The following is a 55,995-nucleotide window of genomic DNA, read 5'->3' on the forward strand; positions in this document are numbered from 1 at the left end:
CGGTACAGCGTTCCAGCCGGCACGGAAGAACCCTCCGGGAGCGGGGATTGGGGCCTGCCGGCTTCGGTGTCGGACGGGCCCGGCCGGGTACGGTCCACCGGCCCCCAGCATCGTAGCGACGCGCTGGCGCTCGGCTCAGCGGGGGTGTCCCGGTGTGATCAAAGTGGCACGCGGATGGGTGAGCGTCGGGGACACTCGAGAAGAATGTCCGGTTATCGTCCGTCGATGGGCGCGTCGTGGCTGGTCGCGCCCTTCCCCACGCCCCTCAGTACCTCGGGCAGGCGCCCCCTCGCCAGGCGTCGCAGTTCCTCCGCCACGACCTCGCGCTCCTTCTCCGGATCGTTCGTCAATCGTGACCGGACGGCTTCCAGGAGGTGGTCGAGGGTTTCCTCGGGCGGCGTGTCGCCGAGATAGAGAACGAACACGTGTCCGAATCTGGCCTCGTAGGCGGCATGCGCCGCGTCCAGGGCCATGTGCGCGGCCCCGTAGGCGTCCTCCGGGAGCGTCGGCAGCGACTCGCCCGCCAGGGCCTCGGCCAGGTCGGCGGCCGTCAGGTCGTAGGCCGCCTCGTCGGACGCCGCGAGCAGGGCCTCCAGTGTGGGATACGGGCGGTGGTCGGCGATGCGGCGGGCCCAACGGGGACTGCGCAGACAGGCGAGGAGCGCGCTGTGGACCGCGTCGGCGGGCGCGCCGTTGAACGCCTCCAGGTCTTGAGGGCGAGCGGGGGCCCGGGTCTGCTCGGGGAGCGCCGGTATGGCGAGGCGGCCGGGAAGGTGGGAGAGACGGTGCGCAGGCAGCGTGAATCCTCGCGTCACGATGTGGTGTGGCAGGGGATGCAGTGAAAGGTGTGACTTCACGTTATCGAGAGTGGTCATGACGTGTCCGACGGATGCCTGAATTTCACTCGAAGGAGAGAGTTTCGAAAGGAGGGCTGGACCCCTTCCGCGCGCTTCGGCCGCGCTACGGTCGTAGGTTGGCGGGGTGAGCAGGCACAGGCACCGGCGCCGGGCGCCGGAGAAGACCCCGCAGCAGAAGGTGGTGCGGCGGGCCCTGCTGGCCGGTGGGCTCGTCGTCGTCCTCGGCGCCGGCGTGGGGGTGTGGTCCTCGGGGGACGGCGGTTCCGGAGCGCCGGCCGGGTCGGCGGCGGGCACGGCCCCCGGCGGGGTCGCCCCGACGGACGGCGACCCGTCCGCGTCGGCCGGCGGTCCCTCGCCCAGCCCCACGCCCAGCCGGTCGTACGCGCTCTCGCAGGCCCCGCGGACCATACCCGCCGTGCGCGCCCACACCCCGGCGCGCGGCCCGGGCTGGCGGCCGGCCTCCGGCGAGCGGGTGGTCGTGAGTGACGCCGACCTCGCCGACGAGGGGCGGCTCGTAGCCGGTGAGCTGGGGCTGACGTACGCGGGCGAGCGGGACGACGTGCGCGCCGGGGACCTGCGGCTGGCGCTCAACGACGACGAGGGAGCGAACCCGGAGTCGTACACCATGACCGTGCGCGGGGGACGGGTGACGGTCAGCGGTCCCTCGGACGCCGGGGTGTTCTACGGGACCCGCACCCTCAAACAGGAGGTCCACGGCGGCGGAACGGCACCGGAAGGCGTCGTCCGCGACGAGCCGGCCAAGCCGCAGCGCGGGTTCATGCTGGACATCGCGCGCAAGCACTTCACGGCCGACTGGATACAGGACCGGATCCGCGAGCTCGGGGACCTGAAGTTCAACGAGATCGGCCTGCACTTCTCCGACGACCAGGCCTTCCGGATCGAGTCCGACACCCACCCGGAGATCGTCTCGCCGCAGCACCTCACCAAGGCCCAGGTGCGGAGCATCGTCGCGCTGGCGGCGAGCCGGCACATCACCGTCGTCCCCGAGATCGACTCGCCCGGGCACCTCGGGGCCGTCCTCGCCGCCCACCCCGAACTCCAGCTGCGCAACGTGCGCGGCGCGGCGACACGCGGGGCGATCGACATCTCCAAGGACGCCTCCGCCGCCCTTCTCGACGACCTGCTCGACGAGTACGCGGGGCTCTTCCCCGGCGGCCGGTGGCACCTCGGCGGCGACGAGTACCAGGCCCTGACCGTGTCCGACCCGGCCGCCTCCTACCCGCAGCTCGCCACCGCCGCCCGCGAGGCGTACGGCTCCGGCGCGGGCGTCGCCGACCTCGCCACCGGCTGGATCAACGACCGTGCCGACACGATCCGCGCCCACGGCCGCACGATGCGCGCCTGGAACGACGGCTTCTTCCGGGGGACGTCGGTGCAGCCCGCCGACGACCTGGTGGTCGCCTACTGGACCGGCAAGGAGATCGGGGCCCGGCAGCCCGTCGAGTACCTGAGCGCGGGCCGCAAGGTCCTGAACTACAACGACGAGTACCTGTACTACGTCCTCGGCGAGCCGCAGACCTTCGTCTACCCCACCGGCCGGCGGATCTACGAGCAGTGGACGCCGAGGGTGCTGCGCGGCACGACACCGGTGCCCGCCCTCTACGACGGCCAGATCCTCGGCGGGACCTTCGCCGTCTGGTGCGACCTCGCGAACTCCCAGACGCAGGCGCAGGTCGCGGCCGGCGTCCGGATGCCGCTGCGGGCGACCGCGCAGAAGCTGTGGGACCCGGGCACGCCCGAGCTGTCCTGGGCGCAGTTCACGGCGCTCGCCGACCGGCTGGGGTGACCCCTTCGCGGGCGTGGCCGAAAAGCGCCGCTTCCGGCACCCTGTGACACTCCTCGGCTGTCGCGCGCAGTAAGGGGAAGTGCGGGCTCCGTAAGGATGGCGCCCCGGACAGGGAGGCGTGAATGAGCCTGGTGGACCTCATCGCCCGGGCCGACGAACGCGGACTGACCGCGAGCGGCCTGGCTTGTTTGGATCGGTGCGTGCCCCTCCTCGGAGGCGACGACGAGATCCTGCGCCCGCTGTGGGCGAACCTCGCGGACGTCTCCGACACGGCTGCCTGGGGCGAACTGCTGGAGCAGGTGCGCGGCAAGCTGGACTCCGCCGACGGCGGCGAGGACGAGGCCGTCGTGCTGGCCCGCCGGATGCTGCGGGCGGCACCCGTCGAGCGGGCCGCCCCCGAGGCCAGGGTGTGGGCCGACGCCTGCTCGGTCGCCTCGCTCCAGATCCACCGCCTCCTCGACCCCGCCGCCGACCCGGCGCCGCTCGACTCGCGCCGCGCCGGCCGTACCGAGGGCATGCCGCCGCTCGTCGCCGCCGAGCTGCGCCGCCAGGTCACCGTCCTGGAACTCCTCGCCGGACACGGCGCGGGCGGACTGCGGCGCGCCCTGGACGTGTCGACGGAGGGGCGTCGGGTGCTGCGGGCCGTGGTGTCGCGGCGGGCCCGGGGCCGCGCGTGACCCGTGCCCGACGGCGATCCCGTCGGCTGCGACGGAGCGCGCCCCGTTCGGCCGCGGGCACTCCGCGCGGCGAGCCCGGTGCTGCGCCCCGCCCCGGCGCCCGCGGTGCGACGGAGCGCGCCCCGTGCGGCCGCAGGCACTCCGCGCGGCGAGCCCGGTGCTGCGCCCCGCCCCGGCGCCCGCGGGGGACCGCCGCGGCGTAGAGCTCCGAACGAAAGGGGAGCCCGGCTCGCCTTTCGTTCGGAGCTCTCGGGGGTCCTTGCGCGATGAGCGCCTGATCAGGCCGCGCGACCCGGGCGGGCATGGTGCGAGGACCCCTCAGGCGAGCAGCCACTTCACCACCGCGTCCCCGTGCCGCGCGGTCGTCGTGTAGAAGGCCGTCAGGTCGTGGTGCGCGGAGGCGAACGCGGCGCGGGTGCGGGGTTCCTCGGCCGGGCCGCCGTGCCGGTCGAGCAGCGCGGCGCGCGCCGGGCGCCACAGCTCCTCGAAGTCGGCCGCCGCCAGGAACGCCGCGACCCGGGTCGTCTGGGCCGCCGTGAGCACCAGGAACGGCGGCTGCTTCGGCCCGGCGGACACCGGCCGGCCGCCGAGCACCACCGGGGCCCCCGGATCCGCGTCGAGGTGCAGCGGGGGTGCGTCGGCGTACAGGAGCTGGTGGTCGCGGTAGTGGCCGTCCAGGACCTCCTGCCGGTGCCGGTCGATCCGGTGCCGGACGGCGGCCCGGTCGTCGTCGAAGAGTCTTCTCAGCCAGGTCGTGCTGTTGCGCAGTGCCGGAGGCGGTACGGCGCGGAGGTGGAAGGACGCGCTCATCACTGAAGGAGCGCAACGGATGCCGGAAGCATCACTCCTGTGTCGGCCCTGTGCCCCGTTGGGGTGGTCGTGCACCCATCCTGCGGACACCCCCGATCGGGCGTGACGGATCTTGGACGCGGGCCGCTTTCCCGTATGTGACCAGGGCGACGACAACGACACAGCAGAGTCAGCAGGGCCGGCCCCAGGCCGCCGCGAAGCCGGTGCGATGGGCGGCGGACGCCGTGGCCGTGCTGCGCGAGGGCGCGCGGCTGCACCTCGACCACTCGGCGCAGAGCCTGTGGCGGGTCGACCGGCTCATCGACGACCTGCGGCGCGAGGACACGCCGTACGCGGCCGTGGAGAACGTGCTGCGCGGGCTCGGGGCGTACGCGGGTGAGGTGATCGTGCGGCAGACCGGCGGCGAGTGGTGGGCGACGGGCGGCGACCACTGGGTGCGCACCCCGGACGGCCGCCTGTGGGACCCCGTGGACGAGGCCCGCCGCTGTTTCGCGGGCCACGGCTCCCTGCGGCTGCTGTGCGTGGACGCGACCGGTGCACGACGCCGGTGAGACAGGGGCGCCGGCGAGCGACGCGGGCGCCGGCCGTGTGACGAGCGACGCGGTGAGAGGCCGGCGCCCGCCGTGTGACGAGCGACACCCCGCCCACCCGTGATGCCCGGCGGCCCCGATCCGCTGGGACAGCGGGGGCCGCACCGGGCTCCCCGGGAGCGGGACGAGGGGCGGGGACTGTGGGCGGGACGGACGCGTACACACCGGACGCGCGAGGCATGCGCGGATGCGCCTCGGCCTTCGTCGCACGGGCCACCGCCCGGCACCGGCTGCCCCTCGACTACTCCGTGGCCAGCCTGCGTGTCGTCGACGTCCTCGTCGACGGCGTCCGCAAGGGCGGCGCCGACCGCGAGCGCGCCCACGACACGCTGGTCGGGCTCGGCGCGTACGCCGGTGAGGTGCTCGTCCGCCGGGCGGGCGCGGTGTGGGTCGACCTCGACGCCGACCAACGGGGGTGGTTCGGCCAGCCGGTCGGGGTGCGCATGCCGGACGGCCGCGTCTGGAACCCCCTCGGCAAGGTCGTCAACCGCTTCGAGGCGGGCGGGCCCGAGGAGTCGCTGCACACCCTGTACCTGACCCTGCACGGGCGGATCCGACGGGTGGCGGCCTGACCGCGACGGGGGTTCCCCGCGACCCGCGGGGCCGGTCCTTCCGGACCCCGCTGGGCCGGTGCATCCCGGACCCGTGATGCGGGCTTCCGGAACCCGACGGGCCGGGTCGGCTGCCGCCGTGCTGTGACACTTCCGAGGAGCCCGGCGCTGAATGACCGTGGGGGCGTGGTGGCGGCCGGGCCGACTTCCCGGCGGTGGGCCACGCACCCGTCACGACTCCGTACGAACGAGGACAGTCTTGGGCCAGGGAGGGGAACCCCGGCGTGTGCACGCCCGCGACGGGGAACTGGGCGCGGCCGTGGCACGGGCCCAGGAGGGTGACGAGGACGCGTTCGCCGTGGCGTACCGGATCGTGCAACCGGGGCTGCTCGGCTATCTGCGCGGCCTGGTCGGGGACGACGCCGAGGACGTCGCCTCCGACGCCTGGCTGGAGATCGCCCGCGACCTGGGGCGGTTCAAGGGCGACGGCGCCGGCTTCCGCGGCTGGACCGCGACCATCGCCCGGCACCGCGCCCTGGACCACCTGCGCCGGTTGCGGGTGCGGCCCCGCTCGGCGGTGCTGGAGCAGGACGTGCTGGAACTGCCCGGTCCGCACAGCACCCACGACCAGGTCCAGGAGTCCCTCGCCACCGAACGGGCCCTGGAGCTGATCCGGGGGCTGCCGCGCGACCAGGCCGAGGCGGTGCTGCTGCGGGTGGTCGTCGGCCTGGACGGGCCCGCCGCGGCGCGGGTCCTCGGCAAACGGCCGGGCGCCGTGCGCACGGCCGCCCACCGCGGCCTCAAACGCCTCGCCCGCCAGCTGGGCGGCACGGGCGCGGACGGCGGGGGTGTGACGGATGACGGCCCCCGGACGCTGGGGGAGTCGATATGAACGGCACCGGCCGTGATCCGTATGGATCAACGACGGTCGCGGACCCGGACCCGGGGCCGCGTCGTGGTCGGCCGGACGGGACAGAGACGGAACGGACATGGGTGAACGGATGAGCGGCGGCGGTGACCCCGGCCGTCGGCGTGGACACCCCGACGGCTCCCGTCCCGGAACGCACGGCCTCGGCGACGACACCGACGCCGCACTGGAGGCGTTGCTCGCGCACGCCCTGCGCAGCGCTGCCCCCGGCGCCGCCGACGAGGGCGAGCGCCGGGCCGTCGCCGCCTTCCGGGCCGCGCGGGACGCCGGTACGCACCGGGCGGCCCGCACCCGGCGCCGGGACGACTGGCGCCCGCGGGCGCGGCGCCACACGGCGCGTTCCCTCAAGGCCACGCTGTCGGTTCTCGCCGCGAGCCTGACCCTGGGCGGCGTCGCCGTCGCGGCGATCGGCTCGGCCGGGTCCTCCGCGGACGACGCCGGGGGCGGGGGAGCGCGCGCCGAGCGGTCGGCGAGCGCCCCGCAGGAGCGGGCACCCTCCGCCACGCCGTCCCCCCGCGCCTCCGCGGACGCGGACCGCCCGGTGACCGCCCAGGACACCGAGGCGCAGTGCCGCGCCTACGAGCAGGTCGAGGGCCGCGGCAGGGCGCTGGACGCCACGGCCTGGCAGCGGCTGGTGGCCTCCGCGGGCGGCGAGGAGAAGGTGGCCGGCTACTGCGCGGCGCGGACGGCGCCGGCGACCCCGGGCGAGGGGGACAACCGCGCGAACGACGCGAACGGCCAAAGCGACGCGAACGGCCAGAGCGGCGGGAACGGCCAGGGCGACGCGAACGGCCCGGGCGACGAGAACGGTCGGAGCGGCACCGGTCAGAGCGCGAACACCGGCGGTGGCGGGGACGGCGCGAGCGGTCAGCCGCAGGCCGAGAAGACCACGAAGCCCAGGGACAGGGCGAGGAACCCGTAACCGCCGCGGCGGTCGCCGCCGCCGTGTCCGGTCGCTCCGTCCGCCGCGGCTCCGCCACGACGTCCGGCGGCCGAGGCGACGGCCGGGGCCGCCACCCCCCACAGGAGAGGCCCCGGCCGTCGCACGGCACGGGCCGCGCGGCGGCCCGTACCTCCTACAGCGCCATGGGTGCGGTTTCTGTCACACCCCGGGCCCCGTCACCCGCGTCACGAGTCGGTTGCGTCTTGTACGGACATGGACGACCGGCGGTTTCAGGTCGTAACGTGCCTTTCGCGCCGGACGGCGGAGCGGCAGGGGCACCGCGACCACTGCGGTCGAGGACACCGCAACCATCAACCGAGGAACCACGACGTGGGGGACGACGCGGAGCTGACAGCCGCGGTGCTTGCGGCACAGGACGGAGACGAGACCGCTTTCCGGGCTGTGTACCGCGCGGTGCACCCGCGGCTGCTCGGGTACGTCCGGACGCTCGTCGGCGACCTCGACGCCGAGGACGTCACCTCCGAGGCCTGGCTCCAGATCGCCCGGGACCTGGAGCGGTTCAGCGGGGACGCCGACCGCTTCCGCGGCTGGGCCGCCCGCATCGCCCGCAACCGCGCGCTGGACCACATCCGCATGCGTGGGCGACGGCCCGCGACGGTCGGCGACGAGACCGAGCTGACCGGCCGGGCCGCCGAGTCGGACACCGCCGGCGAGGCCATCGAGGCGCTCGCCACCGGCCGCACCCTCGACCTCATCGCCCGGCTGCCGCAGGACCAGGCCGAGGCGGTCGTGCTGCGGGTCGTGGTGGGCCTGGACGCCAAGACGGCCGCCGAGACGCTCGGCAAACGTCCCGGCGCCGTGCGCACGGCGGCCCACCGAGGACTGAAGAGGCTCGCCGAGCTGCTCGGCGACGATCCGGACACGGCCGGCGTGCTCGACGCGCTGCCGCCCCAGCGAGGCCCGCGCTCGCGCGCGGTGACGTCCGCCGCTGTGACGCATGCGTGGGCGCGGACGCAGAGGGACATGTGATGGCCGACGATCGCTGTGTCTTCCCGGAGGACGCGGAACCCTCCTCGGGCGGCGGCCCCCGCCGGTGGCTGCATCGCGAGACGGCGGAACGGCTGCTGAACGGCGAGTCCCCGGACAACGCTGTCGCCCCCGCCCACCGCGACCAGGCCGAACGCCTGGCCCGCACCCTGGCCACCCTGGCCGCGCTCTCCGACCGGCCCCTCCCGCCCGACGAGGAACTCCCCGGCGAGGCGGCGGCCCTGGCGGCGTTCCGCAAGATCCGCGCGGAGCGGGCGGGGGAGCCGACGCAGGAGCCGGTGAAGCAGTCGGCGCGGGAGCTGGCGCGGCAATCGGCGCGGGAGTCGGTGAAGCAGTCGGCGCAGGAGTCGGCGCGGCAGTCGGCGCGGGAGTCGGTGAAGCAGTCGGCGCGGGAGTCGGCGCGGCAGTCGGCGCAGGAGCCGGTGAAGCAGTCGGCGCGGGAGTCGGTGCGGCAAGGGGTGCGGGAGCCGGTCGGTGCCGTCCGGGATCCGGTCGCCGCCCAGGAGTCCTCCGCCCCGCACGAGTCTCCTGCCCCACCGGCCGGTGACGCCGGGCTCGTCCGCATCGGTGGTGGCGGCACCCCGCGCCGCCTTGCCCGCCGGAACCGGTCCGCCCGGCTGGCGCTGGCCGCCGCGTTGGCCGTCGGCACGGTCGGCGGGGTGGCGGCCGCCGGGGTCGGTGTGCTGCCGACGCCGTTCGACGACGCCCGGCCCGAACCGGCCGCCTCCGTCTCCGCCGTCGCCACGCCCGGCCCGGACCGCCCGCGCATGCCGTCCTCGCCGCAGGTCACCCCGGGCCCCGGCCGGGGGTCGGCGACCCCGGACGCCGGCGCCGCGGGCGGTGCGCCCGATTCTGAACCGGGCCGGTCCTCGCAAGGGGCCGCCGCCGGCCCGGACCGCGGCGGCTCCTGGCCGCCCGGCGTGGCCTCGGCCTGCCGCGACGTGCGCGACGGAGGGACGCTGGACGGCCCGCGCCGCCGCACCCTGGAGGGCGCCGCGGGCGGCCGATCGCGCGTCCCGGCCTACTGCGCGGGTGTCCTCGAGACGCCCGCCGGCCGGGGCTCCCCCGACGACGGCCGGAAGGACGACGACCGCCGCGACCGCCCGCGTGCCGGCGACGGCCGCCACCACGGCGCGAAGCCCGGCGCCGGCACGACGGACGACGACGGCGACGGCAGCGGCGGCGACCGCGGCACCGGCAGGGCCGGCGACGGTGGCACCGGCAGGGCCGGCGACGGTGGCACCGGCAGGGCCGGCGACGGTGGCACCGGCAGGGCCGGCGACGGTGGCGGGGCCGGCGACGGCGGCAAGGAGAAGGACGGCCGGGGGAGCGGGAAGGGCGACAGGGGCGGCGAGGGCGGCAAGGGGTCCCACGGCTGAGCGGACCGTCCGCGAAGGACGTCCGGCACCCGCCTGCGACCTGCGCTTTTACAAGTCGTCGAAAAAATCTCGGCGCCGGGTGTGACGTTTTCGGCGGCCCCGCCGCAGTACCTAGTGAGCCGACTGGTCATCGGCCCTCGCACTGAGCCGGGGTTCCCCCCGTACCTACGGCTCGTGCACCTGGCGCGGGCGGGACACGTTCCCCCGGTCCCGTCCGCGCCCCATACCCCCTCTCCACGGCAGCGCCCTCCCGCGGGTGACGACGCGCGCACGGCCGGGCAGTCTTGTGACGGGCACCGCAATCACTCTGTGAGGAAGGTCCCAGCGTGCTCCCCTCCACCGGGTGCACGCCCACCGCTACAGTCCGTCGAAGGGTCGGACTGTACTGGCGGGTAACTGGCGAGTAACCCGAGAACTGCTCAGCGGGAGGCATCACACCATGGCGCGCGAGTCGGAGTCCGGACTGCCCATCGAACCGGTCTACGGGCCGCAGGACCAGCAGGGCTGGGACCCGGCCGAGAAGCTGGGCGAGCCCGGCCGGTACCCCTTCACCCGCGGTGTCTACCCGACCATGTACACCGGCCGCCCCTGGACCATGCGCCAGTACGCCGGTTTCGGCACGGCGGTGGAGTCCAACGCCCGCTACAAGCAGCTGATCGCCAACGGCACGATGGGCCTCTCGGTCGCCTTCGACCTGCCCACCCAGATGGGCCACGACTCCGACGCCCCCATCGCGCACGGCGAGGTCGGCAAGGTCGGCGTGGCGATCGACTCGATCGACGACATGCGGGTGCTGTTCGGCGGGATCCCGCTGGACAAGGTGTCGACGTCGATGACGATCAACGCACCGGCGGCCCTGCTGCTGCTTCTGTACCAACTGGTCGCCGAGGAGCAGGGCGTCCCGGCCGACAAGCTGACGGGCACCATCCAGAACGACGTGCTGAAGGAGTACATCGCCCGCGGCACGTACATCTTCCCGCCGAAGCCCTCCCTGCGGCTGATCGCCGACATCTTCAAGTACTGCAAGGCCGAGATCCCGAAGTGGAACACGATCTCGATCTCCGGCTACCACATGGCGGAGGCCGGCGCCTCGCCCGCGCAGGAGATCGCGTTCACCCTCGCCGACGGCATCGAGTACGTCCGCACGGCGGTCGCGGCCGGCATGGACGTCGACGACTTCGCGCCCCGGCTGTCGTTCTTCTTCGTCGCCCGCACGACCATCCTGGAGGAGGTCGCCAAGTTCCGTGCCGCGCGCCGGATCTGGGCGCGGGTGATGCGGGACGAGTTCGGTGCGAAGAACCCCAAGTCGCTGATGCTGCGCTTCCACACGCAGACGGCGGGCGTGCAGCTGACCGCCCAGCAGCCCGAGGTGAACCTCGTGCGGGTCGCCGTCCAGGGGCTGGCGGCGGTGCTGGGCGGCACCCAGTCCCTGCACACCAACTCCTTCGACGAGGCCATCGCCCTGCCCACGGACAAGTCCGCCCGGCTGGCCCTGCGCACGCAGCAGGTGCTCGCCTACGAGACGGACGTGACCGCGACCGTCGACCCGTTCGCCGGGTCGTACGTCATCGAGAAGATGACCGACGACGTCGAGGCGGCCGCCGTCGAGCTGATGCGGAAGGTCGAGGACCTCGGCGGGGCGGTCACCGCGATCGAGCACGGCTTCCAGAAGAACGAGATCGAGCGCAGCGCCTACCGCATCGCCCAGGAGACCGACTCCGGCGAGCGGGTCGTCGTCGGCGTCAACCGCTACCAGCTCGACGAGGAGGAGCCCTACGAGCCGCTCCGCGTCGACCCGGCCATCGAGGCGCAGCAGGCCGAGCGGCTGGCGAAGCTGCGCGCGGAGCGCGACCAGGAGGCGGTCGACGCGGCGCTGGACGCCCTGCGCAAGGCGGCCGAGGGCGAGGACAACGTCCTGTACCCGATGAAGGACGCCCTGCGCGCCCGTGCGACGGTCGGCGAGGTGTGCAACGCCCTGCGGGACATCTGGGGGACGTACGTGCCCACGGATGCCTTCTGACGTGCGACGATCCTGACCATGTTCGGTGTCACGGATCTGCCCGCCTATCTGGCGGGACTCGTCCTGATCGTCCTGCTGCCCGGCCCCAACTCGCTCTACGTGCTGTCCGTGGCCGCCCGGCGCGGCGTGCGGACCGGGTACACCGCCGCGGCCGGGGTGTGGTGCGGGGACACCGTGCTGATGACGCTCTCGGCGGCCGGTGTCGCCTCGCTGCTCCAGGCCAACGCCGTGCTGTTCGGGATCGTGAAGTACGCCGGCGCCGGATACCTGACCTGGCTGGCGGTCGGGATGATGCGGGCCGCGTGGGGGATGTGGCGGGCGCGGCGCGAGCAGGCGGCGGTCGGTGACGACGCGCCCGCCGCCACCGACGAGCGGCCGTTCCGCCGGGCCCTCGTCATCAGCCTCTTCAACCCCAAGGCGATCCTGTTCTTCGTCGCCTTCTTCGTGCAGTTCGTCGACCCGGGCTACGCCTACCCGGCCGTCTCCTTCGCGGTCCTCGGCGCGTTCGCCCAGGCCGCCAGCTTCCTCTACCTCAGCGCGCTGATCTTCGGCGGCACCCGGCTGGCCGCCGCCTTCCGCCGCCGCAGGCGCCTGTCGGCGGGGGCCACCTCCGCGGCGGGCGCGCTGTTCCTCGGCTTCGCGGTGAAACTGTCCCTGACGAGCTCGTAGTGCAAGGACCCCTCAGGGGTCCTGGCACCCTCCCCCCGCTCAGGGCCGACCGGCGCGGGCGGGCGGCGCACAGACCTTCCAGGACTGCGCACCGCATGTCGGGGGAGGTCCAGAACCGGTGACCGCCGGCGTCGAGGCGAGGCACGCCCGCGCCCGGCGGGCGGCTCCGTCGATTCACCGCATTCCCCCACTCATGGCGCGTTCGAGTTGCGTTCACATCGCCCCCCTACGTTCGCCGAATGCCAGACACATCCAGCCGGGTGCAGGGGTCCCGCATGCCCCTTCAGCGTGGTGGCGCCGCGCTTGTCTCCTACGTACTGCCCGTCTTCAACGAACAGGACGGCATCCGTCACTTCCATGAGGAACTCGTGGCGGCACTGCGCGAACGCCCCGAGTACACCTATGAGTTGGTCTACGTCAACGACGGCTCCGCCGACGGCACGCTGGCGATCCTGGAGGACCTGGCGAAGAACGACCCGCGCGTCCGGGTCGTCGACTTCGCGCGCAACTTCGGTCACCAGATGGCCATCACGGCCGGTGTCGACGAAGCCCGCGGCGACGCCGTCATCGTCATGGACACCGACCTCCAGGATCCGCCGAAGGTCAGCCTCCGGCTGATCGACGCCTGGCGCGACGGCGCGGAGATCGTGCACGCCCGTCGGCGCAGCCGGCAGGACACGCTCTTCAAACGGGCCACCGCACACGCCTACTACCGTCTGCTGCGGTCCTCCACCGACGTGGACATACCGCTGGACACCGGCGACTTCCGGCTCATGGACCGACGCGCCGCCGACGAGCTGCGGCGCTTCCGCGAGCGCAGCCGGTTCGTGCGCGGCATGGTCGCCTCGATGGGCTTCCGCCAGAGCGAGGTGCACTTCGACCGCGACGAGCGGTTCGCCGGCGAGACCAAGTACCCGCTGCGCAAGATGGCGCGCCTCGCCATCGACGGGCTGACCGGCTTCTCCACCGCACCCCTGCGGATGATCACCAAGCTGGGCTTCGCGGTGCTGGCGTTCTCGCTCCTCGGCATCTGCTACGCGCTCGCCATGAAGGTGCTGCGGCCGGACATCACCGTCTCCGGCTGGACGATGCTGATGGTCGTCGTCCTGTTCCTCGGCGGGGTGCAGATGCTCTCGCTCGGCGTCCTGGGCAGTTACATCGGGCGCACGTACAACGAGGTGCAGGGGCGGCCCCTGTACACCGTGCGGCAGGTCATCGCGCACGCGCCGGAGGCCGGCGGTGACGGTCTCGACCTCGGCCATGGCCACTGACAACACGGTGCACGCCGCATCGCGGACGAACGCCCCGGCGGGCACGGGCCCTTCGGCGCGCACCGACTCATCGGCGGACACCGTCGTCCCTTCGGCGGGTGCCGACGTCCCGGCGCGCACCGACTCCTCGGCGGGCGCCGTCGTCCGTTCGGCGGGCGCCCACCTCCCGGCGGGCTCGGGTGCCCAGGCCCCGCAGGGCACCCGCAGCCGGGACCTCCGCCAGCTGATCTCCTACGCGCTGGTCGGCGGCAGCGGCGTCCTCCTCGACCTGGGCGCCTTCCTGCTGCTCTACAACGTCGCCGGGCTGCACGAGCAGGTGGCCAACGTGCTCTCCACCAGCCTCGGCATCACCAACAACTTCGTCCTGAACGCCCTGTTCACCTTCAGCAAGCGCGACCGTCTGCTGCTGCGCTACCTGCGCTTCTACGCCGTCGGCCTGACCGGTATCGCCCTGACGTTCGTCCTGCTGGCGGTGTTCTCGCGGGGGCTCGGCATCGACCCGAACCTCGTGAAGGCCGGCTCGCTGCCCGCGGTGCTGGTCTTCCAGTTCCTGCTCAACAGAAAGTGGAGTTTCGCATGAATCTCGGCGTCATCGGCGCGGGCGCGACCGGCCTCACCGCCGCGTACGACGCGGTCCGGCAGGGCCACGCGGTCACGGTCCTGGAGGCCGCCGACGAACTGGGCGGGCTCGCCGCGTCGATCCCCGTCGGGGGAGTGCCACTGGAGCGCTACTACCACCACATCTTCCGCAGCGACCGGCAGATGATCGAGCTCATCGAGGAGCTGGGCCTCGGCGGCGACCTGCGCTTCCACAAGACCACCACCGGTGTGTTCCGGGGCGGGCGGATGCACCCGTTCAGCACCCCGCTGGAGATGCTGAACTCCCCGCTGTACGGCCTGCTCGCCGGGGTGCGCTTCGGCCTGTCGTCCGCCTGGCTGAAGATCGTGCGCGACGGGGAGAGGTTCTCCGACCGCACCGCCCTGAGCTGGCTCCGCAAGTGGGCCGGGCGGCGCGCCACGGAGGCCGTCTGGGAGCCGCTGCTGCGCGGCAAGTTCGGTGACCGCGCCGACCAGGTGTCCATGGCCTGGCTGTGGGCGCGGGTCCACTGCCGCACCTTCGAACTCGGCTATCTCGACGGCGGGTTCGAGCGGGTGTACGCCACGCTGCGCGACCGGATCGCCGAGCACGGCGGCAAGGTCGAGTTCGGCAGGCGGATGGAGACGATCCGTCAGGACGGCGAGGAGGGGCCGGTCACCGTGCGCACCGCCGACGGCGCCTCGTACACCTTCGACCACCTGATCGTCACCACTCCGCAGCCCGCCTTCGCCAAGGCCGCCGACGTGCCGGCCGACGACGCCGTCTGGCACAACCAGTACCTGGGCGCCACCTGCTTCGTCCTGGAGCTGGACCGCAGCGCCGTCCCGTACTACTGGCTCAACGTCAACGAGCCCGACTTCCCGTTCCTCGCCGTCGTCGAGCACACGCGGATGATCGACCCGGCGCAGTACGGGGGCCGTCACATCCTCTACGTGGGCAACTACGTCGAACGGGACGACTGGCGCTTCACCACCGAGCCGGCCGAGCTGCTGGAGCGGTACCTGCCGTGGTTGCGGCGGCTGAACCCGGAGTTCGACCGTTCCTGGATCCAGGACTGGCACTTCTCGCGGGCGCCCTTCGCCCAGCCCGTGGTCACGCCCCGGTACAAGGCGCTGATCCCCGGCCACCGGACCCATCTCAGCCGGGTGACGCTCGCGACGATGGCGCAGATCTACCCGCAGGACCGGGGGCAGAGCTACTCGGTGGAGCTGGGCCACAAGGCGGCCCGCCTCGCGGGCGCGGTCTGACCCGGACGCTCGGCCGAGCGACGAAGGCCCCGGCGGAACACTCCGCCGGGGCCTTCACCGTCGCGCCCGGCCCGTTCGGGGTGGGTCCGCGCCCGGTACGGTCCGGGTGGGCGCGTGCCGGTCCGTCCGGGTGGGTGCGCGCCCGGCCCGTTCCGGGGTCCCGCGCCGGACCGGACCGACCCGGTCAGTCCGGATGGCGCAGGGTGCACACCACGAGCTGCCGTCCCCGCGGATCGGGGCAGTCGTAGGTGGTGCGGATGTCGGCGGCGATCCGCGGGTCGATCACGCCCAGCGACAGCCAGCTGGGCTGGTAGACGGCGTAGGCGGGCGGGTGCCGCTGCGTGATGCAGCGCACGTTCTCCCGGGTCGACGTCAGCGAGGGGACCTCGGTGAGCTGCCGGGGCACGTTGAAGAAGGTGGGAAAGGGGTAGCGGCAGGGCGTCGGACGGCCGACGTAGTACGCCTGTTGCCCGAAGGAGAGGTACTGCACCTGCGCCCCGGCCGGGAGCACGGCGTCCACCTGCTCGGCGGCGGCCTGCGCCGACCGCGCCTGCACCTTGAGCTCGGCGTTGGTCGTGACGATCCTCCCGAGGACCACCCGGACCCCGGACGTGGGCCACACGGTCGCGGCCAGGCACACCACGAGCGCGAGGACGGGCAGCGCGACCGGAACACGGCGGGCGCCCGCCCGCGGCGCCCGCGCCCGCAGCAGGTCCACCCCGCCGGCGAGGAGCGCCGCGGCCGAGGCGAGCCACGCGAGCACCGCCGTGTCGACGTCCGCGCGGACGAAGGCGAGCAGGGGCGTCAGCGCCCCGTACAGGAGGGCCAGCGCGGTGAGGCACAGCGGGGGCCGGCCGTACCGTCCGTACCAGCGGCCGACCGCCAGACCGGTCAGCGCCGCGGCCGTCATCGGCAGGCTCTCGCCGTGGTAGGCGAACCAGTTGCCCTGGTAGACCACGACGGACAGACCGCCCGCCACGAGGAGCAGGGTGACGAGCACGGCCTCGACGCGCTGCCGACGCGAGGAGAGGGTCGCGGCGAACAGCAGCAGCGCTCCGGGCAGCAGCGCGAGCACCGGCGTGAGCGCGATCCGGTCGCCCAGGTACTCGGCGGTCCGCAGCAGCAGGTCCGTGACGACGATCGGCTCGCTGCCCAGCGCGTGCGCGTTGATGGACGGCATGTCGCGCAGCCACTGCACCTCGCGCGAGCCCGACCAGGCGCTGAGCGCGAACAGCGCACCGGTGGCGGCGGCGGTCGCGGCGGCGAGCAACAGGGCCCGTACCCGGTCCACCGCGAAGACCACCAGGAGTGCCATCGCGGCGGTGCCCGCCGTGGAGTACTTCATCAGCACGGCGAGAGCGAGCGGCAGCGCGGCGAGTGCGGCGGCCCGCGGGCGGTCGCGGACGCCGAGCACGGCGGCGACGGCGACCAGCGCGAAGACGAGCGCGAACCACTCCGGTTGCAGGTAGTCGATGACGGGCGCGAAGGCCAGCGTCAGGGCGGTCAGACCCGCGACGAGCAGCGCGTCCCGCTCGGGCATCCGCTGCCGCAGGGCCCGGTGCAGCAACAGGCCGGCCACCGCGCACAGGGCGACACCGACGAGCCGCATGAGGGCCTCGCGCACCGCGTTCGACCCGCCGGTGACGGAGTCGAGACCGGCGAGCAGCCAGCGGTAGAAGAAGGGCCGGTGCGCGAAGATCTCGGACGGCGACAGCCCGCTCGCCCCCGTCGTCCGCAGCGCGGCGAGCACATAGCGGATGTCGAGGAAGACGCCGGCGGTGAGCGTGGTGTACACCAGCAGCGCCGCGGTGGTGAGGGCGGTGGTCCACCCCGCCGGAGACGTGAGGCGCAGCCGACGGGACGCCGGGCCGGGCGGGCGCTGCGCGGCGGGCGGAGCGGAGGCGGATATGTCGGTCACGCCGGCGAACCTAGCACCGTCATTCCGCGAGAATACGGAGAGGAGGAACGAGGCGGAAACGAGTAACCGGGTCTTCATCCGGAATTCCCCTCGGAAACACTTCGCAGAACCCGGTCCGGATGTCACGCCGAGTTCATCTGTATTTCGGAGACGGGACACGCGGACGCGGATTCTGCTTTCTTAGGATCGCCCGACTTCCCCCTGAGAATCCAGGTGCGCACACGTGGCCAACACACCGACCCTGTCCGTCGTCGTCCCCTGCTACAACGTCGAGTCGTACCTTCCCGAGACCGTGACCAGTCTGGTCAACAACGCGCGGCACGACTTCGAGTTCGTCTTCGTCGAGGACCGGTCCACCAGGGACAGGACCTACGAGGCGCTCCGCGCGCTGACGGGGAGACTCGCGAACAGCCGGGTGGTCCGGCACGAGCAGAACGGCGGACTGGCCACCGCGCGCAACACCGGCATCGACGTCGCCGAAGGCCGCTACCTCACCTTCCTCGACGGCGACGACTGGCTGGCACCGGGCTACCTGGCCCGACTGGTCGACGTCATCGAGCGGTTCGACGTCGACTTCGTCCGCACCGACCACGTGCAGGTCACGGGCGTCGAGCGGATCGTCCACCGGGCTCCGGAGGGCCGCCGCCACACCCCGCTCGACCCGCGCACCTCGATCCTCCCCGTCGACGACACCACGATGGTCGACTACCCCTACGCCTGGGCCGGCGTCTACCACCGCCGCCTCCTCGACCGGGGCATGCTCCGCTTCCACGACGGGCTGCGCACCGCCGAGGACCGCCCCTGGATCTGGGACCTGCACCGCAGGGCGGACTCCTACGTCGTCGCCAGCCTGCACGGCGTCTTCTACCGCCGGGGCGTCACCGGTTCGCTCACCCAGATCGGCGACGTGCGCCAGCTCGACTTCTTCCGCTCCTTCGACCTGGTCCTCGCCGAGCTCGCCGACGACCCCGAGGCCGGCCGGCTGCGCAGCAAGGCGCTGCGCAACTACTGCGTCGTCATCGCCCACCAGCTGCTCGACCGGCACCGGTTCGAGCGCGGTGTGGCCGCCCGGCTGAAACGGCTGGCCGCCGAGGCGCTGGGCGCGATGAGCGAGGACGAACTCGCCGAGGCCGTGGTGGGGATGGGAGAGGAACGCGTCCACGTGCTGCGCCGGGTGCGGGGCGGCATGAAGGGGGTGGCGGCGTGATCCAGCTGTTCTTCTCGGCCACCCAGTACGCGGCCGCGACCGTCACCGCCGCGATCCGCGCCGGCCGATTCGGCCCGCGCGACGGCGTCCGCCGCGTCCTCGTCGTCAGCAACACCGCCGCCGTGCCGGAGGTCGGCACCCCGCTGGACCGGATGGCCGGCTTCGAGAAACTGCGCCCCGAGTTCGACGAGGTGCGCTCCTGGAACGAGTTCATCTCCCCGCACCACCCGGCCGGCTGGGCGCCGCGCCCCCAGGACACCCAGCTCTGGGAGAAGGCCGTACGCCTCGCCTGGGACCTCGGCGACGAGCCCGTCGAGATCGCCTGCGAGTCCATCCAGGCCAACCCCTCCCGCGCGGTCGCCGACATCTTCGCGGACAGCCCCATCCACGTGTACGCGGACGGCCTGATGAGCTACGGCCCCACCCGCAACCGCATCCCGCACGGCATGAGCAGCCGCATCGCCCGCGTCCTCCACCTCGACCTGGTCCCCGGGCTGCGGCCGATGCTCCTGTCGGAGTACGGCGTGGAGCCCGAGGCCGTGCCCAACGAGGCGATGGTCGACGTCCTCGCGCAGCTCGGCGAGTCCGGCGCCGGCCTCCTCGCCGAACGGCTCCCGGCCGGGCACCGCGCCACCGCCGTCCTCCTCGGCCAGTACCTCTCCGCGATCGACCTGATCACCCAGGACGAGGAGGAGCGGCTGCACCTGCGCATGCTGCGCGCCGCCGCCCGCGCCGGCCACGAGGACGTGCTGTTCAAGCCGCACCCCAGCGCGCCCGCCGTCTACAGCGAGTCCCTGGAGGCGGCAGCCCGGGAGCTCGGCGTGCGGCTCACGGTGCTGAACGAACCGGTCCTCGCCGAGACGGTCTTCGCGTTCCTGAAGCCGAAGCTCGTCATCGGCTGTTTCTCCACGGCCCTGATGACCGCCGCCGCCTTCTACGGCATCCCCGTCGCCCGCGTCGGCACGGAGCTGCTCCTGGAGCGCATCACGCCGTACGAGAACAGCAACCGCGTCCCGCTCACCATCATCGACGCGGCGCTGCCCGACGCCGAGCACACGGAACCCGGAACGCCGCTCGCACTGGCGGGTGCCGCCGAGAAACTGACGCCCCTGCTGCGGGCGGTGGGCTACTGCATGCAGTCCCGCAAGCACCACGCCCTGCGCGAGGAGACGGCCGCCTGGCTCGCGGCCCACCTGTCCGAGCAGCAGCGCTACTTCAAGCGTCGCCGCCTGACGAGCCTGCGCCTGCCGGGCGGGGCTCCGATCCGGGCGCAGGCACTGCGCCGGCATCCGACGGTCCGACGGGCGGTGCGCAGGCTGCGGGCGTGAGAGCGCGCCCGCGAGGAGCGCGGTCCGTGTCGACACGCGTCGCCCGCGCCGGCGCGACCGGCCACGACGGTGCCGCGGGACGCCGTCGGGCGTCCCGCGGCACCGTCGCAGGCGGGCACAGCGCGAGGACTTCTCAGTCCTCCGCCCGCCGCGCAGCCAACGCCCGCTTCAGCCGCGGCCCGAACGGCTTCTCCACGAACCGGTGCAGCAGCCAGGCGATCCCCAGCATGGCCAGCACGGTCGCGGTGAACGTGACGTACGGGTTCAGCCCGAGGCCGCGGTACAGCACCCGGATGAAGAACCAGCCCAGGTGCTCGTGGATCAGGTAGAAGGGGTAGGTCAGCGCGCCGGCCACCGTCAGCCAGCGCCAGTTCGCGCGGCTCGTCCAGCCCAGCGCCACCGCGGCGACGGCGACGAAGGCGACGAGGACGATCAGCTGGATGACGTAGGGGCTGCGGTGGAAGTCGCCCTGCGGGCCGGGGTGCCACAGGGCCGTGACCGAGTAGCGCTGGCCGAGCAGGAAGCTCATGCCCACGATGCCCCACAGCAGCGGGTCGCCGCCGAAGCGGTAAATCAGGTAGAGGGCGAGGCCGCCGATGAAGTACGGGGCGTGGTCGCGCATCACCAGCTGGTCGGTGAGGGGGTGGTCGGCGACCCGGGCGAAGACGCCGGCCAGCGTCCACAGGCAGCAGAACAGCACCACCCGCCGGTAGGTGACACCCCGCCAGACCACGCACAGCGCGAACAGGGCGTAGAAGCGCACCTCCACCCAGAGCGTCCAGTCCACCCCCAGCACCCGGGGCACGCCCATCGGCTGTTGCAGCATGGTGAGGTTGACCAGGAGCTCGTCCGAGCGGAGCGGCCCGGAGACCACCGGCAGGACGAGGCTCGCGGCGGTGACCAGGACGATCGCCACCCAGTACGCCGGGTACAGGCGGGCCACCCGCGAGCGGAAGAAGTCGCCCGTGCTCCGGCCCCAGCTGCTCATGCAGATGACGAACCCGCTGATCAGGAAGAAGAACTGCACGCCCAGACTGCCGTAGGTCGCGAACTGCGACAGCGTCGGGAACCTCACGCCGGGGGACTGGGCCCAGGACTGCGCGACCTCGCCGTTCTTGCCGGCGTAGTGGTAGAAGCAGACCATCAGGGCCGCCAGCAGGCGCAGGCCGTCCAGGGCGCGCAGCCGGTTCTCCGCCCGGGGCCGCACGGGCCGGTCGGGGAGGGAGAGGGCGAACCTCGGTGGCGCCGGCTTCGACGCCGGTGGCGGGGCCTGGTCAGTCGCGCTCATCCGGGAGGACCTTCCATGGGAGTGGGGAGATGCGTTCGCACGCTAGGCATCTCCGACGTGGGAGGGATGAGGAGCGGCTGACCCCCGGGCGGCGCCGAGATGGTGTTCCGATGAACGCCCGCCGGGCCCGCCTGCTTCACAACCGGCGGGCCCGCCTCCGGCACCCGGGCGGGCCCGTTCCCGCGGCCGGCGGCCCTATCGCCGGCCGACCCTCCGCTGAAGCGCCCGCGCCCGGCGGGCGAGGCGGCGTACGGCGGCGTTGCGCGGGAGGAAGGCGAGCCCGGCCGGTACGGCGCCGGGCAGGGCCAGCGCCGCCAGCCGCCGGCGCTCGAAGTAGCGCCAGGTGTGCGGGTCCAGATGCCGGGTGAGGTAGCGTTCCGCGGCGCCCCGCAGACCCGGGTGGATCCTGGGCTGCATCGCGAAGCCGACGGCCCCGAGCAGTCCGGCCGGCCCGGCCGGCCCTCCCACATGCTCCGGTGAGGGCATGGTCCAGCTCTCCACCGCAGCCTGGTCCGCCAGGTCCGGCAGCAGTACGTCGACCAGGGTGAGCGGCACCCGGTTGCTGTTCTGGTAGGGCACGAGCCGGGCCAGCGCGAGGTCGGTGCCGGTACGGGCGACGGGCAGGCCGTACAGCCCGGCGGCGGTGAGCAGTGCGGTGGAGGAACAGCCGACGACCAGGGCGGGCCGCAGCCGACGGCAGGCCACCTCGGCGAGGACGGGCCGGTCGAGGAAGGTCAGTTCGGCGCCCAGCCTCTCCCCCTCGTCCGCAAGCAGCGTCGACCAGCGGGCCGGTGCCCGCGGGTGCGGCTTGAAGACCAGCCGCCGGTGTCCGAGCGCCACGGCACCTCGCACCATGCGCAGGTGCAGTTCCTCCCCCTCGGCGTCGCCGATGACGCCGAGCGCCGAGAGGTGCTGCCCCAGCAGCAGGGCGGGCCGCTCCGCCGGAACCGGCAACGCCGTCTCGTCCTCGGCGAGTTCGTCCAGCACCTTCAGGAACGCCTCGGACGGCACCGGCACCGGCGGCACGCCGAACTCGGTGAGCAGCAGCGGGGTGAGGCCCGGCACCAGATCGAGGTGCAGCAGCCGGTCGACACGGGTGCCGACCAGGGGGTCGATCTTCTCGGGAGTGGGGCCGTAGCCCATCAGGCCGTCGGCGTAGACGTCGACGGGGGCGCCGGTGAACAGCCGGCACAGCGCCGACGCCGGGCCGGCCTGGACGGACTCCACGACCAGGTGCACCTCGTCGTCGCCGAGCCCCCACAGCAGCCGCACGTACCGTTCCCACAGGGGGACGTCGTCCGCGCGGGGGCCCCAGGCGCCCGGGTGGAAGGGGGCGATGGTCTCGTTCCAGGACAGCACGCCGTCGAAGCGCTCCCGGAGGCGGGCGAAGCCCGGCATCGCGCCGACGGACGGGGTGGTCTCGGGGTTGGTCGTGGTGTCGGCGACCAGCAGCAGCCGCCGGTCGGCCGGTGCGAAGAGCCCGGCGTCGACGGCGGCGGCCAGGATCGCGGCGCCGCACAGGGTCGAGACGCAGAAGACGCGGGTCGTGCGGGGCATCAGGCGGCCACCGTCCGCGCGGTTCCCGGCCGGCGGCGCACCCGCCGCAGCACACCCGCCCGCTGTACGTCCATCGTGTCCATGACCTCCGCGAGCACGTCCTGCGGCATCCTTCTCAGGGCGGCGGCGCACAGCGCGCGCAGTCTGCGGGCCACGGCGGGTTCGAACCTCCCGATCGAGCCGAGGTGATGGGTCATCACCGCGCAGTAGGTGCGCACCGCCTTGGGCAGCAGGTCGTCCGCCTCGGGATCACGTGCCGTTTCCTCGATCACCTGGTCGAACGCGCGGACGAAGTCCAGTTGCCGTTCGTCGCCGATCTGGGTGAGCGAAGAGGCCACCCCCCGCCGGTAGTGGACGCCCAGCAGCCCCGACACGGCGAAGGAGTCGGCCTCCCGGTGGAGTCTCCAGATCCACGGCCGGTCCTCGGCGGTCTTCAGCCCGTCGGTGAAGTGCAGCAGTCCCCGCTCGACCAGCCGGCGGTGGTAGATGCCCGCCCAGGCGTAGGCGTAGTCCACCGAGGTGGACCGGTCGGCGGGCAGGATCGCCGCCCGCGGCTCCATGACCCTGCCGCGGCGGCCGTGCGGCACGCGGTGAATGCTCCGGGCCCGCCCGGTGCACTGCACATGGTCGGTGCGCACGAAATCGCACCCCAGTTCCTCGATGACGGCGACAAGTCGCGGGAAATAGCCGGGCGCCAGCCAGTCGTCGCCGTCCAGGAAGGTCAGGTACTCGCCGCGCGCCCTGTCGATACCGGTGTTCCTCGCGGTCGCCAGCCCTCCGTTCCTCTCGTGTCGGACCAGCACCGCACCCGGCAGTTCGCGCTCCGCGCGCGCGAGGATCTCCGGGGTGGCGTCGGTCGAGCAGTCGTCGACCAGAATGAACTCGAAGTCCTCGCGCGCGTTCGCGCGCAGGCTCGCGAGGCTGTCGGGCGCGTATTGCTGCACGTTGTAGAACGGCACGATCACGGAGAGCTTTGGCACGTCGAAACCCTAGGAGGCGTCCCGGCGGCGGGAATTGCCGCAGGGAATACGGAGTGTGAACTCGATGTGTCGGAACGGTGCATCGCGACTACTTCTCAGGTGTGCGCGGGCCGGTTGTTTCTTCGGTCGTATTCCGTTAACCATTCGTTGAATCATGGTTCGGCCCGTCCTGGATTTCGCTTCCTAGGGTCCATGGCGTGCCACCAAGTACTCCGAAAAGCCCCCGGGTCGCCGTTCTCGCCGACTCCGACACCCGCTGGAAATGGGGTGCCCTGACCGCCGGACGCGTCGTGCCGGACGGTCCGTCCACCACAGCGGGCGCGCCCGTCGCCCCGGTGCTCGACGGTTTCCTGCTGCGCGGCCGCGCCACGCCCACCCCCCGCCAGCTCCGGGAGGTCGGCGTGCGCGCCGACTCGCTGCGCGAGGTGACGGCCGTGGAGTTCCTGCGCGTCATGGCGCGGGAACCGTACGACGTGCTGGTGCTCGCCCTGGTGGGCGGCGGGGTGCAGGCCGTGCTGCACGGCCTCGCGCGGGTCTGGGAGGGCCGCGGCGAGCGGCCCGTCGTCGTCACCGGCTACGTCGGTGTCGTCTACGAGAAGCTCGCCGACGGGCTGCTGCTGCGGCACGGCGCGGACCTCGTCCTCGCCAACTCCCGCCAGGACGCGGAGCGTTTCCGCGCGGTGTACGAAGGCGTGGGCGTCGACGCCTCCTCGGTGACGGAGGTGGCCCTGCCGTTCCTCGGGGGCACCCCCTACACGGGCCCGCACGACCCCTGCACGGTGGTCTTCGCCGCGCAGCCGTCGGTCCCGGAATCCCGCGGGGACCGTATGTACCTGCTGCGGCGGCTCGTCCGGCACGCCCGCCTGCACCCCGACCGCGAGGTGCTGCTCAAGCTCCGCTCCAAGCCGGGTGAACACACCACCCACATCGAGGAACTGCCCTACCAGAAGCTCGCGCAGAAGCTCGACGCACCGCCCAACTTCCGCCTGGTGTACGGCAACATGGGCGAGGTCCTCGACCGCACCGACCTCATGGTCACGGTCAGTTCGACGGCCGCCCTCGAATCCCTGCACCGCCGGATCCCCACCGTGGTCCTCACCGACCTCGGTGTGCGCGAGGCACTCGGCAACCACCACTTCGTCGGCTCCGGCTGCCTCGCCTCCTGGGACCAGCTCGACGCCGGGCACCGCCCCACCCCCGACGAGGAGTGGGTGGCCCGGCAGGGCGTCGCCGCCGGTCGCGCCGGACACGGCACGTACGCCACCGCCTTCGACACCGCCCGCGAACGCCTCACCGAACTGCTGGCCGCGCCCGCGCTGCCCCCGCTCCGCCCGTACTACACGCCCACGACCGCGCCCGGCTATCTGCCCGGCATCCTCGCCCGCCACCACCTCGGCCCGGACGGCAGCCCGCTGCCCGGCGCGCCCGCCGCCGACAAGGAGCCGGGCCCGGTCCGGCAGGTCGTGCGCCGGGCCGCCCGCGGCGCCTACCGGCACGGGGTGCAGCGGGTGGCCCCGGTCATCCGGCGGATGGGGGAGCTGTGACACCTCGAGGAGACAAGCCCATGTCCGACTCGTCAGGGGGCATGCGCCGCGTGCTCGCCGTGATCCCCGCACGCGGGGGCTCCAAGGGGGTCCCCGCGAAGAACCTCGCGCCGGTCGGCGGCGTCCCGCTGGTCGCGCGCGCGGTGCGGGAGTGCCGGGCGGCCCGGCTGGTGACGGACGTCGTGGTGTCCACGGACGACCGGGCCATCGCGGCGGCGGCCCGGGAGGCCGGCGCGGAGGTCGTACTGCGGCCGGCCGCCATCGCCGGGGACACGGCCACCTCCGAGGCCGCCGTCCTGCACGCCATGGACACGTACGAGGCCCGGCACGGCACGCCCGTCGACGTGGTTCTGCTCGTGCAGTGCACCAGCCCGTTCATCGTCGGCGAGGACGTCGACGGGGTCGCCGCCGCCGTCGTCGAGAACGGCGCCGACACCGCGGTGGCCGTGGCCCCCTTCCACGGGTTCGTGTGGCGCGACGCCGCCGACGACGGCACGGGCGGCTACGGCGTCAACCACGACAAGTCCCACCGCCCCCGCCGCCAGGACCGCCCCCAGGACCTCCTGGAGACCGGCGCCGCCTACGCGATGGAGGCCGGCGGTTTCCGCGCCCACGGTCACCGCTTCTTCGGCCGCACGGACCTCGTGCGCACCGATCCCGCACGGGTCCTGGAGATCGACGACCCGCACGACCTGACCCGGGCCCGCGCCCTCGCGCCGCACTTCGACACCGGCCGGCCCGGCGCCCTGCCGACCGCCGACGACATCGACGCCGTGGTCCTCGACTTCGACGGCACCCAGACCGACGACCGGGTGCTGATCGACTCCGAGGGGCGCGAGTTCGTCGCCGTGCACCGCGGCGACGGCCTCGGCATCGCCGCCCTGCGCCGCAGCGGGCTCAGCCTCCTCGTCCTGTCCACGGAACAGAACCCGGTCGTCGCCGCCCGTGCCCGCAAGCTCAGGCTCCCGGTCCTGCACGGCATCGACCGCAAGGACCTCGCGCTCAAGCAGTGGTGCGAGGAACAGGGCATCACGCCGGAGCGCGTGCTCTACGTCGGCAACGACGTCAACGACCTGCCCTGCTTCGCCCTCGTCGGCTGGCCGGTGGCGGTCGCCGACGCCCACGACGTCGTACGCGGCGCCGCACGTGCCGTCACCACCGTCCCCGGCGGCGACGGCGCGATCCGGGAGATCGCCGGCTGGATCCTCGGCCCCTCGCTCGACTCCCCCGCTCCCCTCACCCAGTAAGGAACCCCCTGACATGAGCACCAACTTCCGTCTGCGCCCGTTCGGTTCGCGGATCGCCGGCCCCGGGCAGCCCGTCTACATCTGCGGCGAGATCGGCATCAACCACAACGGCGAGCTGGAGAACGCCTTCAAGCTGATCGACGTGGCCGCCGAGGCCGGCTGCGACGCCGTGAAGTTCCAGAAGCGCACCCCGGAGATCTGCACCCCGCGCGACCAGTGGGACATCGAGCGCGACACCCCGTGGGGCCGGATGACGTACATCGACTACCGCCACCGCGTCGAGTTCGGCGAGGACGAGTACCGGCAGATCGACGCGTACTGCCGGCGGAAGGGCATCGCCTGGTTCGCGTCCCCGTGGGACACCGAGGCCGTCGCCTTCCTGGAGAAGTTCGACGTCCCTGCCCACAAGGTCGCCTCCGCCTCCCTCACCGACGACGAGCTGCTGCGCGCCCTGCGCGCCACCGGCCGCACCGTCGTCCTCTCCACCGGCATGTCCACGCCGAAGCAGATCCGCCACGCCGTGGAGGTCCTGGGCTCGGAGAACATCCTGCTCTGCCACGCCACCTCCACCTACCCGGCGAAGGCCGAGGAGCTGAACCTGCGCGTCATCAACACCCTGGAGATGGAGTACCCGAACGTCCCGATCGGCTACTCCGGCCACGAGACCGGCCTGCAGACCACCCTCGCCGCCGTCGCCCTCGGCGCCTCCTTCGTCGAGCGCCACATCACCCTCGACCGCGCCATGTGGGGCTCCGACCAGGCCGCCTCCGTCGAGCCGCAGGGCCTCCAGCGCCTGGTCCGCGACATCCGCACCATCGAGGCCTCCCTCGGCGACGGCGTCAAGAAGGTCTACGAGTCCGAGTTCGGTCCGATGAAGAAGCTGCGCCGCGTCACCGGCGTCGTCGCCGAGGCGGAGATCGCCGCGGCCGCCGGCGAGCCCGTCGCGGTCTGACCCCGGACACCCTCTCCACCGCCACGAGTGCCTCACGGGACGGTCGTACGACGATGAGCCCCCGCGCCGGGACCACCGGCACCACCGGCACCACCCCCCACACCCTCGCGTTCGTCGAGAGCCCGGTGCAGCTCCTGAACGTCCTGGAGTGGGCGTACGCGCAGGAACTGCGCCCCCGCAGGGAGACCGGTGCGGGGCTCACCCTCGTCGTCCTGTCCCCGACCGACCCGATGACCCGCGGCCAGCTGCGCCGGATGGCCGAGCTGGCCCGCGAGGAGGGTCACCAGGTCCGCTGGGAGGAGGCCCGCGGCGGCACCACCGCCCCCTTCCGCACCATCGGCGGCCTCACGCGGCTGCTGCGCGGGGCGGAACGAGTCGTCATGGGCGACCCCTTCTCCCGCTACGTCCAGCTCCTGCTCACCATCACCAGGGCAACCGACCTGGTCGTCGTCGACGACGGCACCGCCACGATGGAGTTCGTCGGCCAGCTCGCCCGCGGTGAACGACTGGTGCGCTGGCACCGCAAGGGCGGCCGCCCCGGCCCCCGCGACCTGCTCTTCGCCCCGGTCTCCGCCTCCGCCCGGCGCCGACTGACCGTCGGCGCGGACCGGCGGGTGCAGGTGTTCTCCGCGATGCCGGTCGACGACGTCCCCGACGGCGTCACCGTCACCGCCAACGCCTTCGCCTGGACCCGGGCCCGGTTCGGGCCGCCGCGTGTCACCCGGGGCGCCGACCTGGTCGGCACGTCCCTGGTCGAGACGGGCATCGTCGACGGCGAGCGCTATCTGCACGCCGTCGCCCTGCTCGCCGAGGCGCACGGCGCGGCCCGCTACTTCGCCCACCGCCGCGAGAGCGCCGACAAGCTCCACCGGCTGTCCGTGGAGACGAACCTGGAGATCGTCCGCCCCGACCTTCCCCTGGAGCTCATCGCCCGCAGGGGCCCCATCGGCCGCACGGTCCTCAGCTTCCCCTCCACCGTCGTCCACACCCTGCCTCTCGCCCTGGCCGGCACCGACGTCCGCGTCACCGTCTGCGACATCGACCCGAGCTGGCTCACCCGCCGCGCCTCCCCGAGGGCCCGGGGCTTCCTGTCGGGCGTGACGGACTCGGCGCGGGACGTCCACCGCCTGAGGGGTCCTTGTACGACGAGCGCCTGAGCAGGCGCTCGTCGTACAAGGACCCCTGACCCCGATGACCGCGGTCCGACGAGGCGGCCGGCCGCGGTCCCACTCGGACGCATGGGCCGCGGCCGGGTTTCCCGGGGTCCGCCGACGGGCTGGGGGGCCGCGTTTCCCGCTGATCCATCGCCGGGTACGGGGGGCCACCGGCCACGTTCCGGTCCGTGGGCGCGGGTTCCGTCACGTGGACAGGACGGCGCGGTGGGGCCGGGCCGTGGTATGCGTGGAGGGAGGAGAAAAGTGGGACGGGTCGGATTTCATGATCCACTGGGCCGAAGCCGGCCGAGTTTACCCATCCCGAACGACAGACACACGCCGCGCGGCCAACTTTCTTCCCCCTAACGGGCTGATCTTTTGTTGATCGTGGGTCAGTCGACCGTCGTGGCGTCCTACCCTTCAGAGGGTGAAGCAACTGATGTCCCGAGAGTCCGAGGCCGATCCCTCAGGGGAAGCCGTGCTCCCCGCCGCGCTCCCCGGCACGCTGCCGGAGTCCCTGCGCGTCGAGCTGGTCGCCTTCCGCCGCGACATGCACATGCACCCCGAGCTCGGCAACCAGGAGTTCCGTACGACGGCGGCGATCAAGGAGCGCCTGGAGCAGGCGGGGCTCAAGCCGCGCGTCCTCTCCGGCGGGACCGGGCTCATCTGCGACATCGGCGACTTCGTCGACGGCACCCCGGTGCTCGCGATGCGCGCCGACATCGACGCGCTGCCCATCCCGGACACCAAGTCCGAGTGCCCCTACCGCTCGACCGTGCCCGACCGCGCGCACGCCTGCGGCCACGACGTGCACACCACCGTCGTCCTCGGCGCCGGCCTGGTCCTCGCCGACCTGCACCGGCAGGGCCGGCTCCCGCGCCCCGTGCGGCTGATCTTCCAGCCCGCCGAGGAGGTGCTGCCCGGGGGCGCCGCCGACGCCATCGAGGACGGCGCGCTGGACGGCGTCGGCCGGATCATCGCCGTGCACTGCGACCCGCGCGTCGACGCCGGGCTGATCGGTCTGCGCAACGGGGCCATCACCTCCGCCTGCGACCGTCTGGAGATCTCCCTGGACGGCCCCGGCGGCCACACCGCCCGCCCCCACCTCACCACCGACCTGGTGACCGCCGCCGCCCGGGTCGTCACCGACGTCCCCGCGCTGGTCGGCCGCCGCGTCGACACCCGCGCAGGGCTCGCGGTGACCTGGGGCCGGATCGAGTGCGGCCACGCCCCGAACGTCATCCCGCAGCACGCCGAGCTCTCCGGAACCGTGCGCTGCCTGGACATCGAGGCCTGGCGGCAGGCCCCCGACCTGGTCGTCGCGGCGATCGACGAGGTCGCCAACCTGCACCGCGCCAAGTCGGAGATCAACTACGTGCGCGGCGTGCCCCCGGTCGTCAACGACGCCGACGTCACCGGCCTGCTGCGCGACGCCATGGTCGTCCGCCGTGGCGAGGCGTCCGTGGAGAGCACCGAGCAGAGCCTCGGCGGCGAGGACTTCTCCTGGTACCTGGAGCGCGTCCCCGGCGCCATGGCCCGCCTCGGCGTCCGCCGTCCGGGCGAGCGCACGGTGCGCGACCTGCACCAGGGCGACTTCGACGCCGACGAGCAGGCCATCACCGTCGGCGTGGAGCTGTTCACCGCCGCCGCACTGCTGGACGCTGCGACCCGGACCGCCTGAGCGCGACCGCTCCGCGGGCCCGGACACACCGGGGGCCGCTCCCGTCCGACCGGCGGGAGCGGCCCCCGGTGTGTCCGGGCCCGCCCACTCCACCCCCGGAGTGACCGACTCACCCCTTTTCGTCCCTTTGTGTCACCCTGGTGTAACCGGCAGGGACCGGTTGCAACGCGAGGGCGGCACGAATCGATAACGGCGTCCGGAACCCCGTTCCCCTCCCCTTCTACGCGCGTTACTGTGCGCCGAAATCGCCACTCGGAACGGCTTGTTGGGGGAGCCGGACCGCAAGGGCGCCACATGGGGACAGCGGGCCGGCGACGGCGCCGTGGGGACGAAGGGGTGCTTGCAGTGCGTCTGATTTCTCGGAGGAAGAGGTTCTCCCGGGCAGCGGTGACCGTCGCGGTCGTCGCGCTCGCGGCCGCCGGCTGCGGCGAGTCCAGCACCGGCTCCAAGACCACCGACACGGAGTCCGGCTCGTACTCCGGCAAGGGCATCGGCCTGGCGTACGACATCGGCGGCAAGGGCGACCAGTCGTTCAACGACGCCGCCTACGCGGGCTTCCAGAAGGCCGAGAAGGAGTTCGGCATCGGCGGCCGGGACGTCGAGCCGCAGGACGGCGAGTCGGACGCGGACAAGGTGCAGCGGCTGACCCAGCTGGCGCAGGCCGGCTACAACCCGGTGATCGGCGTCGGCTACATCTACGCGGGCGCCGTCAAGGAGGTCTCCGCCAAGTTCCCGAACACCACCTTCGGGATCATCGACGACGAGACCGTGCAGGCAAAGAACGTCGCCGACATGGTCTTCCATGAGGAGCAGGCCTCCTACCTCGCCGGCGTCGCCGCCGCCAAGGCCTCCAAGAAGGGCCACATCGGCTTCATCGGCGGCGTGGACATCCCGCTGATCCACAAGTTCGAGGCCGGCTACCTCCAGGGCGCCCGGTCCGTGAACCCGAAGATCAAGGTCGAGTCGCAGTACCTGACGGAGACGGCCCAGGAGGGCGGCTTCTCCAGCCCCGACAAGGGCAAGGACGCGGCGAGCGGCCAGATCGAGGCCGGCGCGGACGTCATCTACCACGCTGCCGGCCTGTCCGGTCAGGGTGTGATCTCCGAGGCCGCGTCCAAGAAGGTGTGGGCGATCGGCGTCGACTCCGACCAGTACTCCCAGAGCGCGCTGGCCGCGTACAAGGACTACATCCTCGGCTCGGCCCTGAAGAACGTCGGCGGTGCCGTCTACGACCTCGTGAAGTCCGTCCACGAGGGCAAGCCGCTGTCGGGCGTGGTCCGCGGCAGCCTCTCCAACAACGGCGTGGGCTTCGCCGACACCAACCCGAAGTACAAGGCCATGACGGACGTCGTCGCCGCGGTGGACAAGGCCAAGCAGGACATCATCGACGGCAAGGTCACGGTCGACACCAAGTAGTTCCCGCCCCACCCGGCTACGCCCTTACGGGCGTCTCCCCAGCCCAGGCGCCCCTTGCCTCCCGCAAGGGGCGCTTCGCTGTCCGTAATCTGGACAGCGACTGTGGCCACAGCTCGATAACGGACCGGACAGAAGGGTTTTTCCGTCTGGTCTACGCGCGTTACGCTGCGGCGGAACCAGCGCCTGGTATGGGCGCTTGCACAAAGGAGTCACGTTCCATGCGCCGGGTGTCCCGTATCGCGGTTGCGGGTGTTGCTTCCGCAGCCCTCGCCGTCACCGTTTCCGCTTGCGGAAGCTCGTCCTCGTCGTCCTCCGCCGGCGAAGACAAGAACCTGGGCCTTGCGCTCGCCTACGACGTCGGCGGCAAGGGCGACCAGTCCTTCAACGACGCCGCCACCGCGGGTATGGACAAGGCCGACAAGGAGTTCGGTTACAAGTCGACCGCTGTCGAGCCGCAGGACGGCGAGTCGGACGCCGACAAGGTGCAGCGCCTGGAGAGCCTCGCCAAGCAGGGCTACAACCCGGTGATCGGCGTCGGCTTCGCCTACGCGCCCGCCGTCAAGGAGGCCGCGGCGAAGTTCCCGAAGACCACCTTCGGCATCGTCGACGACAACACCATCAAGGCCGCCAACGTCGCCGACCTCGTCTTCCACGAGGAGCAGGCCTCCTACCTGGCCGGCGTCGCCGCCGCCAAGGCCACCAAGTCCAACGTCGTCGGCTTCATCGGCGGCGTGGACGTCCCGCTGATCCACAAGTTCGAGGCCGGCTTCAAGCAGGGCGTCGCGGACACCAAGAAGGGCGTCACGGTCAAGTCCCAGTACCTGACCGAGACCGCAGCCGAGGGCGGCTTCTCCAGCCCCGACAAGGGCGAGAGCGCGGCCGAGGGCCAGATCGACGCGGGCGCGGACGTCGTCTACGCCGCCGCCGGCCTCTCCGGCCAGGGCGTCATCAAGGCCGCCAACGCCAACAAGGTGTGGGCGATCGGCGTCGACTCCGACCAGTACAAGCAGGACGCGCTCAAGACGTACAAGGCGTCGATCCTCACCTCCGCCATGAAGAACGTCGAGGGCGCGGTCTACACGCTCGCCAAGTCCGTCAAGGACGGCAAGCCGCAGACCGGCGAGATCCGCGGCAGCCTCGCCAACGGCGGTGTGAGCCTGTCCGGCTCCAACCCGGCCTACGCCAACAACAAGGACATCCAGGACGCCGTCAAGAAGGCCGAGGAGGGCATCAAGAACGGCACCATCACGGTCAAGACCTCCTGACGACCGTGTCGTAGGCCTGCCGCAGGCATGGTCAAAAGAACGCTGTGATGACAGCGTTACGCCCACGCAACGGGGCGCGGGAAGCGTGACCGCCCGTCGCCCCGTTCGCGCGGCAGAATGCTCGGAACGGATCGGGTACCGGTAAGAGGCCGATCAGGTCCGGGCACTATTTAAAGCAGGGGCGCTACGCGCGTAGAGCGGCCCCTTTCCCGAGGAGAGTGCGCCATCGACGCGTCCAGCAGCCCTCCGCTCACCGCCCAGTCGACAGTCGCGGTAGAGCTCGCGGGCATCACCAAGCGATTCCCCGGTGTCGTCGCCAACCACGACATCCACCTGACCGTCCGCAAGGGCACCGTGCACGCCCTCGTCGGCGAGAACGGCGCCGGCAAGTCGACCCTGATGAAGATCCTCTACGGCATGCAGAAGCCGGACGAGGGCACCATCGCCGTCGACGGCACCCAGGTGAGCTTCTCCAGCCCCGCCGACGCCATCGCACGCGGCATCGGCATGGTCCACCAGCACTTCATGCTCGCGGACAACCTGACCGTCCTGGAGAACGTCGTCCTGGGCAGCGAGAAGCTGTACGGCATCGGCGGCAGCGCCCGGAAGAAGATCAAGGAGATCTCCGACCGCTACGGCCTCGGCGTGCGTCCCGACGCTCTGGTCGAGGACCTCGGCGTCGCCGACCGCCAGCGCGTGGAGATCCTCAAGGTCCTCTACCGCGGCGCCCGGACCCTCATCCTCGACGAGCCGACCGCCGTCCTCGTCCCGCAGGAGGTCGACGCGCTCTTCGCCAACCTGCGCGAGCTGAAGTCCGAGGGCCTCTCCGTCATCTTCATCTCCCACAAGCTGGGCGAGGTGCTCTCCGTCGCCGACGACATCACCGTCATCCGGCGCGGCACCACCGTCGGCACGGCCGTGCCCTCCGAGACGACCCCGCGCCAGCTCGCCGAGATGATGGTCGGCAGTGAGCTGCCCACCCCGGAGACCGCCGAGTCCACGGTCACCGACCAGCCCGTCATCGAGGTCCGGGGCCTGACCGTCCACGCCAGCGGCGGCGCCTCCCTGGGCGTCGAGGCCGAGCCCGTCGGCACCGCGCTCGCCCCCGAGGGCGGCGAGATCAAGAAGGTCCTCGACGACGTCACCTTCACGATCCACGCCGGTGAGGTCATGGGCATCGCCGGCGTCGAGGGCAACGGCCAGACCGAACTGATCGACGCCCTGATCGGCACCCGCAACGCCGACACCGGCACCATCGCCTTCCTCGGCGAGGACATCACCCCCTGGCCCACCCGCAGGCGCCGCGAGTCGGGGGTCGGTTACATCCCCGAGGACCGCCACCGCCAGGGCCTGCTCCTGGAGGCCCCCCTCTGGGAGAACCGCATCCTCGGCCACGTCACCGAGACCCCCAACGCCAAGGGTTTCTGGCTCAACCCCAAGGGTGCCCAGGCCGACACCCGCCGGATCGTCGAGGAGTACGACGTCCGCACGCCCGGCATCGACGTCACCGCCGCCTCCCTCTCCGGCGGCAACCAGCAGAAGCTGATCGTCGGCCGCGAGATGAGCCACAACCCGAAGTTCCTGATCGCCGCCCACCCCACCCGCGGCGTGGACGTCGGCGCCCAGGCCCAGATCTGGGACCGCATCCGCGAGGCCCGCCGCGAGGGCCTCGCCGTGCTGCTGATCTCCGCCGACCTGGACGAGCTCATCGGCCTGTCGGACACCCTGCGCGTGATCTACGACGGCAGGCTGGTCGCGGATGCCGACCCGGCGACCATCACCCCGGAGGAGCTGGGTTCGGCCATGACCGGTGCCGCGTCCGGGCACCTCGAGCACGTCGAAGAAGAAGCCGCCCCGGAGGACGAGGCCCGATGAAGAAGTTCGACAAGGAGCGCGTGCTCCTCGCGGTGGCCGGGCCGGTCATCGCGCTCGTCGCGGCGATCCTGCTGACCTCGGTCGTGCTGATCGCCTCCGGCAAGAACCCGTTCGAGCCGTACGCGCTGATGCTCGAACAGCTCGGCTTCTCCGACGTCCAGGTCCTGATCGTCAACCAGGCGTCGCTGTACTACATCGCCGCCCTCGCGGTCGCCCTCGGCTTCCGGATGAACCTCTTCAACATCGGCGTCGACGGCCAGTACCGCCTCGGCGCGATGGTGACGGCCGTGGTCGGCGCGCACGTCGCGCTGCCCTCGTTCCTCCAGATCCCGCTGCTGCTCCTGGTCGGCGCGCTCACCGGCGCGATGTGGGCCGGCATCGCCGGTGTCCTCAAGGTCACCCGGGGCGTCAGCGAGGTCGTCGCGACGATCATGCTGAACTCGATCGCCACGAGCCTCATCGGCTACCTCACCCTCAAGGAGAACTTCGGCGTCCTGGTCGGCGACAACAACACGACCGGGATCATGAAGGAGTCCGGCTGGGTGCCCGGCATCGACCTGGGCCCGGACGTCGGCGAGATCTACGGCCTGGTCTTCCTCGCCGTCGCCCTCGGCGTCGGCTACTGGGTGGTCCTCAACCGCACCCGCTTCGGCTTCGACCTGCGCGCCACCGGCGAGTCCGAGACCGCCGCCGCGGCCTCCGGCGTCAACGCCAAGCGCATGGTCCTCACCGCGATGCTGATCTCCGGCGCCGTCGCCGGCGTCTCCGGCCTGCCGCTGCTGCTCGGAGACGCCCACACCTACAGCCTGAGCTTCCCGGCCGGCCTCGGCTTCACCGCCATCGGCATCGCCCTGCTCGGCCGTAACAACCCCGGCGGCATCGCCCTCGCCGCCCTGCTGTGGGCCTTCCTCGACAAGGCCTCTCCCGCCCTCGACTACGCCACGCCCGTGGCGTACGAGAAGGAGATCGCCACGATCATGCAGGGCCTGATCGTCTTCGCGGTCGTCATCTCCTACGAGGCCGTCCGCCAGTGGGGCCTGCGCCGCCAGCAGAAGCAGGTCGGCGCGGAGCTCGCCGCGGAGGCCGCCAACAACTCGAAGAAGGAGGTGGCGGCCTGATGTCCACCGCGACCGTCGCCAAGCCCTCGGCGAAGCAGCCCGGCAGGGGCAGCCGCCGTTTCTCGCTCCCGGTGCTGATGCTGGTCATCGCGGGCGTGCTGGTCCTGACCTCGGTCGTCCGCCTGATCTCCGGCGCGGACGGCATCACCTCCACCGGCCAGATGTCCACGGCGCTGCGCCTGGCCGTGCCGATCGGCCTGGCCGGCCTCGGCGGCCTGTGGGCCGAACGCGCGGGCGTCGTCAACATCGGCCTCGAGGGCATGATGATCCTCGGCACCTGGTTCGGCGCCTGGGCCGGCTACCAGTGGGGCCCGTGGACCGGTGTCGTCTTCGGCGTCATCGGCGGCGCGCTCGGCGCCGTCCTGCACGCCGTCGCCACCGTCACCTTCAAGGTCAACCACATCGTCTCCGGTGTGGCGCTGAACATCCTGGCCCTCGGCACCACCCGCTACCTGTCGAAGTTCACCTTCGAGGACGCCCCGCAGGGCTCCTCCAAGCAGTCCCCGCCGATCGAGTCGCTGGGCAACTTCAGCGTCCCGGGACTGTCGGACTGGCTGGAGACCCTGAACGACAAGCACTGGTTCCTGATCTCCGACATCGCCGGCCTGATCGGCGGTCTGGTCACCAACCTCTCGCCGCTCACGGTCGTCGCCGTCGCCCTCGTCCCCGCCACCTGGTGGGTGCTGTGGCGGACCGCCTTCGGCCTGCGGCTGCGCTCCTGCGGCGAGAACCCGGTCGCGGCCGAGTCGCTCGGCGTGAACGTCTACAAGTACAAGTACATCGCCGTGATCATCTCCGGCGGCTTCGCCGGTCTCGGCGGCGCCTTCCTGTCGATCGTCGCGTCCAACGTCTACCTCGACGGCCAGACCGCGGGCCGCGGCTACATCGGCCTCGCCGCGATGATCTTCGGCAACTGGATGCCGGGCGGCCTCGCCCTGGGCGCCGGCCTGTTCGGTTACACCGACAGCCTCAACCTGCGCGGCGGCACCACCAACGTCCACGCGCTGATCCTGCTGCTCGCGATCCTGCTCGTCGTCGGCGCGGCCTACCTGGCCTGGAAGAAGAAGTACGTCGGCGCCGTCGTCACCCTGGTGATCTCGGCCGTGATGTTCCTCTGGTACACCAACACCGACGAGGTCCCGCGCCAGGTCGTCTCGGCGGCCCCGTACGTCGTCACCCTGCTGGTGCTCTCCCTGTCCGCCCAACGCCTGCGCATGCCGAAGGCGGACGGTCTGCCGTACCGGAAGGGACAGGGCAAGTGACCGCCGCCGACCGGGTCGTCGACTGGGAGAAGCTGCGTGCGGCGGCCCGGGACGCCATGTCCCGTGCCTACGCCCCGTACTCCGGCTACCCGGTCGGCGTGGCGGCCCTCGTCGACGACGGGCGGACCGTGTCCGGCTGCAACGTCGAGAACGCCTCCTACGGCCTCGGCCTGTGCGCCGAGTGCGGGCTCGTCTCGGAGCTGCAGAACACCGGCGGCGGACGGCTCACGCACTTCACCTGCGTGGACGGCAAGGGCGACGTCCTCGTCCCGTGCGGCCGCTGCCGGCAGTTGCTCTACGAGTTCGGCGGCCCGGGTCTGCTCCTGGAGACCCCGGCGGGCATCCTGCCCCTGTCGGAGATGCTGCCCCAGGCCTTCGGCCCGGACCATCTCACCAAGTGACTCCTCCGCGCGGCCCCTCTGCAGAAGCTGAACAGGCGCAGAGGGGCCGCGTATTTTTCCGAACCTCTTTCTGCCCCATCGGAAGGAAAGCCATGGCCATGGACGCCATCTCCGTCATCCGCACCAAGCGGGACCGCGGCGAGCTCAGCGACGAGCAGATCGACTGGGTCATCGACGCGTACACCCGCGGCGAGGTCGCCGACGAGCAGATGTCGTCGCTCGCCATGGCGATCCTGCTCAACGGCATGAACCGCCGGGAGATCGCCCGCTGGACGGCGGCGATGATCGCCTCCGGCGAGCGCATGGACTTCTCGTCCCTGTCCCGCCCGACCGCCGACAAGCACTCCACCGGCGGCGTCGGCGACAAGATCACCCTCCCGCTGGCCCCGCTGGTCGCCGCCTGCGGCGCCGCCGTCCCGCAGCTCTCCGGCCGCGGCCTCGGCCACACGGGCGGCACCCTGGACAAGCTGGAGTCCGTCCCCGGCTGGCGTGCCCTGCTCTCCAACGAGGAGATGCTGCACGTCCTCGACACCACGGGCGCGGTCATCTGCGCGGCGGGCGACGGCCTGGCCCCCGCCGACAAGAAGCTGTACGCCCTGCGCGACGTCACCGGCACGGTCGAGGCCATCCCGCTGATCGCCTCCTCGATCATGTCGAAGAAGATCGCCGAAGGGACCGGCTCCCTCGTCCTGGACGTGAAGGTGGGCACGGGCGCCTTCATGAAGACGATCGAGGACGCCCGGGAACTGGCCTCCACGATGGTCGGCCTCGGCACCGACCACGGTGTGCGGACGGTCGCGCTCCTCACCGACATGTCCACCCCCCTCGGTCTCACCGCGGGCAACGCCCTGGAGGTCCGCGAGTCGGTCGAGGTCCTCGCGGGCGGCGGACCCTCGGACGTCGTGGAACTGACCGTCGCCCTCGCCCGCGAGATGCTGGACGCGGCCGGCGTGAAGGACGCCGACCCGGCGAAGGCCCTCGCCGACGGCTCCGCGATGGACGTCTGGCGCCGCATGATCGCCGCGCAGGGCGGCGACCCGGACGCGCCACTGCCCACCTCCCGCGAGCAGCACGTCGTCACGGCCCCGACCTCCGGCGTCCTGACCCGCCTCGACGCCTACGACATCGGCATCGCCGCCTGGCGTCTGGGCGCCGGCCGCGCCCGCAAGGAGGACCCGGTGCAGGCGGGCGCCGGCGTCGAACTCCATGCCAAGCCCGGCGACGCGGTCACCGAGGGCCAGCCCCTGCTGACCCTCCACACCGACACCCCGGAGCGCTTCGACTACGCCCTCCAGGCGGTGACGGGCTCCTACGACATCGCCGCCCCGGGCACGGCGTACACGGCCAGCCCGGTGGTCCTGGAGCGCATCGCGTAGGGGTCCTCGCGCGATGAGCGCCCGATCGGGCCGCGTGGACCGGTGCCGTGCGTCGCACGGCGAGCCCGGTGGCCCTGGAGCGCATGGCGTAGGGGTCCTCGCGCGATGAGCGCCTGATCGGGCCGCGTGGACCGGTGCCGTGCGTCGCGAAGCGCCGGAGAGCCCTGGTAGCGGGACTACCAGGGCTTCGTTCGGAGCTCCGAGCCGCGCGGGAGCGCGGGGGCGGCGGGCGGCGGCCACCGGGCCTCAGCCGAACACGCCGCCCTCGCCGAAGGCCAGCGCGGCGAACCGCTCACCCATCCGCCGGTGGGTGGCCGCGTCCGGGTGCAACTGGTCCGGCAACGGCAGCTCCTCCGCGTCCGCCTCGCCGTACAGCTCCCGCCCGTCGAGGTGGTGCAGGCGCGGATCGTCCTGGGCCCGCTGCGCGACGATCCGCTTCAGCTCCTCGCGGACCACCCGCAGCGTCAGCTTCCCGCCGGCGACCTCCGCCGGGTCCCCCATCGGCACGAACCGCAGCCGCCCCTCCTGGAGCCCGGAGAGGTCAGGGGCACTCGGCCCGGGCGTCTCCTCGTGCACCGGGCACAGGATCGGCGAGACGACCAGCAGGGGCGTGTCCGGGTGTCCCTCCCGGATCGTGTCGAGGAACCCGTGCACGGCCGGACCGAAGGCCCGCAACCGCATCAGGTCCAGGTTGACGACATTGATGCCGATCTTGACGCTGATCAGGTCGGCGGGCGTGTCCCGCAGCACGCGGGCGGTGAACGGGTCGAGCAGGGCGCTGCCGCTCAGCCCCAGGTTGATCAGCTCCACGCCCCCGAGGGAGGCGGCGAGGGCGGGCCAGACGGCGGTGGGGCTCGCCGCGTCGGAGCCGTGGCTGATCGAGCTGCCGTGGTGCAGCCACACCCGCCGGCCGGGGTCGGGCGCGGGCTCGACGGGCGCGTCGGTGCGCAGGGCGACGAGTTCGGTGGTCTCGTTGTGCGGCAGCCAGATCTCGACGTCCTTGACCCGGTCGGGCAGCCCCGTGAAGCGGACGGTGCCGGGCTCACCGGCCCGGCGCTCGGAGGTTCCGGCGGCCATGTCGATGGTCAGCACGTCGCCGCCCGTCACACTGCCCTGCCCGGCGAGCCGCCCGTCGACGAGCAGGTCGTAGAGCCCGTCGGGACGCGGAGGGGCGCCCACGTAGGTCCGCTTGGTGGGCAGCGCGTCCAGTTCGACGGCGGTGGCCCGGGTGCGGAACACCAGCCGTACGCCGGAGGGCTGCGCCTCCGCCGCGGCGAGCTGTCCGTCGGCGCACTGGGCGCGGGCGGCCGCGGGCAGCCGGTGCGGCAGCAGCCCGCGCCCTGTGCGCTCGACCTCCAGGGCGCCGCGCAGCAGGCCGGCGGTGAGGGGAGTGGTGATCCAGCCGTCGTCGGGCCGGTCGGGGGTGTCGGACATCGCGTGGGTGTTCCTCACCGCTCGGGGACAGGACTCAACCGCAGCCGACGGCAAACCCGCCGGGTCCGGACCCGGCCCGGGCCGGGACCCGCCGGGCCCTCGACCGGACCCGGACCGGGCCGTACCCGACCTGGCCGGGACCGGACGCGGACCGGGCCGGGACCCGCCGGGCCGTCGGCCGGGCCCGACCCGAACGGACCGGACCCCAGGCCGGGCGAACCCGACCAGGCCGGCACCCGACCGGGTCCGGTCGTGGGTCCGGCCGGGACTGCCCTCGGCCGGACCGGGACCCGGACCTGGCCGGACCCGGACCCGGTGAACCCGACCAGGCCGGACCTGACCCGGCCGGACCCGGGCCGGGTGAACCCGGCCAGGCCGGCACCCGACCGGGCCCGGGTCCGGCCGCAACGGCACTCAGCCGGACCCGGGCCCGGACCGTGACTCGGCCTCGGCCTCGGCCTCGGCCTCGGCCTCGGCTTCGGCCCAGGACCCGGACTCGGCTTCGGCCCAGGACCCGGACTCGGCCCCGGCTTCGGACCCGGCCTGGAACCCGCGGTCGGGCGCCGTCGGCCAGTGCCGCAGCAGTGCGTCCAGACCGTCCAGGATCCGTTCCCAGGACTCCTGGCTGTCGGGCGCGCTGTGGCTGAAGCCGCCGCTCAGCTCCAGACTCACGTACCCGTGGAACACGCTGCCCAACAGGCGGACCGCATGGGTCTGGTCGGGCTCGGTCAGCTCGTAGCCGCGCAGGATCGCCCGGGTCATCCGGGAGTGCCGGACACCCGCACTGGCGGCCGCGGTCGCCGGGTCGAGGGGCAGCCGGGCCGCCGCGTAGCGGCCGGGGTGCTCACGGGCGTAGTCGCGGTAGACGTCGGCGAGGGCGGTCAGGGCGTCCTTGCCGGCCCGCCCGGCGAGCGCGGCCGCACCGCGGTCGGCGAGTTCCTCCAGGGCGAGCAGGGCGATCCGGGTCCTGAGGTCGTGCGAGTTCCTCACGTGCGAGTACAGGCTCGCGACCTTGACGTCGAACCGCCGGGCGAGCGCCGAGACGGTCACCTGGTCGAAGCCGACCTCGTCGGCCAGCTCCGCCCCCGCCCGGGCGAGGCGTTCCGGTGTCAGCCCTGCACGCACCACGGGTTCCTCTCAGCTGTCGGCGAGTCCATTATGGATTTGCCTAAAAGTTATAGGCGAACAGGTATCAGTGTTAGGTGTAGGGCGCCGATGAGTTGCACGCCCCGCCCCGGTCTACCGCTCGTGGACGCGACGACACCGCCCGTACTCGCCCTGGCCGGACCCGTCACCCGAGAGCGGGTGCCGGAACTCTGTGACGACGTACGCAGGCTGCTGGAGGAGACCCGGGCCGGGGTCGTGGTCTGCGACGTCGCCGGGCTCGGACCACCGGGGCTCACGACGGTCGACCTGTTGGCGCGGCTGCAGCTCACCGCCCGCCGGGCCGGCGGCGGCATCCGCCTGCGCGCCCCCGACCCCGCGCTACGCGCCCTGCTGCACCTCGTCGGACTCCGCTTCGAGGTGGAGGGGGAGACCGAAGAGGGGGAACCAGCGCTGGGTGTCGAGGAAGAAGTGGAACCCGGTGAGGCGCCCCTCTGAGATCTCCAGCACCTGGATCGCCCACGGCACGTACCCGCCCGCCTCCGGGTCCGGCTTGTACTGCGCGAACCCCGGCAGACCGTTGACCTGCACCGGAAGAAGCCGGGAGCCCTCGCACGCCGAACCGATCGTGGTCATGAAGCCCGCGATGTCGCCGTGGCCGGTCAGCCAGAGGTCGAACGGCGGCATCGTCATGACGGCGTCCTCGTGCAGCAGGGCCGTCAGCGCCGCCATGTCGTAGCCCTCGAAGGCGGCCACATAGCGCTCCAGGAGCTTCTGCTGGTCCTCGTCCAGCGGGTCGGAGACCGCAGCGCCCGCGGCCGGGTCCGCCCGCTCGGCGAGGGTCGCGCGGGCCCGCTGGAGCGCGCTGTTGACCGAGGCGACCGTGGTGTCGAGCAGCTCGGCGACCTCGCTCGCCCGCCACGCCAGCACCTCGCGCAGGATCAGCACCGCCCGCTGTTTGGGCGGCAGTTGCTGCAGCGCGGCCATGAACGCCAGCCGCACCGACTCCTTGGCGACGGCGGCCTCGGCCGGGTCCTCCACGGTCGGCAGCACACGGGTGTCCGGCATCGGCTCCAGCCAGGTGTGGTCGGGGCGGGGGGAGAGGGCCGCCTGGGCGAGCGGCGTCGACTCGCTCAGGTCCATCGGGCGGGCCCGCTTGTTGCCCGCCGTGAGCATGTCCAGGCACACGTTCGTCGCGATGCGGTACAGCCACGACCGCAGGCTGGAGCGGCCCTCGAACTTGTCGTAACTGCGCCAGGCACGCACCAGCGTGTCCTGCACCGCGTCCTCCGCCTCGAAGGAGGAGCCCAGCATCCGGTAGCAGTAGCCGGTCAGCTCGACCCGGTGCTTCTCCAGCCTGACGTCGAGGTCGTCCACCGTCGCCGTACCGTCACCCATCGTCGTCCACCCACCCCTGTGGCCGTTCTGTCACGCGCCTGTGCGCCCAGTACTCCGGAAGCTACCCCAGCCCACTGACAACGGCCCCCCGAGCCGACGAAAGGCCAGGTCAGGGCCGACCCGGAGCACCCGCTCAGACCAGCTGCTTCACCGACATCAGCAGATGCCGGTGGACCTCGGGCGCGTCCGCCGCGCCCAGCAGCGCCCGCTGCCCGGTGCCCAGCAGCTCCAGCCGCAGCACCCCTGTGCCGAAGGAGGCCAGCGCGTCCAGCAGGTACGCCGGATTGAAGGCCACCGTCACCTCCTCGGCGCCGCTCAGCGCGGCCGGCAGCCGCTGTGCCGCCACGTCGTCGCCGTACCCGGCCCGGAGCAGCACGGAGTCCGCCGAGAAGTCCAGCCGCACCGCGCTGTTCGCCTCCGCCACCACCGACACCCGCCGCACGGCCTCCGTCAGAGCCCCGCACTCCACCTCGGCGACGGACGCCCCCGCCATGTCGAACAGCTTCCCGTGCCCCGGCAGCCGCCCGTCCAGCGGCCGGACGACCGACCGCATCCGCCCGCCCTCGAACCCGACCGGGCCGACCGCTCCGGCCCCCGGCTCCAGTCCGACCCGCAGGGTCCCGCACCGCGCCAGCGACCGCGCCACGTCGAGCAGCCGCCGCGCCGGCAGCAGCGCGTCGACACCCTCCCCGGCCCCGGCCTGCCCCTTCCACTCCAGCCGCCGCACCGCGAACCGGTAGCGGTCCGACGCCGACAGCGTCATCTCCTCGCCGTCCAGGCGCAGTTGGACGCCCGTCAGCACCGGCAGCGTGTCGTCGCGGCCGGCCGCCACCGCGACCTGTGCGACGGCGGTCGCGAACGCCGCCGCGTCGACCGTGCCGTACTCACGCGGCGGTGCGGGCGGGGTCGGGTACTCCTCGCCCGGCAGCGTCGACAGACCGAAACCGGTGCCGCCCGCCTCGACGGTGAACCGTGTCCCGTCCACCGCGCAGCTCACCGGCCCGTCCGGCAGCACCTTGCAGATGTCCAGCAGCCGCCGCCCGAGGACGAGCACCCGCCCCTGCGCGGCCACCTCGGCGTCCGCCTCGATGCGCGCCGCCGTCTCGAAGTCGAACCCCGACACGCTCAGCCGCCCCGCCGACGCCTCGAGCACCAGCCCGCCCAGCACGGGCACGGGCGTCCGCGTCGGCAGCGCCCGGGCCGCCCACGCCACCGCTTCCACCAGGTCACCGCGATCGATCCGGAACTCCACGAACGAACCCCCTGCTCACACCGGTTGTGAGCCACCGAAGCTAGCGGCGACCACTGACAATCGGCCCCGACCAGGGGGAACGCGGAGAAGAAGAGCCTCAGTGGGCGGCGGCCAGGACCTGCCGCCGCGCCGCCCGCGACCCGAGCACCGTGATCGCCACGACACCGAGCACCGCGAGGACGCCCACACCGACCGTGCCGGCCCAGCCGCCCGCGTGGAAGGCGATCGCGCCGACCGTGCTGCCGACGCTGGAGCCGATGTAGTACGCCGACTGGTACAGGGCGGAGGCCTGCGCCCGGCCGCTCGTCGCCGTCCTGCCGACCGCCGAGGACGCCACCGCGTGTCCCGCGAAGAAGCCCGCCGTGATCAGCACCAGGCCCACCAGGACCAGCGGCAGCGAGTCCAGCAGGGACAGCAGCAGTCCCGCCGCCGTCGTACCGCCCGCCAGGTACAGCGCACCGCGCCGGCCCAGCCGGCCCACCAGCCGGCCCGCCGTCGACGCCGACACCGTGCCCACCAGGTACACCAGGAAGATCGAGCCGACGATGCCCTGCGGCAGCGAGAACGGCGCCTCCGTGAGGCGGTAGCCGATGACCGTGTACACCCCGCCGAAGACCGTCATGAACAGCGCGCCGATCGCGTACAGCCGGCGCAGCAGCGGGTCGGCGAGGTGGTCGCGGACCGTACGGGTCAGGACGCGCGGGCGCAGCGAGCCCGGCGTGAAGTGCCTCGGCGTCGGCAGCAGCAGCCGGAAGGCCACCGCGCACGCCACCGCGACCGTGCCGACCACGCCGACGGCGACCCGCCAGCCCCACTCCTGCGCGACCCAGCCGGTGATGACCCGGCCGCTCATCCCGCCCACGCTGTTGCCCGCCACGAACAGTCCGATCGCCGTCACCAGCGCCCGCGGACGGACCTCCTCCGCGAGGTAGGCGGTCGCCGACGCGGGCAGACCGGCCAGCGCCGCGCCCTGCAGGCCGCGCAGCACCACGAGGGCGTCCAGCGACGGGGCGAAGGGCACCAGCACCCCGAGGCCCACCGCGACGGCCAGCGAGGCCGTCATCACGGCGCGGCGGCCGTAGCGCTCCGACAGCGCGCTCATCGGCAGGACGAACAGCGCCAGCCCGCCGGTCGCCGCCGCCACCGTCCAGCTCGCCCGGCTCGCCGCGACCCCGAACTCGCCGGAGATCAACGGCAGCAGCGCCTGAGTGGAGTACAGCAGGGCGAAGGTCGCCACACCGGCGAGGAAGAGGGCGAGGCTCATCCGGCGGTAGCCGGGGCCGCCCGGGGCCATGCGGGAGTCGGGGACGGGGAAGGACGTGCCGGCGCCCACGACGGTGGACGCCCCGGTACTGGCGGGAGACATGCCTCGAACCTACGGACGACCCCGCTCATCCGTCCAATGCACGGAATCGCCATAATCGTTCCCATGGTGCATCAGCAGAGGTCACAGTCCCGCCTGTCACCGTCCAGTGACACAAAAGACATGACGGACGACATCGTCACCCTCCTCGCCCCGCGCCTCGCGTACTTCGCGGGCGTGGCACGCACCGAGCACGTCACCCGGGCCGCGCAGGAGATGCAGGTTCCGCAGTCCACCCTGTCCCGGGCCATGGTCCGCCTCGAACAGGACCTGGGCGTCGACCTCTTCGCCCGGCACGGCCGCACGCTCTCCCTCACTCCCGCCGGACGCACCTTCCTCACGTCGGTGGAACGCGCCCTCGCCGAGATCGAGAAGGCCGCCGACGAGGTGCGCGCCGACGCCGACGCGGCCACCGGGAAGGTCGCCTTCGGCTTCCTGCACACCCTGGGCGCCGAAACCGTCCCCGGCCTGATCCACGCCTTCCGCGCCGACCACCCCCGCGTCCGTTTCAGCCTCGTCCAGAACTACGGCGAGGCCATGCTGGAGCGGCTGCGCGCCGGCGAACTCGACCTGTGCCTGACCTCCCCCGTCCCGGACGCCCCCGACCTGGTCGCGCGCCGCCTGGACGAACAGAAGCTCCGCCTGGTCGTCCCCGCCGACCACCGCCTCGCCGCCCGCCGGCGGGTCCGCCTCGCCGAGGCCGCCGACGAGACCTTCGTCACGCTCGAACCCGGCTACGGCCTGCGCCGCATCACCGACGACCTCTGCCAGGAGGCCGGCTTCCGCCCTCGGGTGGCCTTCGAGGGCGAGGAGGCGGAAACCTTGCGGGGCCTGGTGGCGGCGGGCCTGGGCGTGGCCCTCCTGCCACCCCCGGCGGTTCCCCGCCCGGGAGTGGTGGAGCTGACGGTCACGGCCCCGCGGGCGGTGCGGGAGATCGGGGTGGCCTGGCTCGACGGCCGCCCCGACACCCCTCCCGTGGCGGCCTTCAAGAGGTTCCTGCTGTCCAGAAGGGGAAACCTGCTGGCCTGACGTCGGCATCGGACGCCGACGCCGACGCGCGACCGCAATCGCTACCGCCCCGCAACGACCGCGGTCGCTACCGCCGCAAAGACCGGCCGAACCCCGCCGCCAACGGCATCCGCAGGCCGAGCGGCGGCGGCGCCGCCAGGGCGTCCTGCACCGGCCGGGAGAACCCCCTGCCGAACAGCACCTCCATCACGAAGTCCTCGGCGAGACACAGCACTTCGTCCCGGTGCTGGTGCAACCCGTGCCCGTCGGAGTGCACCTCGAACCGGCACACCTCCCGGTTCGCCTTCTTCGCCCGCGCCGCCAGCCGGAACGACAGCTCGGGATCGGTCCGCTCGTCGTTCGTGCCGTGCACGATCAACACCCGCCGCCCCACCAGTTGCCTCACCGGTTCGGGTGGCACCGCCACGTCCTCCTCCGGCAGCCAAGGCGCCACCGCGAGCACGGAGTTGACGGCCTCGTGCCCGCCCGCGCGCAGCGCCGCCCGCCCGCCCATGTCGACCCCCGCCAGACACAGGGGGACGTCGCCGTAGCGCCGTACGACCTCGTCGGCGGCCCAGGCGGCGTCGGCGGCGAGGTGGGCCTCGGTGCCGTTCCAGCCGCGATAGCGGTAGTGCACGACATGGACGGCGAGCCCCTCCTGCCGTCCCGCGCGGGCTAGTTTGCGTCCCAGGGCGCGGACCGAGGCGGCCGCCCACAGGGGAGAGGGTCTGCGCGTGGAGACCTCGTCGCCGCCGGGGAGCAGCAGCACCACCCCGCCCACCGTCTCCGGCTCCTGGCCGATCGCCCTGCCCAGCCGGGCAGCGCGCACCGGCGTCGCTTGCTGTGCCATGACAGAACAGTGTCAGAAGGGTCGGTGTACTCCACCCATCCGTGCGGTCACCGTTACGTATCGGCGCCGTTGTACACCGCGCGTTCTACGCGCGTAGGCGTTAGAGTGCGAAAATGACGAGCCAGAGCATCCAGACGGGCCTCACCCCGAGTTCGGACCAGATCCGCCGGGCGCCCAAGGTTCTGCTGCACGACCACCTCGACGGCGGGCTGCGCCCCGGCACCGTCGTCGACCTCGCCCGGGACGCCGGGTACTCCCGTCTCCCCGAGACCGACCCGGACAAGCTCGGCGTGTGGTTCCGGGAGGCCGCCGACTCCGGCTCCCTGGAACGGTACTTGGAGACCTTCTCCCACACCGTGGGCGTCATGCAGACCCGCGACGCCCTGGCCCGGGTCGCCGCCGAGTGCGCCGAGGACCTCGCCGAGGACGGCGTCGTCTACGCCGAGGTGCGCTACGCCCCCGAGCAGCACCTGGAGGGCGGGCTGAGCCTCGAGGAGGTCGTCGAGGCCGTCAACGAGGGCTTCCGCGAGGGCGAGCGGCGGGCCAGGGCCAACGGCCACCGCATCCGCGTCGGCGCCCTGCTGACCGCCATGCGGCACGCGGCCCGCGCCCTGGAGATCGCCGAACTCGCCAACCGCTACCGCGACCTGGGTGTCGTCGGCTTCGACATCGCGGGTGCGGAGGCCGGTTACCCGCCCACCCGGCACCTCGACGCCTTCGAGTACCTCAAGCGCGAGAACAACCACTTCACCATCCACGCCGGCGAGGCCTTCGGGCTGCCGTCGATCTGGCAGGCGCTCCAGTGGTGCGGCGCCGACCGGCTCGGCCACGGCGTGCGCATCATCGACGACATCGAGGTCGCCGAGGACGGTTCGGTCAAGCTCGGCCGGCTCGCCTCCTACGTCCGCGACAAGCGCGTCCCGCTGGAGCTGTGCCCGAGTTCCAACCTCCAGACCGGGGCGGCGGCCTCGTACGCCGAGCATCCCATCGGGCTGCTGCGCCGGCTGCACTTCCGGGCCACGGTCAACACCGACAACCGGCTGATGTCCGGGACGAGCATGAGCCGGGAATTCGAGCACCTTGTCGACGCCTTCGGTTACACGCTCGACGACATGCAGTGGTTCTCCGTCAATGCGATGAAATCAGCGTTCATTCCTTTCGATGAACGACTCGCGATGATCAATGACGTCATCAAGCCGGGATATGCGGAACTGAAATCCGAATGGCTGTTCCAGCAGACCGCCTCCACCAGCGGTTCCACCCCGGCAGAGGGCTGACGGCCGGACGGTGTGCGGGACGGAACGCGGGCGGGTCTTCACGATCCGTCCGCATTTCGATGTTTGCCGCGGACGCCTTTCCGTGTCTACGGTCGTGGACCGCTCGGTTCCCCGTATCCCATTCGAGGACGCATTTAACATGAAGCAGTCTGCTGCCAAGACCCTCGGTGTCGCCGCTCTCGGTGCCGCCATCGCCGCCGTAGGTGCGGGGGCCGCGAACGCCGCCCCGGCCGTCCCCGACGCCGGCCAGGCGCTGGGCGGCCTCACCCAGACGCTGCCCGCGGACAACCTCTCCCAGGCGCTGCCGGGTGCCGGCGAGGCACTGGCGCAGGCTCAGCCGGCCCTCGGTGCGGGCCTGAGCGCCGTGCAGCCGGTCGCCGAGCGGGCGCTCGCCGAAGGCCCCACCGCTCCCGTCGCCAACCTCCTCGGCGGTCTCCCGGTCGGCCAGGGCCTGCCCACGCACGGCCTGCCGGTGAACGGGATCCCGCTGGGCTGAGCCCCTCCCGCACGCCGTCGGGGCGCACCCGGAGTGTTTCCGGACGCGCCCCGACGGCGTTCTCACGCCGGACGTTCACCAGGCCGCGCGGGCCTTGTCCTCCGAGGGCAGCAACAGCCACAGCGCGAGGTAGAGCAGGAACTGCGGACCCGGCAGCAGACAGGACGCCAGGAAGATCACACGCATCGTCGTGGCGGACGTGCCGAAGCGCCGGGCCAGCGCGGCGCACACTCCGCCGATCATGCGACCCTGGGTGGGGCGGGCGAGGCTGGACATCTGCGGCTCCTTCGCGAGCGTCGGTCCGAGGCGGCCTCCGGTGGCTGCCCCATCTGCCTCCACGCTACGGAGACGAACCGGACGAAGCGTCGCTCTACGGGGCGATCCCGACCCTGGGAATCGTCGGGGTCCTCCCCTGAGCCGGCTCCTCGGGGCGGACCGCCCACGCCCCCGCCCGCGCGCTCCTGCGGCGCAGCCAGGCCCGGCCCGCCGGGACCACCGTCGCGTGCGCGAGCGCCACCCCGACGGTGTTCAGCAGCAGCGAGTCGACGTCCACCACCCGACCCGGCACACCGGTCTGCAGCAGCTCGATGCCCAGCGACAGCAGGGCGCCCATGACGACCGTGCGCAGCAGCGAGGCGACCGGTGAGACGCGGAGCCTGCCGTGCGCCAGCGGCAGCAGGACGCCCAGCGGCGCGAGCAGCGCCAGCCCCCCACCGATCCGCCTGGCCGCCTGCGGCCAGCCCAGCTCCAGGTCCGCGCGGATCCCCGCGAACGGATGCAGGTTGGTGGGCATCACCCAGGGCACGTGCAGCGGCCGCAGCGTGAACCAGGCGACGAACACGAGGTGCGCGACCAGGAGGACACTCCCGGTCACACGGATGCGGATCGCGGCGCTGCCGCCGATGGAGCCTTGACGCTGCACGACCCCCTAGACGCGGCCCCCGGGGCTGTCGGTTCCGGGCGGACCCGGGAGGTCTGCGCCACATTCCGGGGCGCGGTCGCCTCAGGGGTCCTTGAACTGTGCCCGTCCGGGCCCCGCGACCCGGCACCGCACCTCGCGCGTTGCCGAAAAAGCCCCGGCCGGCTGTGGCACGAGGGCTCTCCGGCGCCCTGCGCCGCACGGCACGGACCCCGCGGCCCGATCAGGCGCTCATGGCGCGAGGGCCCCTCAGCCGCCCGTGACCTCCGTCGACGGGGGTTTCGCACTGCCCGGGCGGGAACGGACCTCGTCCGTGCACGCGTAGCGGCGCGGCGGCTGCCCGGGACCGCCCAGGACCACCGATCCGTCGCCCTCGGCCGCCGCCGAGTCGGAGAAGGTGCACACCAGCTGGGCCAGGGCGAAGGAGGTCAGCTCGGTGGGGGAGGCACTCAGACGCAGGGTGTCGTCGGGGTCCTCGGGTCCGGGACCGCTCACCTTCATGCCGCGTACGTCGGTGGTGTAGCCGGCCTCCTTCTCGGCCGGCGAGGGAACCGCGGCGAGTTCGTCGACCAGCTCCTGCGCCACCAGCACCCGGCGTTCGGAGTCCGCCGCGCCGTCGGGGACCAGCACGCTGCGGTCCACGGCCACGAGGGAGGAACCGCACAGCAGGAACACCCTGACCGGCACACCCCGCGAGGTCCGGGTCGCCACGTCCGGTTCGGTGAGGGAACAGCGCACCCGGGAGGGCGCGGGGCCGAAGTCGGTCGGAACCTCGGTCGCCCGGATCCCGCAGCCGGTGAGCAGTCCGGCGAGAAGGGGAAGGGCGAGCAGGCGGCGTACGGTCATCAGGTCTCCCCCTCGTCCTTCTTCTCCCCCTGCATCGCCAGCTCCGAGGCGTCCCGCGGCAGCCGCAGCGTGAACACCGCCCCGCCCTCCGGGGAGTTGGCGGCCGTGATCCCACCGCCGTGGATGTGCGCGTTCTCCAGGGCGATGGACAGGCCCAGGCCGCTGCCCTCGGACCGCGGGCGGGAGGCGCTCGCCTTGTAGAAGCGGTCGAAGACGTGCGGCAGGACGTCCTCGGGGATGCCCGGCCCGTGGTCGCGGACGGCGATGACGACCTCCTCGGCCGACTCGCGCACCGACACCCGCACCGGCGAACCCCCGTGCTTGAGCGCGTTGCCGATGAGGTTGGCGAGGATCACGTCCAGCCGGCGCGGGTCGAGGCGGGCGTGGATGCCGCGCTCGGCGTCCAGGTCGACCGCGTCCAGCCAGGCGCGCGCGTCGATGCAGTGCGTGATCTGGTCGGCGACGTCGACGTCGTCCAGGACCAGCCGGGCCGTCCCCGCGTCGAAGCGGGTGACCTCCATCAGGTTCTCGACGAGGTCGTTGAGGCGTCGCGTCTCGGAGACCACCAGCCGCACGGCCGGCTCGATCATCGGGTCGATGCCGCCCGACTCCGCGTCCAGCTCCTCCTCCAGCACCTCCGTCACGGCGGTGATGGCGGTCAGCGGTGTGCGCAGCTCGTGGCTCATGTCCGCGACGAACCGGCGGGATGCGTCGTCCCGGGCCGCCATGTCCGCGACCCGTTTCTCCAGTGCCTCCGCGGTGCGGTTGAACGTCCGTGACAGGTCGGCGAGTTCGTCCGTGCCGGACACGCGCAGCCGGGTGTCGAGCTTGCCCTCGCCCAGCCGCCGCGCGGCCACCCCCAGGCGGTGCACCGGCTTCAGCACGGTCGTGGCGGCGGCCTGCGCCAGCAGCGCGGCGCCGATCAGCGCGAGGCCGGTGGCGATCCCCAGGGACCAGGCCAGCGAGTTGAGGTCCTTCGCCTCCGGCTCCAGGGACTTGCGCATGTAGCCGGTCGGCCCGCCCCCGATCACCTTCGTCCCGGCCACCAGGTACGGCGTCCCGCCCTCGACGACCCGCTGCCAGTACAGGTGGTACGGCGACCTGTTGCCGGCGGTGGCCTCCTGCTGCTTGTTCACCGCCGTGCGCAGCGACTCGGGCACGTCGTCGAGCGAGAAGCCGTTCAGGCCGCCCGAGTTGCCGTACACCGTCCTGCCCGCGGAGTCCTCGGCCACCAGCAGCACGCTGAACCGCTGGCTGCTGCTGGCCATCTGGCCGGCGGTGTGCTGGAGCTCGTCCTGCGAGGGGTGCTCGGGCAGCGACCCCGCCCGGTTCTGCATCTCCTGCTCGAAGTCCCGCAGCACCGCGCCCTGCGTACGCGTCAGCACCGCCTCGCGGTTGAGCCAGTAGGCGATGCCGGACGCCGAGACGGCGGCGGTCAGCGCCACCAGCCCGAAGACCACGACGAGCCGCAGCCGCAGGCTGGTGAAACGCAGCCGTGAAAGATGTCCCTTGCGCACCGCGGCCCAGCCGCGGACCCCCCCTTGCCGTTGTGTCACTGAGGGGCGTCCAGGCGGTAGCCGACGCCGCGGACGGTGCGGATCAGGGTGGGGGAGGACGGGACGTCCTCGACCTTGGCGCGCAGGCGCTGGACGCACGCGTCCACCAGCCGGGAGTCGCCCAGGTAGTCGTGCTCCCACACCAGACGCAGCAGCTGCTGCCGGGACAGCGCCTGACCGGGCCGCCGGCTCAGCTCGAGCAGCAGCCGCAGCTCGGTGGGGGTGAGCTGGAGGTCCTGGCCGTTCTTCGTCACCGTCATCGCGGCCCGGTCGATGACGAGGCTGCCGAAGGTCGCCGCGTCGTTCGACTCGCGCTCGCCGCGCCGCAGCACGGCCCGGATCCGGGCGTCCAGGACCCGCCCCTGCACCGGTTTGACGACGTAGTCGTCGGCGCCGGACTCCAGCCCCACGACCACGTCGATGTCGTCGCTGCGCGCGGTGAGCAGAATGATCGGCAACTGGTCGGTGCGCCGGATGCGCCGGCACACCTCGAAGCCGTCGATACCGGGCAGCATCACATCCAAGACGATCAGATCCGGTCGCTGCTCGCGCAGCAGCTTCAGACCGTCCTCACCGCTCGCAGCGGTCGCCACACGGTGTCCCTGGCGCGTCAGTGAGAGCTCCAGGGCCGTACGGATGGCGTCGTCGTCCTCGATCAGCAACAGGGAAGGCACGGGCTCATTCTGGCCCATGAGGGCACTGTGGTTCGACCTGTGGGCGGTACCGATCCGGTCCACCCCCCGCGAAGCGGTCCACCGCGCGGTTCAGCGGCGACGACTGTGGAGGAGCTGTGGTGTCGCCGTGACGGACCCCTGTGACAGGTCTGTGACAGTCGACGGACACGGCGATGAACTGGCCCGGGCAAGCTTCTCGGCACAGGCAAGGCAGTACGCCGGGCCGACGGAAACAAGCCGAACACCGCAAGTCCACGACGGGGGGCGCGAGATGAACACGCTGCACGGTATGAGCACCAGCGCAGTGGTCACGCGCCTGCACGACGTGCACCGGGGTTCCGAGAAGTCCGGTGCCGTGAGCGGGCGGGGGTGCGCTCGCGGCACCGGGCGTCAGCACACCGTGTTCATGACGGTGGTTGACGCACACACGGGGGAGCCCGCTGCGGGAGCCGCTGTGGGCACTGTCGGGGGAGCCGCGCACAGGGAGGACCCGGGGGAGCGTCGCTCGCTGTCGGAGGCGGAGTTCACCGCCTACGTCCAGGAGCGCCGCGCCTCCCTGTACGCCACCGCCTACCACCTGACCGGCGACCGCTTCGAGGCCGAGGACCTGCTGCAGAGCGCGCTGTTCTCGACCTACCGGGCCTGGGACCGGATCAGCGACAAGGCGGCGGTCGGCGGATACCTGCGCCGCACCATGACCAACCTGCACATCAGCGCCTGGCGGCGCCGCAAGCTCAACGAGTACCCGACCGAGGAACTGCCGGAGACGCCCGGCGACACGGACGCGATGCGCGGCACCGAGCTGCGCGCGGTCCTGTGGCAGGCGCTGGCCCGGCTGCCCGAACTCCAGCGGACGATGCTGGTCCTGCGCTACTACGAGGGCCGCACCGACCCGGAGATCGCGGAGATCCTCGACATCAGTGTCGGCACGGTGAAGTCCAGCATCTGGCGCTCGCTGCGCCGGCTGCGCGAGGACGAGGTCCTCAGCTTCGGCCGTGACCGGGAGGACGCCTTCGGCGAGCTCGTCGCCTGAGGTCACGGGGGAAGGACCCCCCTCGGCGACGAGGGAGGGCACGGGGGAGCGGTACCGGGGGGACCCCACGGGGGACGTCGGGGAGGAGCGGTACCGCACAGCACGGGGGAAGCACCGCCCGGGGGGACACGGGGGAGCACCGAAGAAGCGGGACTGGAGGGCCGGGGGGTCCGTCCAGTCCCGCCTTTTCGTGTGCCCGGTGGCCGTCAGGCGGCCGTACGCGCCGTCGGGACGCGGTGACCCGCCGCCGCGGACGCCAGCCGTCCCATCGCCTCGTCGAGGTCGCAGGCGTGCGCGCCGAGCGCGGTCTGTCGGGCCACGATGGAACGCTCGGCGCGCATCAGACGCCACCCGCGGCGCAGCAGGAACGGCATCGACTTGCGGCCCTCCCGCAGGTCCCGCACGAAACGGCGGCGGAACGTCTTCACCGGGCCGCGGCTCAGACACAGCGCGTCGGCGAGGACGCCCAGGTCCCGGCAGCGCTCGACGATCTCGGCGGCGAAGATGCCCTCCGCGATGAACAGCGGGGTCCGCCCGACCTCGATCGTCTCCTCGCCGGTGCGGGCGCTGCGCGCGATGTCGTACACCGGTACGTCCGTACGGCCCGTGTGGCACAGCCGCGTGATCGCCGCGACGGCCATGTCCGCGTCCCACGACCGCGGGTGGTCCCAGTCGATGTCGGAGCTCCCCGTCACGAGCGGCAGCGTCGGGTCGTCACCCTCCTTGTAGAAGTCGTCGAGCCGCAGCACCGGAAGGCCGGAGCGGGCCGCGAGGAGGGACTTGCCGGAGCCGGAAGGGCCGCAGAGCAGCACGACTCGCGTGGGGAAGGGCGGATGGGGACTCACGGGTCACCAGTGTGAGGCATCCCCCGGGGCGGTAACGACCCCGCGGGTCGGCTTTGATGCGCGCGTCACACGTCAACTACCCTTCGTGTCGTCCTGATTACCCAGTGCACCAGAAGGTGGCGGAAAAGATGGCCCGACACGACTCCTCCCCGACCCCGACCGGCCGCCGCGCGCTGGCCGTCCTCGCGACCGTGGGGGCGGCCCTGGGGGTGGGCGCCCCGATCGCCGCCGCAGCCGAGGCCGAACCGGTCCTCGACGTGGTGCGCACCCGCCCCACGTCGCTCGGCGAGATCGACCCCCAGGCCGGCCTGCAGGCGCTCACCGGCACGGTCGGCTACGTCACCGGCCCGGTCTCGGGCCTCAAGCCCAACCCGCTGGCCGGCACCGGCGTCGACCCCCTCGACAACGGCGTCGGCACCCAGCTCGCCGACTTCCGGCCGCTGACCTCGCAGGCCGTGACGGGGCCGGTGGCCCAGGCGCCGTCGGTCGGCAGCGTCCCGGTGCTGGGGCAGGTGTCCGGGCTGCTGGGCGGCTAGTAGTGCTTCGTTAGGTTGTGGGCTGTCTGCGGCTGCTCCGAGGTCTGGGCAGGGGGCGTCCGCAGGTGGTGCAGGTACCGGTCCAGCACCTCAGCAGGTCCTGAAGAACGTCGAGGACCTGGTAGAGAGTCAGGCCGGTGTGAGGACTTTTGGGTCGAGCCGCCGGAGAGTGAGGAATGCCTGGGCGGCGGTGACGAGGGTGACGTGGTGGTGCCAGCCGCGCCAGGTGCGGCCCTCGAAGTGGTCCAGTCCCAGGCCATGCTTGAGCTCGCGGTAATCGTGCTCGATCCGCCAGCGCATCTTCGCCCACCGCACCAGGTCAGCGACCGGGGTGGTGGCGGGCAGATTCGATATCCAGTAGCCCGTCGGAGTGTCCTGGCCGTTAGGCCATTCGACGAGGAGTGTCTGGACGGGCAGGACGCCGTCCCAACGGTTGCGGCCGCCACCCGCCTCCTGAGCTGCAGCCAGGGACTGTTTGCC

52 protein-coding genes and 1 pseudogene (1 of these 53 only partly in view) are annotated in these 55,995 nt (G+C 72.7%); 33 read left to right on the forward strand and 20 right to left on the reverse strand.

Annotated features, from left to right (window positions below; genetic code table 11):
• Positions 1 to 23, reverse strand: the 5' portion of a protein-coding gene (gene sdhC / locus ACZ4YY_RS19745) for a succinate dehydrogenase, cytochrome b556 subunit (RefSeq protein WP_468291434.1). Its footprint begins 358 nt before the window's first position; 23 of the gene's 381 nt are visible here — the first part of the coding sequence; its start codon is at positions 21 to 23; the stop codon falls past the left edge of the window.
• 189 nt (positions 24 to 212) lie between these two features.
• Entirely contained in the window at positions 213 to 815 is a 603-nt protein-coding gene (locus tag ACZ4YY_RS19750; protein WP_468291437.1) for a 2-oxo-4-hydroxy-4-carboxy-5-ureidoimidazoline decarboxylase, read from the reverse strand.
• A gap of 223 nt (positions 816 to 1,038) precedes the next feature.
• On the opposite strand from ACZ4YY_RS19750, the gene ACZ4YY_RS19755 reads away from it, so the two are divergent.
• Both ACZ4YY_RS19755 and ACZ4YY_RS19760 read left to right on the forward strand, forming a co-directional pair.
• The gene (locus ACZ4YY_RS19755; RefSeq protein WP_468291579.1) at positions 1,039 to 2,664 is read left to right on the forward strand and encodes a beta-N-acetylhexosaminidase; all 1,626 of its coding nucleotides are present in this window, start codon (positions 1,039 to 1,041) and stop codon (positions 2,662 to 2,664) included.
• Positions 2,665 to 2,786: 122 nt separating this feature from the next.
• A complete protein-coding gene (locus ACZ4YY_RS19760; RefSeq protein WP_468291440.1) occupies positions 2,787 to 3,341 on the forward strand; it encodes a hypothetical protein in 555 nt (184 codons plus the stop codon).
• Positions 3,342 to 3,659: 318 nt separating this feature from the next.
• Here ACZ4YY_RS19760 and ACZ4YY_RS19765 read toward each other — a convergent pair whose 3' ends face one another.
• Positions 3,660 to 4,151, reverse strand: coding sequence for a DUF1877 family protein (locus ACZ4YY_RS19765; RefSeq protein WP_468291443.1), 492 nt, complete (start codon positions 4,149 to 4,151; stop codon positions 3,660 to 3,662).
• A gap of 137 nt (positions 4,152 to 4,288) precedes the next feature.
• Here ACZ4YY_RS19765 and ACZ4YY_RS19770 point away from each other — a divergent pair, with 137 nt between their 5' ends.
• From ACZ4YY_RS19770 to ACZ4YY_RS19820, 11 genes are all read left to right on the forward strand, one after another.
• Positions 4,289 to 4,702 carry a DUF6278 family protein gene (locus tag ACZ4YY_RS19770; RefSeq protein WP_468291446.1) on the forward strand — a complete coding sequence of 138 codons (414 nt, stop codon included), beginning with the start codon at positions 4,289 to 4,291 and terminating at the stop codon, positions 4,700 to 4,702.
• A 218-nt stretch (positions 4,703 to 4,920) separates the two neighbouring features.
• The gene (locus ACZ4YY_RS19775; RefSeq protein WP_468291448.1) at positions 4,921 to 5,313 is read left to right on the forward strand and encodes a hypothetical protein; all 393 of its coding nucleotides are present in this window, start codon (positions 4,921 to 4,923) and stop codon (positions 5,311 to 5,313) included.
• Between the two features lie 238 nt (positions 5,314 to 5,551).
• A complete protein-coding gene (locus tag ACZ4YY_RS19780; protein ID WP_468291451.1) occupies positions 5,552 to 6,184 on the forward strand; it encodes an RNA polymerase sigma factor in 633 nt (210 codons plus the stop codon).
• A gap of 97 nt (positions 6,185 to 6,281) precedes the next feature.
• Positions 6,282 to 7,142, forward strand: coding sequence for a hypothetical protein (locus ACZ4YY_RS19785; protein ID WP_468291454.1), 861 nt, complete (start codon positions 6,282 to 6,284; stop codon positions 7,140 to 7,142).
• 351 nt (positions 7,143 to 7,493) lie between these two features.
• Positions 7,494 to 8,153, forward strand: coding sequence for an RNA polymerase sigma factor (locus ACZ4YY_RS19790; protein ID WP_468291457.1), 660 nt, complete (start codon positions 7,494 to 7,496; stop codon positions 8,151 to 8,153).
• A complete protein-coding gene (locus tag ACZ4YY_RS19795; RefSeq protein ID WP_468291460.1) occupies positions 8,153 to 9,550 on the forward strand; it encodes a hypothetical protein in 1,398 nt (465 codons plus the stop codon). The genes ACZ4YY_RS19790 and ACZ4YY_RS19795 overlap by 1 nt, the downstream gene beginning before the upstream one ends.
• 439 nt (positions 9,551 to 9,989) lie before the next feature.
• A complete protein-coding gene (locus ACZ4YY_RS19800; protein ID WP_468291463.1) occupies positions 9,990 to 11,570 on the forward strand; it encodes an acyl-CoA mutase large subunit family protein in 1,581 nt (526 codons plus the stop codon).
• 18 nt (positions 11,571 to 11,588) lie between these two features.
• Positions 11,589 to 12,239, forward strand: coding sequence for a leucine efflux protein LeuE (gene leuE, locus ACZ4YY_RS19805; RefSeq protein ID WP_468291464.1), 651 nt, complete (start codon positions 11,589 to 11,591; stop codon positions 12,237 to 12,239).
• Between the two features lie 275 nt (positions 12,240 to 12,514).
• Positions 12,515 to 13,510 (forward strand): glycosyltransferase family 2 protein, encoded by a 996-nt coding sequence (locus ACZ4YY_RS19810; RefSeq protein WP_468291467.1) that lies wholly within the window; start codon positions 12,515 to 12,517, stop codon positions 13,508 to 13,510.
• Positions 13,500 to 14,090, forward strand: coding sequence for a GtrA family protein (locus ACZ4YY_RS19815; protein ID WP_468291470.1), 591 nt, complete (start codon positions 13,500 to 13,502; stop codon positions 14,088 to 14,090). The genes ACZ4YY_RS19810 and ACZ4YY_RS19815 overlap by 11 nt, the downstream gene beginning before the upstream one ends.
• Positions 14,087 to 15,355, forward strand: a complete 1,269-nt coding sequence (locus tag ACZ4YY_RS19820) for an NAD(P)/FAD-dependent oxidoreductase (protein ID WP_468291473.1) — start codon at positions 14,087 to 14,089, stop codon at positions 15,353 to 15,355. The genes ACZ4YY_RS19815 and ACZ4YY_RS19820 overlap by 4 nt, the downstream gene beginning before the upstream one ends.
• Before the next feature lie 184 nt (positions 15,356 to 15,539).
• Here ACZ4YY_RS19820 and ACZ4YY_RS19825 read toward each other — a convergent pair whose 3' ends face one another.
• Positions 15,540 to 17,273: a hypothetical protein gene (locus ACZ4YY_RS19825; protein WP_468291476.1), complete on the reverse strand. Its 1,734-nt coding sequence runs from the start codon at positions 17,271 to 17,273 to the stop codon at positions 15,540 to 15,542.
• 223 nt (positions 17,274 to 17,496) lie between these two features.
• Between ACZ4YY_RS19825 and ACZ4YY_RS19830 the strand changes: the two genes are divergently transcribed.
• Entirely contained in the window at positions 17,497 to 18,480 is a 984-nt protein-coding gene (locus tag ACZ4YY_RS19830; protein WP_468291479.1) for a glycosyltransferase family 2 protein, read from the forward strand.
• Positions 18,477 to 19,808 (forward strand): alpha-2,8-polysialyltransferase family protein, encoded by a 1,332-nt coding sequence (locus ACZ4YY_RS19835; RefSeq protein ID WP_468291482.1) that lies wholly within the window; start codon positions 18,477 to 18,479, stop codon positions 19,806 to 19,808. Before ACZ4YY_RS19830 ends, ACZ4YY_RS19835 begins: the two co-directional genes overlap by 4 nt.
• A gap of 133 nt (positions 19,809 to 19,941) precedes the next feature.
• Here the strand turns inward: ACZ4YY_RS19835 and ACZ4YY_RS19840 are convergent, their stop codons facing one another.
• The 3 genes from ACZ4YY_RS19840 to ACZ4YY_RS19850 form a co-directional block, all read right to left on the reverse strand.
• Positions 19,942 to 21,096: an acyltransferase family protein gene (locus tag ACZ4YY_RS19840; protein WP_468291485.1), complete on the reverse strand. Its 1,155-nt coding sequence runs from the start codon at positions 21,094 to 21,096 to the stop codon at positions 19,942 to 19,944.
• A 195-nt stretch (positions 21,097 to 21,291) separates the two neighbouring features.
• Positions 21,292 to 22,653, reverse strand: coding sequence for a polysialyltransferase family glycosyltransferase (locus ACZ4YY_RS19845; RefSeq protein ID WP_468291488.1), 1,362 nt, complete (start codon positions 22,651 to 22,653; stop codon positions 21,292 to 21,294).
• Positions 22,653 to 23,633 (reverse strand): glycosyltransferase family 2 protein, encoded by a 981-nt coding sequence (locus tag ACZ4YY_RS19850; RefSeq protein ID WP_468291490.1) that lies wholly within the window; start codon positions 23,631 to 23,633, stop codon positions 22,653 to 22,655. Before ACZ4YY_RS19850 ends, ACZ4YY_RS19845 begins: the two co-directional genes overlap by 1 nt.
• Before the next feature lie 197 nt (positions 23,634 to 23,830).
• Between ACZ4YY_RS19850 and ACZ4YY_RS19855 the strand changes: the two genes are divergently transcribed.
• The 12 genes from ACZ4YY_RS19855 to ACZ4YY_RS19910 all read left to right on the forward strand — a co-directional run bounded on the left by ACZ4YY_RS19855 (position 23,831) and on the right by ACZ4YY_RS19910 (position 38,924).
• Entirely contained in the window at positions 23,831 to 25,177 is a 1,347-nt protein-coding gene (locus ACZ4YY_RS19855; protein WP_468291493.1) for a DUF6716 putative glycosyltransferase, read from the forward strand.
• Positions 25,178 to 25,197: 20 nt separating this feature from the next.
• On the forward strand, positions 25,198 to 26,424 hold the full coding sequence (locus ACZ4YY_RS19860) for a cytidylyltransferase domain-containing protein (protein ID WP_468291496.1): 1,227 nt from the start codon (positions 25,198 to 25,200) through the stop codon (positions 26,422 to 26,424).
• A gap of 13 nt (positions 26,425 to 26,437) precedes the next feature.
• Positions 26,438 to 27,376 carry an N-acetylneuraminate synthase family protein gene (locus ACZ4YY_RS19865; protein WP_468291499.1) on the forward strand — a complete coding sequence of 313 codons (939 nt, stop codon included), beginning with the start codon at positions 26,438 to 26,440 and terminating at the stop codon, positions 27,374 to 27,376.
• A gap of 53 nt (positions 27,377 to 27,429) precedes the next feature.
• On the forward strand, positions 27,430 to 28,533 hold the full coding sequence (locus ACZ4YY_RS19870; RefSeq protein ID WP_468291501.1) for a hypothetical protein: 1,104 nt from the start codon (positions 27,430 to 27,432) through the stop codon (positions 28,531 to 28,533).
• A 436-nt stretch (positions 28,534 to 28,969) separates the two neighbouring features.
• Positions 28,970 to 30,211 carry an amidohydrolase gene (locus tag ACZ4YY_RS19875; protein WP_468291582.1) on the forward strand — a complete coding sequence of 414 codons (1,242 nt, stop codon included), beginning with the start codon at positions 28,970 to 28,972 and terminating at the stop codon, positions 30,209 to 30,211.
• 387 nt (positions 30,212 to 30,598) lie between these two features.
• On the forward strand, positions 30,599 to 31,627 hold the full coding sequence (locus ACZ4YY_RS19880; RefSeq protein ID WP_468291503.1) for a BMP family lipoprotein: 1,029 nt from the start codon (positions 30,599 to 30,601) through the stop codon (positions 31,625 to 31,627).
• Between the two features lie 218 nt (positions 31,628 to 31,845).
• Positions 31,846 to 32,892, forward strand: a complete 1,047-nt coding sequence (locus ACZ4YY_RS19885; protein WP_468291506.1) for a BMP family lipoprotein — start codon at positions 31,846 to 31,848, stop codon at positions 32,890 to 32,892.
• A gap of 225 nt (positions 32,893 to 33,117) precedes the next feature.
• Positions 33,118 to 34,767, forward strand: a complete 1,650-nt coding sequence (locus ACZ4YY_RS19890) for an ABC transporter ATP-binding protein (RefSeq protein WP_468291585.1) — start codon at positions 33,118 to 33,120, stop codon at positions 34,765 to 34,767.
• Positions 34,764 to 35,885, forward strand: coding sequence for an ABC transporter permease (locus ACZ4YY_RS19895; RefSeq protein ID WP_468291508.1), 1,122 nt, complete (start codon positions 34,764 to 34,766; stop codon positions 35,883 to 35,885). The genes ACZ4YY_RS19890 and ACZ4YY_RS19895 overlap by 4 nt, the downstream gene beginning before the upstream one ends.
• Positions 35,885 to 37,147, forward strand: a complete 1,263-nt coding sequence (locus ACZ4YY_RS19900) for an ABC transporter permease (RefSeq protein WP_468291511.1) — start codon at positions 35,885 to 35,887, stop codon at positions 37,145 to 37,147. Before ACZ4YY_RS19895 ends, ACZ4YY_RS19900 begins: the two co-directional genes overlap by 1 nt.
• The gene (locus ACZ4YY_RS19905; RefSeq protein WP_468291514.1) at positions 37,144 to 37,548 is read left to right on the forward strand and encodes a cytidine deaminase; all 405 of its coding nucleotides are present in this window, start codon (positions 37,144 to 37,146) and stop codon (positions 37,546 to 37,548) included. The genes ACZ4YY_RS19900 and ACZ4YY_RS19905 overlap by 4 nt, the downstream gene beginning before the upstream one ends.
• A 92-nt stretch (positions 37,549 to 37,640) precedes the next feature.
• A complete protein-coding gene (locus tag ACZ4YY_RS19910; protein ID WP_468291517.1) occupies positions 37,641 to 38,924 on the forward strand; it encodes a thymidine phosphorylase in 1,284 nt (427 codons plus the stop codon).
• 246 nt (positions 38,925 to 39,170) lie between these two features.
• Here the strand turns inward: ACZ4YY_RS19910 and ACZ4YY_RS19915 are convergent, their stop codons facing one another.
• Together ACZ4YY_RS19915 and ACZ4YY_RS19920 are read right to left on the reverse strand one after the other, a co-directional pair.
• On the reverse strand, positions 39,171 to 40,358 hold the full coding sequence (locus ACZ4YY_RS19915; protein WP_468291520.1) for a GDSL-type esterase/lipase family protein: 1,188 nt from the start codon (positions 40,356 to 40,358) through the stop codon (positions 39,171 to 39,173).
• A gap of 567 nt (positions 40,359 to 40,925) precedes the next feature.
• A pseudogene (locus ACZ4YY_RS19920) lies at positions 40,926 to 41,486 on the reverse strand (TetR/AcrR family transcriptional regulator); the annotation flags it as partial.
• An 87-nt stretch (positions 41,487 to 41,573) separates the two neighbouring features.
• Here ACZ4YY_RS19920 and ACZ4YY_RS19925 point away from each other — a divergent pair.
• Entirely contained in the window at positions 41,574 to 41,960 is a 387-nt protein-coding gene (locus ACZ4YY_RS19925; RefSeq protein ID WP_468291522.1) for an STAS domain-containing protein, read from the forward strand.
• Here ACZ4YY_RS19925 and ACZ4YY_RS19930 read toward each other — a convergent pair.
• The 3 genes from ACZ4YY_RS19930 to ACZ4YY_RS19940 all read right to left on the reverse strand — a co-directional run bounded on the left by ACZ4YY_RS19930 (position 41,844) and on the right by ACZ4YY_RS19940 (position 45,478).
• Positions 41,844 to 42,860 carry a sigma-70 family RNA polymerase sigma factor gene (locus tag ACZ4YY_RS19930; RefSeq protein ID WP_468291524.1) on the reverse strand — a complete coding sequence of 339 codons (1,017 nt, stop codon included), beginning with the start codon at positions 42,858 to 42,860 and terminating at the stop codon, positions 41,844 to 41,846. The two genes, ACZ4YY_RS19925 and ACZ4YY_RS19930, sit on opposite strands and share 117 nt — an antisense overlap.
• Before the next feature lie 133 nt (positions 42,861 to 42,993).
• Positions 42,994 to 44,112, reverse strand: coding sequence for a DNA polymerase III subunit beta (dnaN, locus tag ACZ4YY_RS19935; protein ID WP_468291526.1), 1,119 nt, complete (start codon positions 44,110 to 44,112; stop codon positions 42,994 to 42,996).
• 97 nt (positions 44,113 to 44,209) lie between these two features.
• Complete coding sequence (locus tag ACZ4YY_RS19940; protein WP_468291529.1) at positions 44,210 to 45,478, reverse strand: MFS transporter; 1,269 nt, start codon at positions 45,476 to 45,478, stop codon at positions 44,210 to 44,212.
• Between the two features lie 63 nt (positions 45,479 to 45,541).
• Here ACZ4YY_RS19940 and ACZ4YY_RS19945 point away from each other — a divergent pair, with 63 nt between their 5' ends.
• A complete protein-coding gene (locus ACZ4YY_RS19945; RefSeq protein ID WP_468291532.1) occupies positions 45,542 to 46,504 on the forward strand; it encodes a LysR family transcriptional regulator in 963 nt (320 codons plus the stop codon).
• 67 nt (positions 46,505 to 46,571) lie between these two features.
• Here ACZ4YY_RS19945 and ACZ4YY_RS19950 read toward each other — a convergent pair whose 3' ends face one another.
• Positions 46,572 to 47,333, reverse strand: coding sequence for an alpha/beta hydrolase (locus tag ACZ4YY_RS19950; protein ID WP_468291534.1), 762 nt, complete (start codon positions 47,331 to 47,333; stop codon positions 46,572 to 46,574).
• A 113-nt stretch (positions 47,334 to 47,446) separates the two neighbouring features.
• On the opposite strand from ACZ4YY_RS19950, the gene ACZ4YY_RS19955 reads away from it, so the two are divergent.
• A complete protein-coding gene (locus ACZ4YY_RS19955) occupies positions 47,447 to 48,610 on the forward strand; it encodes an adenosine deaminase (protein ID WP_468291537.1) in 1,164 nt (387 codons plus the stop codon).
• A 139-nt stretch (positions 48,611 to 48,749) separates the two neighbouring features.
• Complete coding sequence (locus tag ACZ4YY_RS19960; protein ID WP_468291540.1) at positions 48,750 to 49,106, forward strand: ATP-binding protein; 357 nt, start codon at positions 48,750 to 48,752, stop codon at positions 49,104 to 49,106.
• A gap of 75 nt (positions 49,107 to 49,181) precedes the next feature.
• Here the strand turns inward: ACZ4YY_RS19960 and ACZ4YY_RS19965 are convergent, their stop codons facing one another.
• From ACZ4YY_RS19965 to afsQ1, 5 genes are all read right to left on the reverse strand, one after another.
• On the reverse strand, positions 49,182 to 49,382 hold the full coding sequence (locus ACZ4YY_RS19965; protein WP_468291543.1) for a PspC domain-containing protein: 201 nt from the start codon (positions 49,380 to 49,382) through the stop codon (positions 49,182 to 49,184).
• A gap of 94 nt (positions 49,383 to 49,476) precedes the next feature.
• Positions 49,477 to 50,028 carry a VanZ family protein gene (locus ACZ4YY_RS19970; protein WP_468291545.1) on the reverse strand — a complete coding sequence of 184 codons (552 nt, stop codon included), beginning with the start codon at positions 50,026 to 50,028 and terminating at the stop codon, positions 49,477 to 49,479.
• 246 nt (positions 50,029 to 50,274) lie between these two features.
• Positions 50,275 to 50,871 (reverse strand): hypothetical protein, encoded by a 597-nt coding sequence (locus ACZ4YY_RS19975; protein ID WP_468291548.1) that lies wholly within the window; start codon positions 50,869 to 50,871, stop codon positions 50,275 to 50,277.
• Positions 50,871 to 52,427 (reverse strand): ATP-binding protein, encoded by a 1,557-nt coding sequence (locus ACZ4YY_RS19980; RefSeq protein ID WP_468291551.1) that lies wholly within the window; start codon positions 52,425 to 52,427, stop codon positions 50,871 to 50,873. The genes ACZ4YY_RS19975 and ACZ4YY_RS19980 overlap by 1 nt, the downstream gene beginning before the upstream one ends.
• Positions 52,424 to 53,101, reverse strand: a complete 678-nt coding sequence (gene afsQ1, locus ACZ4YY_RS19985) for a two-component system response regulator AfsQ1 (RefSeq protein WP_264936818.1) — start codon at positions 53,099 to 53,101, stop codon at positions 52,424 to 52,426. The genes ACZ4YY_RS19980 and afsQ1 overlap by 4 nt, the downstream gene beginning before the upstream one ends.
• A gap of 271 nt (positions 53,102 to 53,372) precedes the next feature.
• Here afsQ1 and ACZ4YY_RS19990 point away from each other — a divergent pair, with 271 nt between their 5' ends.
• The gene (locus ACZ4YY_RS19990) at positions 53,373 to 54,134 is read left to right on the forward strand and encodes a SigE family RNA polymerase sigma factor (RefSeq protein WP_468291554.1); all 762 of its coding nucleotides are present in this window, start codon (positions 53,373 to 53,375) and stop codon (positions 54,132 to 54,134) included.
• Positions 54,135 to 54,340: 206 nt separating this feature from the next.
• Here the strand turns inward: ACZ4YY_RS19990 and ACZ4YY_RS19995 are convergent, their stop codons facing one another.
• Positions 54,341 to 54,979 carry a uridine kinase family protein gene (locus ACZ4YY_RS19995; protein ID WP_468291556.1) on the reverse strand — a complete coding sequence of 213 codons (639 nt, stop codon included), beginning with the start codon at positions 54,977 to 54,979 and terminating at the stop codon, positions 54,341 to 54,343.
• Between the two features lie 128 nt (positions 54,980 to 55,107).
• Here ACZ4YY_RS19995 and ACZ4YY_RS20000 point away from each other — a divergent pair, with 128 nt between their 5' ends.
• The gene (locus ACZ4YY_RS20000; RefSeq protein ID WP_468291559.1) at positions 55,108 to 55,515 is read left to right on the forward strand and encodes a hypothetical protein; all 408 of its coding nucleotides are present in this window, start codon (positions 55,108 to 55,110) and stop codon (positions 55,513 to 55,515) included.
• A gap of 129 nt (positions 55,516 to 55,644) precedes the next feature.
• On the opposite strand, the gene ACZ4YY_RS20005 is transcribed toward ACZ4YY_RS20000, so the two are convergent.
• Positions 55,645 to 55,995: transposase (locus ACZ4YY_RS20005; RefSeq protein ID WP_468291562.1), on the reverse strand; the 351-nt coding region annotated here is incomplete at its 5' end.

The sequence above is a fragment of the Streptomyces sp. NPDC030143 genome, from assembly GCF_055573695.1.

Coding starts and splice junctions, on each gene's coding strand:
- ACZ4YY_RS19760 (WP_468291440.1), top strand. CDS start 2,787: ATGAGCCTGGTGGACCTCATCGCCCGGGCCGACGAACGCGGACTGACC.
- ACZ4YY_RS19765 (WP_468291443.1), bottom strand. CDS start 4,151: ATGAGCGCGTCCTTCCACCTCCGCGCCGTACCGCCTCCGGCACTGCGC.
- ACZ4YY_RS19775 (WP_468291448.1), top strand. CDS start 4,921: ATGCGCGGATGCGCCTCGGCCTTCGTCGCACGGGCCACCGCCCGGCAC.
- ACZ4YY_RS19785 (WP_468291454.1), top strand. CDS start 6,282: ATGGGTGAACGGATGAGCGGCGGCGGTGACCCCGGCCGTCGGCGTGGA.
- ACZ4YY_RS19795 (WP_468291460.1), top strand. CDS start 8,153: ATGGCCGACGATCGCTGTGTCTTCCCGGAGGACGCGGAACCCTCCTCG.
- ACZ4YY_RS19800 (WP_468291463.1), top strand. CDS start 9,990: ATGGCGCGCGAGTCGGAGTCCGGACTGCCCATCGAACCGGTCTACGGG.
- leuE (WP_468291464.1), top strand. CDS start 11,589: ATGTTCGGTGTCACGGATCTGCCCGCCTATCTGGCGGGACTCGTCCTG.
- ACZ4YY_RS19810 (WP_468291467.1), top strand. CDS start 12,515: ATGCCCCTTCAGCGTGGTGGCGCCGCGCTTGTCTCCTACGTACTGCCC.
- ACZ4YY_RS19815 (WP_468291470.1), top strand. CDS start 13,500: ATGGCCACTGACAACACGGTGCACGCCGCATCGCGGACGAACGCCCCG.
- ACZ4YY_RS19820 (WP_468291473.1), top strand. CDS start 14,087: ATGAATCTCGGCGTCATCGGCGCGGGCGCGACCGGCCTCACCGCCGCG.
- ACZ4YY_RS19840 (WP_468291485.1), bottom strand. CDS start 21,096: ATGAGCGCGACTGACCAGGCCCCGCCACCGGCGTCGAAGCCGGCGCCA.
- ACZ4YY_RS19845 (WP_468291488.1), bottom strand. CDS start 22,653: ATGCCCCGCACGACCCGCGTCTTCTGCGTCTCGACCCTGTGCGGCGCC.
- ACZ4YY_RS19860 (WP_468291496.1), top strand. CDS start 25,198: ATGTCCGACTCGTCAGGGGGCATGCGCCGCGTGCTCGCCGTGATCCCC.
- ACZ4YY_RS19865 (WP_468291499.1), top strand. CDS start 26,438: ATGAGCACCAACTTCCGTCTGCGCCCGTTCGGTTCGCGGATCGCCGGC.
- ACZ4YY_RS19870 (WP_468291501.1), top strand. CDS start 27,430: ATGAGCCCCCGCGCCGGGACCACCGGCACCACCGGCACCACCCCCCAC.
- ACZ4YY_RS19875 (WP_468291582.1), top strand. CDS start 28,970: ATGTCCCGAGAGTCCGAGGCCGATCCCTCAGGGGAAGCCGTGCTCCCC.
- ACZ4YY_RS19885 (WP_468291506.1), top strand. CDS start 31,846: ATGCGCCGGGTGTCCCGTATCGCGGTTGCGGGTGTTGCTTCCGCAGCC.
- ACZ4YY_RS19895 (WP_468291508.1), top strand. CDS start 34,764: ATGAAGAAGTTCGACAAGGAGCGCGTGCTCCTCGCGGTGGCCGGGCCG.
- ACZ4YY_RS19900 (WP_468291511.1), top strand. CDS start 35,885: ATGTCCACCGCGACCGTCGCCAAGCCCTCGGCGAAGCAGCCCGGCAGG.
- ACZ4YY_RS19910 (WP_468291517.1), top strand. CDS start 37,641: ATGGCCATGGACGCCATCTCCGTCATCCGCACCAAGCGGGACCGCGGC.
- ACZ4YY_RS19915 (WP_468291520.1), bottom strand. CDS start 40,358: ATGTCCGACACCCCCGACCGGCCCGACGACGGCTGGATCACCACTCCC.
- ACZ4YY_RS19925 (WP_468291522.1), top strand. CDS start 41,574: ATGAGTTGCACGCCCCGCCCCGGTCTACCGCTCGTGGACGCGACGACA.
- ACZ4YY_RS19930 (WP_468291524.1), bottom strand. CDS start 42,860: ATGGGTGACGGTACGGCGACGGTGGACGACCTCGACGTCAGGCTGGAG.
- ACZ4YY_RS19940 (WP_468291529.1), bottom strand. CDS start 45,478: ATGTCTCCCGCCAGTACCGGGGCGTCCACCGTCGTGGGCGCCGGCACG.
- ACZ4YY_RS19945 (WP_468291532.1), top strand. CDS start 45,542: ATGGTGCATCAGCAGAGGTCACAGTCCCGCCTGTCACCGTCCAGTGAC.
- ACZ4YY_RS19950 (WP_468291534.1), bottom strand. CDS start 47,333: ATGGCACAGCAAGCGACGCCGGTGCGCGCTGCCCGGCTGGGCAGGGCG.
- ACZ4YY_RS19955 (WP_468291537.1), top strand. CDS start 47,447: ATGACGAGCCAGAGCATCCAGACGGGCCTCACCCCGAGTTCGGACCAG.
- ACZ4YY_RS19960 (WP_468291540.1), top strand. CDS start 48,750: ATGAAGCAGTCTGCTGCCAAGACCCTCGGTGTCGCCGCTCTCGGTGCC.
- ACZ4YY_RS19965 (WP_468291543.1), bottom strand. CDS start 49,382: ATGTCCAGCCTCGCCCGCCCCACCCAGGGTCGCATGATCGGCGGAGTG.
- ACZ4YY_RS19975 (WP_468291548.1), bottom strand. CDS start 50,871: ATGACCGTACGCCGCCTGCTCGCCCTTCCCCTTCTCGCCGGACTGCTC.
- ACZ4YY_RS19990 (WP_468291554.1), top strand. CDS start 53,373: ATGAACACGCTGCACGGTATGAGCACCAGCGCAGTGGTCACGCGCCTG.
- ACZ4YY_RS20000 (WP_468291559.1), top strand. CDS start 55,108: ATGGCCCGACACGACTCCTCCCCGACCCCGACCGGCCGCCGCGCGCTG.